Consider the following 57,671-nt stretch of genomic DNA (forward strand, 5'->3'; position numbering starts at 1 on the left):
CCATCCGGTGCGCGGCGGCCAGCGCGACGAGGGCGGGGTCGACCGGCTTGACCCAGCGCGGGTCGACCACGGTGGCGGTGATCCCGTCGGCGGCCAGCAGCGCGGCGGCGTCCAGGCAGGCGGCGGCCATCGGGCCGACGGCGACCAGCAGCACGTCGGGGCTGGGCCCGGTGCGGGCCAGCACGTCGACGCCGCCGATCCGCTCGACCGCCGGGATCGCGGGCCCGAGGTCGCCCTTGGGGAAGCGCACCACGGTGGGGGCGTCCTCGACGGCGACGGCCTCGCGGAGCTGTTCGCGCAGCCGGTCGGCGTCGCGCGGGGCGGCCAGCCGCAGCCCGGGGACGACCTGGAGGACCGACATGTCCCACATGCCGTTGTGCGAGGCCCCGTCGTTGCCGGTGACCCCGGCCCGGTCGAGCACGAAGGTGACGCCCAGCCGGTGCAGCGCGACGTCCATCAGCACCTGGTCGAAGGCCCGGTTCAGGAAGGTCGCATAGACCGCGACGACCGGGTGCAGCCCGCCGGTGGCCAGGCCCGCGGCGGAGGCCACCGCGTGCTGCTCGGCGATCCCGACGTCGTAGGTGCGCCCGGGGTGGGCCGCGGCGAACGGGCCGAGCCCGACCGGGTGCAGCATCGCGGCGGTGATCGCCACGATGTCGGGCCGCTCGGCGCCGAGCGCGAGCATCTCCTGCCCGAACACGGACGTCCAGGAGGCGCCGGCGGACGGGGAGACCGGCAGGCAGGTGTACGGGTCGATCGGGCCCACCGCGTGGAAGCGGTCGGCCTCGTCCTGCTCGGCGGGCCGGTAGCCGCGGCCCTTGACGGTCAGGCAGTGCACGATGACGGGCCCGCCGAAGTGCCGGGCCTGGCGCAGCGCCTGCTCGACGGCGGCGATGTCGTGGCCGTCGATCGGGCCGAGGTACTTGAGGCCGAGGTCCTCGAACATGCCCTGCGGGGCGAAGGCGTCCTTGAAGCCCTTCTTGGCGCCGTGCAGCGCGTCGAACAGCGGCGGTCCGACCACCGGGGTGCGCTGGAGGGCGTCCTTGCCCCAGGCGAGGAAGCGCTCGTAGCCGCGGGTGGTGCGCAGGGTGGCGAGGTGGTGGGCCAGGCCGCCGATGGTCGGCGCGTAGGAGCGCTCGTTGTCGTTGACGACGATGACCAGCGGGCGGTCCTCGGCCTCGGCGATGTTGTTGAGCGCCTCCCAGGCCATGCCGCCGGTGAGCGCGCCGTCGCCGATCACCGCGACGGTGCAGCGGTCGACGCCGAGCAGCTGGTTGGCCTTGGCGATGCCGTCGGCGTAGCCGAGCGCGGTGGAGGCGTGCGAGTTCTCGATCAGGTCGTGCTCGGACTCGGCCCGCGAGGGGTAGCCGGACAGGCCGTCCTTGGCGCGCAGCCGGCCGAAGTCCTGCCGGCCGGTGAGCAGCTTGTGGACGTACGCCTGGTGGCCGGTGTCCCACAGCACGCGGTCGTGCGGGGAGTCGAAGACCCGGTGCAGGGCGATGCTGAGCTCGACCACGCCGAGGTTGGGGCCGAGGTGGCCGCCGGTGCGGGTGACGGCGTCGATCAGGAAGTCGCGGATCTCGTCGGCGAGCAGCGGCAGCTGCTCGGGGTGCAGGCTTCGGAGGTCGGCGGGCCCGGTGATCCGGCTCAGCAGTGGCATGGCGTACCCCTCACGGCTGGTTCGGTGTGCGTGGACTGTCGGTGTCCAGCCTGCGGCCCGGCGGTCGCGGTCGCCTGTCGGCGTGGGCCGCCCGCGCGGGCGCGGGCGGCCGGCTGACGGCCGGTCAGACCGCCTTGGGCGAGGCGAGCGTCTCGCGGGCGGCGCGGATCGACTCCTTGAGCGAGCCCATGGTGGCGAGCACCGCGGTCGGCTCGTAGCCGCAGTGGGCCATGCAGTTGTCGCAGCGCGGGTCGCGGCCGCGGCCGTACTTGTCCCAGTCGGTCTTCTCGATCAGTTCGCGGTAGGTGGGGACGTAGCCGTCCGACATCAGGTAGCAGGGGCGCTGCCAGCCGAACAGCGAGTAGTTGGGGATGCCCCAGGCGGTGCACTCGAAGTCGACCTTGCCCTCCAGGAAGTCCAGGAAGAGCGGGCTGTGGTTGAGCCGCCAGCGCCGCCGGTTGCCGCCGGCGAACGCCGTGCGGAACAGCTCGCGGGTCTGCTCGACGCCGAGGAAGTGCTCCTGGTCGGGGGCCTTCTCGTAGGCGTAGGCCGGGGAGATCATCATCTCGTCGACCTTGAGGTCGTCGTTGAGGAAGTCCAGCACCTCGACCACGGTCTGCGCGGTGTCGGTGTTGAAGAAGGTCGAGTTGGTGGTGACCCGGAAGCCCCGCCGCTTGGCCTCCTTGATCGCCTCGACCGCCTCCGCGAACGTCCCCTCCTTGGCCACCGAGGCGTCGTGCCGCTCCTCCAGGCCGTCGATGTGGACGGCGAAGGTGAAGTACGGCGAAGGGGTGAACTTCTCCAGCTTCTTGCGCAGCAGCAGGGCGTTGGTGCACAGGAAGACGTACTTGCGGCGGGCCACCAGCTGGCGGACGATCTCGTCGATCTGGGGGTGCATCAGCGGCTCGCCGCCGGCGATGGAGACCATCGGGGCCCCGCACTCCAGGACCGCGCCGACCGCCTGGGCGACCGGCATCCGCTGCTTGAGGACGCCCGCCGGGTGCTGGATCTTCCCGCAGCCCTCGCACTTGAGGTTGCAGGCGAACAGCGGCTCCAGCTCGACGATGAGCGGGAACTTCTTCCGGCCCCTGATCTTCTGCTGCATGAGGTAGGTGGACACGCGGACGGTCTGGCGCAGCGGCATGGCCATGGCTTAGCTCGCCTCCTGGGGGAGCGTCGAGGGCTGTGGGTTCGTCGGCTGGGCGGGCGCGGCAACGGCCTGCCGGTGCCACGCGGTGAGGGCGGGGACGGCGGCGCGCAGGGTCCGCCAGGCCTGCACCCCGGCGGGCAGGGTGCCGGGGCGGATCAGTTCCCGCTCGGGGGTGTCGACCACCACCCGCAGCACGGCCGCGGGCAGGTCGGGGGCGTGCGCGGCCCGGGCGGCCAGCACGGCGGCGGCCTCCATGTCGACGGCGAGCGCGCCCTCGCGGTGCAGCCGGGCCCGTTCGGCGCCGCGCACCACGTGGTCGGCGGTGCGGTGGGTGCCGAGGTGGACCCGCAGGCCGGCCTCCTCCAGGGCGGTGGCCAGCGCGGGTGCGGAGGCCAGCGGGTGGTCGCCGCCCTCGGCGTCGGTGACCCGGTCGGCGACGATCACCTCGCCGGGGCGCACCCCGGGCCCGAGCGCGGCGCCGAACCCGGCGACCAGCAGCGCGCCGTAGCCGCCGGCGTCGAGCAGGGCGGCGGCCTGCCGCCCGGCGGCCCGGCGGCCCATGCCGGTGCGGGTCAGCACCGGGGGCCGCCGACCGCGCCGGACCAGTCACCGCCGCGCAGCGCCCAGGCTTCGGGCCCGAGCGCGCACAGCACCAGCAGCGGGGCGCTCACGCGTCCGCCCCGGTCTCGTGGGGCGGGCGCTCCGCGCCCGCGGTCCCTTCGATGATGGGCTCACTCCGTTCGCTCATCGTTCACCCGCTCGGCCGAGCGGGGCGTCGTGCACGTAGCGGCCGAGCGCGGTGACCGGGAAGACCAGCCGGTACAGGTGGTAGTTGATGGAGAAGTCCCAGGGGAAGCCGGTGCCGGTGAACTGTGGTTCGTCCCACGTCCCGTCGCCGCGCTGGGTGGCGGTGAGCCAGGCGACGCCGCGGGCGACCGGCTCGGAGTCGCGCTCGCCGGCCGCGAGCAGCGCCATCAGCGCCCAGGCGGTCTGCGAGGCGGTGGACTCGCCGCGGCCGGCCCAGGTGGCCGGGTCCTCGTAGGAGCGCATGTCCTCGCCCCAGCCGCCGTCCGGGTTCTGCCGGTCGGTCAGCCAGGCGACGGCGCGCCGGACGGCGGGGTGGCCGGGGGCGATCCCGGCGGCGATCAGCGCGGGCACCACCGAGCCGGTGCCGTAGATGTAGTTGGTGCCCCAGCGGCCGAACCAGGAGCCGTCCGCCTCCTGGTGGCGCAGCAGCCAGGCGACGCCGCGCCGGGTGCGCGGGTCCCGGGCGCGGCCGGTCTCGGCGAGCATCTCCACCACGTGCGCGGTGACGTCCGCCGAGGGCGGGTCGATGACCTCGCCGAAGTCGCAGAACGGGAGCTTGTTGGGGAGCTTGCTGGTGTTGTCGGCGTCGAAGGCCCCCCAGGCGCCGTCCTTGGACTGCATGCCGAGGTTCCAGCGGACGGCCCGCTCGACGGCGCCGTCCAGCCGGGCGGCGTCGGGGTGGTCGATCCGGCGCAGCGCGAGGACCACCTCGGCGGTGTCGTCCACGTCCGGGTAGGTGTCGTTCTCGAACTCGAAGGCCCAGCCGCCGGGGGCCAGCCGGGGGCGCTTGACGGCCCAGTCGCCGCGGGTGGTGATCTCCTCGTCGAGCATCCAGCCGCCGGCCCGGACCAGCGCGGGGTGGTCGCCGGGCAGTCCGGCGTCGCGCAGCGCGATGGCGGCCAGGCAGGTGTCCCAGACCGGGGACTGGCAGGCCTCCAGCCAGCGCTTGCCGTCCTCGGTGTGGACGGTGAAGGAGTCGAAGGCGGCGAGTCCGGCCTTCATCACCGGGTGGTCGAGCCGGTAGCCGAGCAGCCGCAGGGCGATCAGCGAGTAGACGGCGGGCGGCTGGATGCCGCCCCAGCAGCCGTCGGCCTCCTGCCGCTCGATGATCCAGCCGGCGGCCTGCCGCAGCGCCAGGCGGCGCACCGGCTTGATGGCGTGCCGGTGGTAGCGGTGCATCAGCTGGTCGAGCCGCTGGAACAGGCCGTCCCAGGTGTGTGGAGGGGCCAGCGGGCGCTCGGGGTACGGGTTCGCCGGGTCGGTGTGCAGCTCGGTGAGGCCGAACGGGGCGGGGCGGACCGGGCGGTGCGCGGAGACCACGGTGAGCGGGACGATGGTCTGCCGGGCCCACTGGCCGAAGGAGTAGATGTTCAGCGGTGCCCAGCTGGGCAGGAACAGCACCTCGGGCGGCAGCTCGGGGAGCTTCTCCCAGGGCCACCAGCCGAACAGGGCGAGCCAGATCCGGGTGAACACCCGGCTGGCGGCGATGCCGCCGCGCTCGCGGACGAAGGCGGCGGCGGCCCGCATGTGCGGGGCGTCCGGCGCGTCCCCGGCGAGCCGGAGGGCGACGTACGCCTCGACGGTGGTGGAGAGTTCGGGCGGGCCGCCGTGGAAGGTGGCCCAGGTGCCGTCCTCCCGCTGGCGGGAACGGACCCAGGCCGCGGTGGCCCGGGTCTGCTCCTCGGTGCGGATGCCCAGGAACTCCCTGAGCAGCAGGTCTTCGGCGTCCATGGTGACGTTGGTCTCCAGGTCGCCCTTCCACCAGCCGTCGGCGTGCTGGAGTGACAGCAGGTGTGCGGTGGCACGGCTGAGCGCCGCCGCGGGTGAGGAATCGTCAGATCGTGTTAAGGCAACTGAGGTTTGGGGTCCGAGCCTTCCACCCGCGGTTGCTGTCACTCTTACGTCACCTCTCTCTGACCACCACGAATTCGGCGAGTGCGACGAAGTGCTCGCGCACCTCGTCGGCCATGGGCACCTCGCCGAGGGCGGCGAGGGCGGTGTCGTACTGGCGGCGGGCCTCTTCCTGCGTCCAGGCCCGGCCGCCGGCCTGCTCGATCAGCGCGGCGCGGGCGGCGAGCACCTGCTCGCTCTCCTCGCCGCGGCCGGTCGGGTCGGCCAGCTGTGCGGCCAGCTCGCGGGAGGCGGCGCCCCCCTCGGCCAGCGCGGCGCACACCGGCAGCGACTTCTTGCGCGACCGGAGGTCGCTCCAGTGCGGCTTGCCGGTCACTTCGGTGGCGCCCCAGATGCCCAGCAGGTCGTCCACCGCCTGGAACGCCAGGCCCAGGTGGTAGCCGTACCGCTGGAGCGCGCCGGAGACCCGGTCGTCGGCCCCGGCCAGCACGGCGCCGATCGCGGCCGAGGCCGCCAGCAGGGCGCCGGTCTTGCCGCCCTCCATGGCCAGGCACTCCTCGACCGTCACGACGTCGCGCTGTTCGAACGAGACGTCCAGCGCCTGGCCGTCGATCAGCCCCCGGGTGGCGGTGGTGATCAGCCGGACCGCGCGGGCGGCGTCGGCCGGGTCGGCCCCGCCGGTCACCGCGGCGTCCAGCAGGACCTCGGTGCCGAGGGTGGCGAGCGCGTCGCCGACCAGCACGGCCTGGGCCGGGCCGAACACCGTCCAGGCGGTGGCCCGGTGCCTGCGTGTCTCGTCACCGTCCATCAGATCATCATGGAGCAGCGAGAAATTGTGCACCAGCTCCACCGACACGCCGCCCGGTACGCCCACCCGCGCGTCGGCGCCCACCGCCTCGGCCGACAGCAGGGCCAGCGCCGGGCGCACGGCCTTGCCGCCGTCGCCCGCGGCCGGCCGGCCGTCCCGGTCGATCCAGCCGAAGTGGTAGGCGGCGACGGTGTCCATCGGTGCCGCCAAACGGGCGATGGCCGCGCGCATCGGCGGCGTGCAGAGCGTGCGTCCGCGCGCCAGCAGGTCCAGGACGGTCGGGGTGTCCTCGACCGTCGAGCCGGTGCGTGCCTCCACGTGCGTTCCCTCTCGGTGCGTCCGCCCGGCCGCGGCGGGCGGCCGTCCGGTTGTGGTGTCGGTGGTCGGGGAGTGGGGGCTCGGCGTCATCGGGGCCACCGCCCGTCCCCCCGGTCGACCGGGAGCCGGCCGTGGCCGGACAGGGCGGCGTCGGCGGCGGCGTGGCCGCTGCGCACCGCGCCCTCCATGGTGGCCGGCCAGCCGGTGGCCGTCCACGACCCGGCGAGCAGGATGCCGGGCAGGTCGGTGCGCGCGCCGGGGCGCAGCCGGGCGGTGCCGGGCGCCGGGTCGAAGGTGGCGGTGCGCTCCCGGGTGACGAAGAAGTCCAGCACCCCGGCGCCGCGGGCCGCGGGCAGCAGCCGCTCCAGCTCCGGCAGGTAGCGGGCGCGCAGCTCGGCGACCGGCAGGTCGATCTCGTCCTCGGCGGCGGACTGCGAGAGCGCCAGGTACTGGGCGCCGGGGACGGCCAGGCCGGAGTGCCGGGTGCGGTCGAAGACGAACTGCACCGGGGAGCCGAGCGCCGCGAAGAACGGGCGGCGGATCAGCGGCCGGTCGTAGACCACGTGCACGTTGAGGATCGGGGCGGTGCCGAAGTCGGCCAGCCGCCGCTGGTCGGGGATCGCGCCGGGCGGCAGCAGGGCGGCCGCGGTGTCCTGGGCGCCGGCCAGCACCACGGTGTCGGCGGTGAGCAGTTCGCCGCCCTCCAGCCGGACGGCGTGCGGTTCGGCGGCCTTCAGCTCGGCGGCCCGGGTGCGCAGCAGCACCCGGACGCCGGCCCGCTCCAGCTCGGCCAGCGCCCGGTCGTGGTGGATCTCGCCGAGCGGGACGGCGGCGGTGCCGATGTCGGCGGCGCCGGGGTCGGAGAGCAGGCCGGTCTTGAACACCATCGCGGCCAGCGCCATCGAGGTGCGGTCGGCGGTGGCGTTCAGGGTGGCCACGCCGACCAGGTCCCAGACGGCGGCCACGGTGGCCGGGGTCTGGCCGTGCCGGCGCAGCCAGTCGCCGAAGGAGACGTCGTCCAGCGCCGGGTCGGCGAGGTCGAGCCGCTGCAGGGCGAGCGCGCCGCGCACCACCCGCAGCCGGTCGGCCGGGCCCAGGTGGCGGTAGGTGGCCAGGCTGCCGGCCAGGTGCAGCGGGACGGGCAGGTCGGCGCGGCGCAGCCGGCCCAGGGTGCGGGTGCCGTCGGGGGCGAGGGCGAGCACCGGGACGTCCAGCCGGGGCTGGATCTCGACCAGCCGGTCGGCGCCGAGCCGGTCGACCAGGCCGCGGTAGGCGGTGCAGCAGCGCAGGTAGACGTGCTGGCCGTTGTCCACGGTCAGTTCGCCGCGCTTGAAGGAGAAGGCCAGGCCGCCGAGCCGGGGCCGGGCCTCCAGCAGGGTGGTGCGCACGCCCGCGTCGGCCAGGCGGAGGGCGGCGGTGATCCCGGCCAGGCCGCCGCCGACGACCACGGCGGTGCGCTCGCGCGGCGCTGTCGGCGTGCTCATCGGCCCTCCCGGACGGCAGTGGACGGTGGGCACAACAACGTGCGCATGCCTCGTGATTCCCTGTTGACACAGCGTGACAGAACTGGCGCGAGAATCAAGAACGCCCTCCGGCGAGCCCGGACAGTGCCACGTACGCCTTCTCCCAGCCGGGCAGCGAGACCCGACCGCGGAGCACCGAGTGTGGGTCGGCGGCGATCCGGCCGAGCAGGCGGTGGTAGATGCCGGCCATCGCGGCGGTGGCGGCGCGGCTGCGGCGGTCGAGCATCGGCAGCAGCCGCAGGCCCTCCTCGAAGGCGCGCTGGGCGCGTTCGGCCTCGAAGGCGACCAGGCCGGCGAAGTCGGCGTCGGCCGGGAGGGCGGCCGGGGCGAAGCCCGCCCGGCAGCCGAACCGGTCCAGGTCCTCGGTGGGCAGGTAGGTGCGGCCGTTCAGGGCGTCCTCGCGCAGGTCGCGCAGGATGTTGGTGAGCTGCAGGGCCAGGCCCAGGGTGTCGGCGTACTCGGCGCCGCGCTCCCACTCGTCGCAGCCGTAGACGCCCAGCGAGAGCCGGCCGATCGAGCCGGCCACGCAGCGGCAGTAGACCTTGAGCTCGTCGTAGGTGCGGTACTCGACGCCCTTGAGGTCCATCTCGACGCCGTCGATCAGCTCGTCGAAGCCGTCGAGCGGGATCGGGAAGCGGCGGGCCGCGTCGGCCAGCGCGACCTTGATCGGGTCGGTGTCCTCCTCGGCGACGGCGCCCGCCCGGACCTCGTCCAGCAGGGCGCGGGTGCGGGCCAGTGCCTCGGCCTTCTGCCCGTCGGGCAGTTCGCCGTCGCCGATGTCGTCGACCCGGCGGGCCAGCGCGTACAGCGCCGACATCGCCAGCCGCTTGGCCTCGGGCAGCAGCCGGATGCCGTAGCTGAAGTTGCGGGCCTGTAGGGCGGTGACCGCCTCGCAGTACCGGTACGCCGCCATGACCGGCGCGGACGCCAGTGGTGATGCCCCCACGCGGGCGCTCACCTTCCCTTCACGAAGAGTGCCGCCGCCCGGCCGGCCAGGCGGCGCTTGTCGGGCTTCGCCCGGTGCGCGAGCACGTCGAACCCGACCGCCTCGACGGCGTCCAGGGCCGCGTACCCGCCGGCGGTGAATCCCGCCAGCAGCAGTCGGAGCCTCCCGTGAACCGTACCCACCAGGGGCGCGCCGCGGTCGAGCAGGGTCCGGGCCCGGCTCGCCTCCCAGGCGACCAGCTGGCGCACGCCGCGGGAGGCGGTGTCGGCGGCGAGGTCGCGCTCGGTGACGCCGAAGGCCGCCAGGTCCTCCAGCGGGAGGTAGATCCGGCCGCGGTCGAGGTCCTCGGCGACGTCCTGGAGGTGCTCGACGATCTGCAGCGCGGTGCAGATCGCGTCGGACAGCTCGATCCGCTCCGGGGTGGCCCGGCCGGCCAGCGCCAGCACCAGGCGGCCGACCGGGTCGGCGGAGAGCGTGCAGTAGTGGCGCAGGTCCGCGTAGCCGGGGTAGCGGGTGGTGGTCTGGTCCACCCGGTTGGCCTCGATCAGCCGGCGGAACGGCTCGGGGGTGACGGCGTGCCGCTCGATCAGCGGGACCAGCCGGCGCATCAGCGGGTGCCGGGGCTCGGCCGGGTCGGTGCCCAGGACGGTGCCGTGCGGGGACCGGTCGCCGCCGAGGGCGGTGGCGAAGGCGCGGTCGAGGTCGCGCTCCAGGCCGTCGAGCAGGGCGAGCCGGAAGCCCTCGTCCGCGGGCGCGCCCGGCACGTCCAGCAGCCGGGCGACGGCGGCCGGGTCGGCGAGGTCGCCGTCCCCCGCGTCGTCGACCAGGCGGGCGAAGCCGTAGACCGCCATCAGGTCGCCGCGCCAGGCGGCGGGCAGGAAGCCGGGGGCGACCGGGAAGTTCTCCAGGTCGGCCTTGTCCAGCGTCACCGCCATTGTCTGGTTATCTGACTTAGTTGAATCCGACACTGCCGTCACTCCCCCGTTCTACACCGGGCCGCACCGCCACCGCGCCACGGACACGCTTCCGCCACCGCGCCTTCACCCGCCGCACGGCGCAGGGCCGGTGCCCGGGGAGCCGCTCCCCGCGCACCGGCCCTGCGCCGTGCGGTCCGCCCCCGCTCAGGGGCGCTCGCCCTTCTCGTAGCGGCGGACCACCTCGTCGGTGTGCCCGTCCATGATCAGCTCGCCGTGCTCGATCCAGATTGTGCGCTCGCAGACCTCGCGGATCGCGTTGTTGTCGTGGCTGACCAGGAAGACCGTGCCGGCCTCCTTGCGCAGCTCGTTGATCCGGGCCTTGGAGCGCTGCTGGAAGCCCTGGTCACCGGTGGCGAGCGCCTCGTCGATCAGCAGCACGTCGTGGGTCTTCGCCGCCGCGATGGAGAACCGCAGGCGGGCGCCCATGCCGGAGGAGTAGGTGCGCATCGGCAGCGAGATGAAGTCGCCCTTCTCGTTGATGCCCGAGAAGTCGACGATGTTCTGGTAGCGCTTGCGCACCTGGGCCGGGGACATGCCCATCGCCAGGCAGCCCAGCACCACGTTGCGCTCGCCGGTCAGCTCGTTCATCAGCGCCGCGTTGACGCCCAGCAGTGAGGGCTGGCCGTTGGTGTAGATGCCGCCCCGCTCGGTCGGCAGCAGGCCGGCGATGGCCGCCAGCATGGTCGACTTGCCGGAGCCGTTGGAGCCGATCAGGCCGATCGCCTCGCCCCTGTAGGCGGTGAAGCTGATGCCCCGCACGGCGTGCACCTCGCGGACGCCGGAGGCGCGCTTGCGGGTGAGGATGCGGCTCAGCGCCGAGGTGGCGCTGCCCTTGCCGGAGCCCGCGCCGTGCACCCGGTAGACGATGTGCACGTCGTCGACGACCACGGTGGGCTGGCGCGTCATGTCGGCGTCCTGGACGTAGGTCTTGGTCAGGTCGGTGTCAGCCACGGCCGTACTCCTCCTCGGCCTTCCAGAAGAAGACGAATCCGATGACGAACAGCCCGACGCCCCAGGCGATGCCGTACGTCCACTGGTGCGGGGGCAGGGACTGGTGCACCGGCTGGTGCGGGTTGTAGATGACGGGGGCGAAGGCGTGCCGGAGCAGGTTCATGTAGACCGACGCCGGGTTGACGTCGCAGAGCACCTGGATCACGCGCGGCCAGGAGCTGACCCGGTCCTGGATGCTGAACATCACGCCGGACAGGAACATCCACGCCCGCATCACGAACGGGATGAGCTGGGAGATGTCACTGGTCTTGGCGCCGATCCGGGCGAAGACCAGCGAGACGCCGGTGTTGAACAGCGTCTGCAGGAGCAGTGCCGGGATGATCAGCAGCCAGGTCGGGCCCGGGGTGATGCCGGCCGCCAGCACCGTCACCACCAGCACCACCATCGAGATCAGCAGCTGCTGCAGCTGGATCACGGTGAAGGCGATCGGCAGGCTGGCGCGCGGGAAGTGCAGCGCCCGGATCAGGCCGAGGTTGTCGGAGATCGCCCGGGTGCCGGACTGCACCGCGTTCTGGGTGAACTGGAAGATGAAGACGCCGATGCACAGCCAGGCGATGTAGGTGCCGTCCGGGAAGCCTTCCTTGCTCCGCAGGATGACGCCGAAGACCAGGTAGAACACGCCGCAGTTGAGCAGCGGGGTCACCACCTGCCAGAGCTGGCCGAGCTTGGCGTCGGTGTACTGGGCCACCAGGCGGGCGGTGGCGAAGGCCCAGATGAAGTGGCGTCGCGCCCAGAGCTGCTTGGTGTACGCGAACAGACCAGGCCGGGCACCGCTCACCGACAGGCCGTACCTGTCCGCGAGCTGCTTGGGGGTCAGGCCCGCGTCCGCACCCCTGGGGGCCGAGGGGCTGACGGGTTCACTCACTGTCGACACATTCGTCCTTCACGCGGGATCGGTCGGGGCGGCCGGTCGACGGGGGTCCGCCGGCCTGCGCCGAGGGGGATCCACTGGATCACGGGGGTCCGGCCGGTGTTGCTCACCGACCGGGCGATCAAGCACTGATCCAATCAGATGATCGGAGGTCGGCCTAGTCTGGTCAGACGCCAGACCGTACGCCATCGCATGGGCCGCCGCGGACCGCAGGGCTCGCGGAAGCCCGCCCGGAAACCGCCCAGCCAGGCCCTCAGCCCCTCGGCGGAGGGACGGCGGGCCACCGTGAGCAGGAACCAGGTTCCCAAGTAGAGAGGCACCAGCGGGGCCGGAAGGTTCCGCCGGGCCAGCCAGACCCGGTTGCGGGCCACGTTGTGGAAGTACGCGGCGTGCCGGGCCGGGGAGGTCGCCGGGTGGTGCAGGACGACGTCCGGGCGGTAGTCGATCGACCAGCCGGCGTCCAGCGCCCGCCAGGCCAGGTCGGTCTCCTCGTGGGCGTAGAAGAACTCCGCGGGCAGCTGGCCGGCCTGCGGGAAGACCGCGCTGCGCACCGCGCTGGCGCCGCCCAGGAAGGTGGTCACCCGGGAGCCGTGCATCGGGTCGCTGGCCCGCAGCCGGGGCACGTGGCGGCGCTGGGTGGTGCCGGTCTCCGGGTCGGCGATCCGGAACGAGACGATGCCCAGCGCCGGGTCGGCGGTGAACGCCTCGCGCAGCAGCTTCGCCGAGTCGGTGTTCGGCAGCAGGCCGTCGTCGTCCAGGAAGAGCACCGCGTCGACGTCCCGGCCGTCCGGGCCGAACAGCTCGATGCCGACGTTGCGGCCGCCCGGGATGCCGAGGTTCTCGGGCAGCTCGACGCTGCGCACGCCCTCGGGCAGGACCGGCAGCGGGGCGCCGTTGCCGACCACCGCGAGCTCCACCGGCGGGCCCTGCTGGGCGCGCACCGACTCGATCAGGGCGTTCAGCTCGGCGGGCCGGTTGCCCATCGTGATGATGACCGCGCCGAGGCGGAAGTCGTCGCTCACCGCAGCCTGCTGGAGAGCACGATGGACAGCAGGTGCAGGACGGTCTGGAGCACCGCGATGGCGGCCAGCACCACGACGGCGAGCCGGGTGAAGAACAGGTCGCCGCGGACCGCGTCGGCGATGCCGGCGGCCAGGATGAACAGCGACGCCTCGACCGCGCCGACCAGGCGGTGGAACTTGAGCAGCGAGGCGGCCCGGCGGGCCTTGGCGACCGCGGTCGAGCGCGGCACCGAGGCGCTGTCCTCGACGGCGGTCAGGCCGGAGCGGGCCCGGGCCACGTCCACCAGGTCGGTCTCGGACTTGATCAGGATCGCGCCGAGCGCGGCCAGCGTGCCCAGGAAGGCCCACTGCCAGGCGGCGTGCGCGCCCTCGCGGTGGAACAGGTCGGCGGCCCGCAGGCCCAGGCCGGTGAGCAGCGCGGCCTCGGACATGTAGTGGCCGACCCGGTCCAGGTAGACGCCGGTCAGCGAGGTCTGCCGGCGCCAGCGGGCCACCTCGCCGTCCACGCAGTCCAGCAGCAGGTAGACCTGGATCAGCAGGGCGCCGAGGATCGCGCCGGCCAGGCCCGGGACCAGCAGGGCGACGCCGGCCAGGATGCCGGTGAGCATCATCAGGTAGGTCAGGCCGTTGGGCGTGATCACCGTGAAGGTCGACAGGACCCGGGTGATCCGCAGCGAGATCCGCCGCATGTAGAGGCGGCCCGCCCAGTGCTCCGCGCTACGGCGCTGCAGCATGCCCTCGGGGTGGATCACCGCCCGCAGTTCCTCGATCGACGGGCGCCGGGTGAGGTCGACCGGCGGGCGTTCAGCTGTTGACGGCTTGGACATAGTCGGCGTACGCGTCCCTGATGTCTGTGACGGAGAGGTCGAGGTGTTCGAGGATGGTGAAGCGCCCCGGTCTGGTGTTCGGAGCGTAGTGCACCGCTTCGGTGAACTCCGCCTCGGTGAAGCCGAGCTGATCGGCGGTCACCGGCAGGCCGTGGAAGCGCAGGCGCTCCACGATCAGTCCGGACAGGTCCCGCTCGCCCCGCAGGTGGCAGGCGAAGGCCGCGCCGAGGCCGACCTGTTCGCCGTGCTGGCCGGGTCGCTTGGGGTGCAGCTCGACCAGGGCGTGCGAGATCTCGTGGCAGGCGCCCGAGCTGGGCCGGGTGCTGCCCGCGATGTTCATCGCGATGCCGGACAGTACCAGGGCTTCCGCCAGCGTCGTCAGCAGGTCCGGGTCCTCCAGGGTGCCCGGGTGCCGGAGCAGGTTCTCGCCGGCCGAGCGGGCCATCGCCACGGCCAGTCCGTCGACCGGTTCGCCGGTGACCGCGTGCGAGAGCTCCCAGTCCGCGCAGGCGGAGATGTTGGAGACCGCGTCGCCGATCCCGCCCGCCACGAACCGCTTCGGGGCCTTGGCGATCACGTCCAGGTCGACGATGATGCCGATCGGGCTGGGCACCCCGTAGGAGCCGCGCCCGGCGTCGTTGTCCAGGGTGGAGACCGGGGAGCACAGGCCGTCGTGGGCCAGGTTGGTGGCGACCGCGACCACCGGCAGGCCGACCCGGGCCGCGGCGTACTTCGCCACGTCGATGATCTTGCCGCCGCCGAGGCCGACCAGCGCGTCGTAGTGGCCGCGGCGGATCTCGTCGGTCAGCCGCACCGCGCTGTCCAGGGTGCCGTCGGCGACCCGGTACCAGTCGGCGCCGGGCAGCGCCGGCTCCAGGCGCTCGCGCAGCAGCTCGCCGGAGCCGCCGCTGATCGCCACCGCGATCCGGCCGCCGGCCGACAGCCGCTGGTCGGCGAGGATGCCGCCGAGCGAGTCCAGGGCGCCCGCGCGGATCTCCACGAAGACCGGCGAGGGCACCAGGCGGGTCAGTACCGGCACGCGATCTCCCGGGCCTTGGCCAGGTCCTCGTGGTTGTCGACCTCGACCCAGGAGACCTCGCCGATCGGCTGCACGTCGACGGTCAGGCCGCGGTCGACCATCTCCTGGTAGCCGTCCTCGTAGTACAGCTGCGGGTCGCGCTCGTAGACCGCCTTCAGCGCGTCGGCCAGGGCGTCGGCGGCGGACGGGTTGATCACGGTGACGCCGATGTACTCGCCGGTGGCGTCCAGCGGGTCCATCAGCTTGGTGATCCGGCGCACCCCCAGCTCGGGGTCGACGACGACCTTCATCTCCTCGTCGGCGAGCTTCTTCACGGTGTCCAGCGCGAGCAGGATGCCGGGGGCCCGGCCCTCCTTGGTCCGGCGGTCGTTGCCGTCCAGCATGGTGCGCTGCACCGAGGCCGGGTGCACGGTGTCGCCGTTGGCCAGCAGCAGGCCCTCGGCGAACAGCTCGCGGGCGCACCAGAGCGAGTAGGCGTTGTTCCACTCCTCGGCCTTGTCGTTCTCGACCAGGGTGAGCTTGACGCCGTACTTGCGCTCCAGCGCCTCCCGGCGCTCGCGGACCGCCTCCTGGCGGTAGCCCACCACGATCGCCGCCTCGCGCAGGCCGACCTCGGCGAAGTTCCCCAGGGTCAGGTCGAGCACCGTCCGCTCCCCGTCCACCGGCACCAGCGCCTTGGGCAGGGTGTCGGTGTAGGGGCGGAGCCGGCGGCCGGCGCCGGCGGCCAGGACGAGGCCGATCATGCGGGACTCCACGTTCTCTCGGGTGCCGCGGGCGCCGATCCGGACCGGTCGTTCCGGATCGGTCGGTGCCGTGCGGGCCTGGTGCGGCCGCGGCTGCGGCGCGCCGAGCGGGCGGCCGCTGCGGGCCGCCCGGTGTCACTGATGGTAGGCGACCTCGGCGACCTGCCAGAACGCGGGCCCGCACGGCGCCGGTGATCGTTCGGGGGAAGTCGGTGAACGTCCGGTGACCGGGGTGGACCGCCGGTCGAACACTTCTGCCGGTGGTCCCGTCCTCCCGCCCCGGGGTGTGCGTCGCGGCCCCGCGACGGGTGGGGCATGCGGCAGACTTGGGCCCCGACGCCGTCGCCCGGACCGGCCGGTCCGGGCCGACGCGCGTGCAGCCGACCCCAAGGACCGGGGCGGGCAGCCGCGGACCGCACGGCCCGGGCGGCGGCCCCGGTCCACGTGCCGAAAGGGGCATTGTGCCCATGAGCCCTGCCGTCAGCCCGACCGAGCCCCTCTCGCCGGAACTGGCTCCCCCGCCCTCGGCCGCGCCCGGCGAGATCCTGCTGGAACTGGTCGACGACGACGGCGCGACCATCGGGACCGGCGAGAAGCTCTGGGCGCACCAGCAGCCGGGCCGGCTGCACCGGGCGTTCTCGGTCTTCCTCTTCGACCGCCAGGGCCGGCTGCTGCTCCAGCGCCGGGCCCTCGGCAAGTACCACTCCCCCGGCGTCTGGTCGAACACCTGCTGCGGCCACCCCTACCCGGGCGAGCAGCCCTTCACCGCCGCCGCCCGCCGCACCGCGGAGGAGCTGGGCGCCGCGCCGGCCCTGCTCTGCGAGGCGGGCACCGTCCGCTACGACCTGCCCGACGAGGCGTCCGGGCTGATCGAGCGGGAGTGGAACCACCTGTTCGTCGGGCTGGTCACCGCCGAGCTGGAGCCGGACCCGGAGGAGATCGAGGACACCCGGTTCGTGACCGCGGCGGAGCTGCGCGAGCTGCGGGCCGGGAAGCCGTTCTCGGTGTGGTTCGAGACGGTCTTCGAGGCCGCGCTGCCGGGCATCCGGGAGATCGCCGGGCACGACTGGTAGGAGCGGCCCCGGCCCGTCCGGTCGGGTGGCCGTCTCAGTTGTCGTCGTCGGGGTCGGCCTCCGGGCCCGCCCCGGCGGCGGGCAGCGGCAGGCTGGCCCAGATCACCTTGCCGCCGTCCTCGGTGCGCTCCACGTCGCACTCGCCGCCCGCCTGCAGGGTGATGCTCTTGACCAGCAGCAGCCCGCGCCCGCCCGGCCGGGCCGGGTCGTTCTCCTGCGCCTTGGGGCGGTACGGGTGGCCGTCCACCACCGAGATCCGCACCCGGTCCGCGCCGATGGCCAGCTCGCACACCACCTCGGGCGAGAGCACCGCCGCGTGCGTGACGGCGTTGGAGACCAGCTCGGAGACGATCAGCAGCAGGTCGTCCACCAGCTCCTGGTAGCGCTCCCCCGCCATCCCCTGGGCCAGCAGCCGGTCGCGCACCGCGTGCCGGGTGCGCGGCACCGACGCCTCGTGGGAGAGCGCCGAGAAGCGCCACACCCCGGTCTCCGGGGCCGGCGCGGGCCGGGGACCGGGCGCGCGGCCCGGCCACCAGCTCGCGGCGTCGGGGACCGCCTTGTCCGTCTGTTCCACTGCATGCCGCCCTTCACGCGGTGACGGGAGGCTCCCGCGCCGGGATCCGACCGGCGGCGGCTGTCGGGAATCGGGCGTTCCGCTCAAGGCTCCCTGGTGCACAGAGGCTAGGAGAGCACTCCCCGGCGACCCGCACCGGGACTGGAACTACGCGTGTCGTGAAGGTTCCCGACCGATTCGGTACGCGTTCTGCGCCGTCCTGGCCGGTACCGTCCCGCCGCGGGCCCACTGTTGCCGCCAGAACGCCCGTCCGAAATCGCCCGCGCCCCCGCCCACCAGCGCAATCACCCGCCGGGCCACCGCCTCGCCGCCCGGCTTGTCCGGTTCCGTCCCGTTCGCCGCGCGGCGGCCGTCCCGGCCCCCTAAAACGCAGGTGAGAAGCACTCCCCGGGCCTGGTAGTGTTCTCTCTGTCGCCAGGGGGCAGCCGCGAGGAAGCCCTGAGGTGAACACCCGGTCCGGGTGGCGGAATGGCAGACGCGCTAGCTTGAGGTGCTAGTGCCCTTTATCGGGCGTGGGGGTTCAAGTCCCCCCTCGGACACCAGCACAGACCCCTGTTGATCAGGGGTTTTTTGCTTTTCCGGGCAGTGGCGTGACCAACCACGTGACCAACGGCCCAGGAAGTCCCCTGGTCAGACCAGGGATGTGAGGCCAATTCGGCCGGCGCTTGATGCCGCCAGCTTCTTCGCTCCCTCGGCACGACGGCGGCCGTAGCGAGCCATCGTGTAGCCCGGCGAGTGGTGCCGGGCGTTGGCGGAGACCTCTACCGGATTCTCGTGGTTGTCGAGGTCGTTTGTGATCTTCGATGCCCGCAAGTCGTGCAACCGGAAGTCTTCCGGCAGGCGCATGCGGTTGCGGGCCGTCCGCCATCGGGCCGACACCTTCTCCGGGTCCTGGGGCCCTCCGGCCTCCTTGCCCTTGTGGAGTTTGAACCCGTCCCGGGCGAAGACCAGGCCGTGGTCCACCCAGGCCGCCCCGAGAAGAGCCCTCTCCTGCCGCTGGCGCTCCCGCTGCCACTTGAGGACGTTCATCAGGGCCTGGTCCACGTAGATGACGGCGTTGTCGTCGCCGTCCTTGGTGAGCTTCCGGAGCCGGTAGGTGTTGCCCTCCTCGACCACCACCCAGGCCAGTTCGATGGAGCCCTCATCCCAGTTGATGAGGTCCCACATCCAGCCCAGGACTTCGCTGCGGCGGCACGAGGTGGCCGCGTAGGCGGTCCACAGCGGGGCGTCCCGCAGGCAGTGATGAGTCAGCCCGTCGTCACAGGCCCGGTTCCCGCACGGCTTCCATATCTCGGCGAGGAACTGCGCCGTCTCCTGGTCGTTGAGGGTCGGGAAGTCCGGCTCTGCCGCCTTGATCTGACGCTCTGTCGGAGGGTTGGCGGTGTGCGCCGGGTTGACCTTCAGCAGCCGCCTCGGACCGGTGATGGTCTCGAAGGCCGCAGAGATGGCGTTGTGGATGTGGCGGACCGACTTCGGCCCAAGCGGCTTGCCCTTGTTGGTCGGGCACGGCTGGGTCTCCAGCATCCGGTAGAAGTCGTCCAGCCTCTCGTCCGTCACCTCCACCACCTTCTCCTCTCCTATGTGGGGCTTGATGTGCAGCCTCACCTTCGGCTCGTAGCCCTTGGTAGTCGTCTTCTCTCCCCGGTGCTTGGACAGCCACCGGTCCATGAGCTGAGCCACGGTCATGTCCGAACGCGGGGTGAGGTCGCCTTCCTCGTGCTCGGTGTGCCACTTGCGAAGAGCCCTCTCCGCCTCGGTCTTGGTGCCGTACTCGCGGCCTATCCAGTGCCTCTCCTTCTTTCCGGTCGCCGGGTTGAGGTGTAGCGGGGTGCGCACTCCCCAGGTGTTGGGCCTCCCCTTGCGCGGGATCTCCACCGGAGTCCCCCGAGCCCGTTTCCGCGCTTCGCCACTTCTGCTACTGCTCCTCTTGTTCGTTCTGCCATTCGGCGAGCAACGTGCTTGCCTTGGCGGTGAGTTGTTTGCCGTCCCACAGGCCCAGTTCCCGGGCGCGCCTGACGCGCTCGGACATGGTGGCCTTGCCGATGCCCAGGCGGGCCGCCAACTCGCCCTGGGGGGCGGTGGTGCCGGTTGCCCTCATACGGACCAGTTCGGCCACCAGCAGTGCGTAGTCCTGGTCGGTGCGACAGCGCTCCGGGACCGGCCAGGGTCGAGCAGTGTCATGCTCGGCCGCACGGGCCATCTCGGCACGGGCCTGGGCCTTGATCTCCGCGAAGGGGATCTGCCGCAGCAGGCTCGCCGGAATGCCGTCCGTTTCCAGCGCCTGGGCCATGGCCTGATCGATCTCCTCGTCACTGCCGCCGACGGCCAGCCGGATGGTCAGCTCAGACGGGCCGGTGAACGGGGCTCCCGAGGGGCATCGGGCCGCCACCCGCCAGGGCCCGTAGAAGCCGAGCCACACCAGGTCATCGCCCTGTCGCTGCCACTCGGGCTGTGGGTCAGGTTCGTTTGTTCGTGAAGTCATGGCACGACCATAGATCATCCCGAACATCCTGCGCCAGGTTCGGACAAGTGACACGCATCACCGATAATGAACTTGCTGCCACATGTTCGGAAGTGGTGTGGTGAGGACAGGCCGGAGAACGGCCACAGAAGACGCCCACCATCGGGACACAGCGAGGAGCGCACTTGGGCAACAGCCTCATGACCGTGGACGAGGTAGCCAACTACCTCAACCGCCCCAAGAGTTGGGTCTACGCCAACTGGCGGGAGGCGGGCATCCCGTTCCGCAGGGTCGGGCAGGCACTCCGGTGCCGGCCGAAGGACCTCGAAGCCTGGGTGGACCGGCAGGCCGCGTAGCGGCAACCCAGCCTGGGCCACTCCCTCTTCCATGAACTCTGAAGCCGCCCCTTTGAAGGGCGGACACAGAACCACTACCTGAACATGTCTCGGCCGCTCTCGGGGGCGGCCAGAACAGTAGTCATGTGGGGGGTATATAGAACCCCCACATAAAAGATGTATGTGTCAATCCACGGGCAGATGGATGCCTTCGCCGAAAGAGTGGGACACCTCACATCTAGCTGAACTGGTGTCCATTCGGAGCCCTCCTGACACATACATCCTAAGTGAGAGTTAGTTAGCCCCAATCAGCCCCGGCCCACCATCCCCCGGGGCCCGTCCACTTCTACTGGAGGTTCACCCTGACCGAGAACCAGACCGAAACCGCGGAGCAGGCACCCGCCGAGGCACCGCAGGCCCCCGACTCTTCCCAGGCCATCTGGGAGGAGGTTCACCGCGAGTTCGCCGTTCGGCTGGCCCAGGCCGAGATCAAGCTCCAGGCGGCCCAGGAGGGCGTGAAAATTCCTGATGGCCTGATGGATCTCATTGACCCGTCAAAGCTCCTCGGAGAGGGCGGCCAGCCCCTTCAGGAGGCCATTGACGTTCTCCTGTCCGCAGCTCGCGCCAACAGCGAACCGGAGTTCGCCCAACTCGCGGGTGCCGGTTACCACCGGGGCGGAGCCCCGTCCTTCCCTTCCGTTTCACTCGACGCCCGCAAGCGCTGAAAGGAATTTCTGACATGACCGATACCACGAACAGCACCGAGGCGATGCGCGCAGAAGCTTCCCGCGCGTATGCAATCAGGCTGGCCATCATTGAGATCCGGACTGCGGCCAAGCTGCTCGGTGCTCACGTTCCGGACAGCTACCTCCAGTACCTCGATTATTCGAAGATTTGCAACGCCGACGGAACGGTCCGAGCCGATGCGGTGGCCGAGATCATTGAGCCTTTCGCCCCGCCCAAGGAGCCGGTATTCGCCCAGGATCTCGGCCTGGGCCGCCAAGGCGGATTCACCCACTACCAGATGAAGCCCTATGACGTTCGCAACCGATAACCAGAAAGAGGCCATATGACCTACACGTACCAGAGCCCCGGCACTACAACCTTCATTCCCGAAATCTGGGATGCCGCACTTATCGAACAGTTCGACCCTCTGCTCGTATGGGCATCGGATATCGTCGCTAACCGGAAGTATGAAGGGGCCATCAAGAAGCAGGGTGACACTGTCCACATCAACAGCCTTTCGACTCCGACCGTGGGTGACTACAAGCTGCCGGATGGCATGACGGCCCAGCGGCCGGAGACGGTCGAGCAGAAGCTCGAAATCACCGAGGCAAAGTATCTACAGCTGCTGGTGGAAGACATTGAGCGCATCCAGGTAGCTGGGGCCATGGACACCCCGATCAACCGGCAGATGGTGCGCGCCCTGGCCCGGGAGGCCGATGCTTTCATGGGCCGCGTCATCGCCTCCACAGCCACCCCCATGCCCAACGTTAAGGCCACCACCGGAAGCGCCCCTCAGGCGCTCTACAGCGCCGTCCTGGACATGATGCTGGCCTTGGACGACCACGACATCCCTGACGGCCGCTACGTGGTCGTCTCGCCCCGCGTGAAGCGATTCCTGGTCGAGCATCCGGCGATTGCGAACGCCGGGGCCTACGGTGAGGCCGGGGTGACCGCGAACGGCGTCGTGGCGCGCCTGGCGGGATTCACGGTCCTGTCCACCACGGCCATGCCCCAGGGCGCTGATATTGTGGCCGGACACTCCGAATTTGCCACGTTCGCTTCCCAGTTCAATGGCTTCCGGCAGGGCCTCAGCGAGAAGTACCGGGCGAATTTCATTGACACACTTCATTTGTTCGGTGGCCGCATCGTTCGGTATCCCGGCCTGGACACCCCGAAGCCTGACCGCACATACGATGAACTTCTTCCGACTAAGGGAATCGTCAAGGCCGCCGTCGAGTGGCCTGCCTGACAGTAGGAATTGATAAGGGCCCCGCCATCCGGCGGGGCCCTTATCTTTATTTGCGGCCCGGCAACTTGGCTCGGGCAACTCCAGATCGGCCGGCCAGCAGGAACAGGCATGCCCGCGGGCGCTATGTATGTGTCAGATCCTCAACTATCGGCCGCCAGAGAGTGAAACTGAGACCGACACCACACATTTGATGGAAAGTTCGATGACTCTCAGCCTTAAATCTGCCCCACATTTTCATTGAATTCGACTCTGGTGCACCCCATTGCCACGAGTGGCATCCCCGAAGAACTCAAGGACGGGGGCGCTTGTGAACTTGTGAAAATTTGAAACCCGTACACGGTGCGAGGAAGGCACCCCCGGTGGGTCCACATTCCTTCCAATCAAGCATTACCCCCATATGCTTTATCATGTAGTTATCTAGAAGAAATGCAGTCGTGATGGCAATCTGAGGTCTGCGTGGCGTTTCGGGTGGGATGATCGAGTTGTTCGCCGGTCGGGCCGGTGGGCGCGAATCGCAGCCGTAAGTGCAAGGCTCCGGCTGAATCACTGGAACTCTCTCCACAAAGGAATGAAGAAACCCCATGCGCACGACTGTCCTGGTACCTGTTGAGCGTGTCTTCTGCGATGCCCACATAGCTCGGGACGGCAGCGAAGTAGCAGCAGTGGAGTCCCTGACTCTCGCCGGTCACGCATGGGACCTGTGCCCGGAACACTGCGCTGTCTTCAGCCGCTACCTGCTGGATGCGCTGGGCGTACCGGCCGAGCCCGGCACCGTTGCCGTGGAGCCGGAGGCCGCTGACACCGTCGTAGTGCAGGACGACCAGGACGACACCGAAGAGGACATGACCGAGGCTGAGCCGGAGGTTCGTCCAACCGTGCTGGTGTCCGGGGAGATCCCGGGGTACGAGTGGGACGACGCCAGGGAAGCAGTCCGCAACCTGGGCTATGAGGTGGTGGGGCGTGCCGACTCCAGCACCGTACTGATCATCTGCGGTGAGGGCGCGGAGCGGGCAACCAAGAAGCTGCAAGACGCAGTTGAGTTCGGCATCCCGTGCTTCGACGCGACCCGTCCAGGTGCGTTCCGTGACGCTGTGTGCGCTGGAGAGTTCAAGGGCGGTGACCCGCTCCCCCAGCCGGTTCGCAAGGACGCTCAGGCCGTGATGAGCGACCGTGAGCGCAACCGCATGATCCGCGCCTGGGCGCACGCCAACGGGTACAACCTGCCCGCCAAGGGGCGCATCCCGATCAACATCACCCAGGCATGGCGGGCGGCCAACACCACGCGGAGCACGTCCACCGCCCCGGAATCCCTCTCAGCAGCCTGACCCTGTTCTGACCGTACGTCACCCACGGCGGCCGGAAGGGCTCCGGCCGCCCCTTGCAAGCAACCAACTGGAGAGAGCGGCATGAGCACCATCACCCTGTACGGCCCCATCGGACGGGCCGTCGAGAAGGTTAGCCCGTACGTGGAGTGCGATCCGATCGGTATCTACGTGGCGGCGCTCAGCATGTGGTCCGCCGCCATCGGGCAGCGGGTCAAGGTATCCAGCCGGAGCAACTCCCGTCCCGCGCTGGTGTGGTCGGCCTTGGTGGGCGGTACCGGCAAGGGCAAGGGCACCGCGCTGCGGGCCGCTCAGCACATCGTGCGCCCGGCCATCGGCCGGTTCCTCGAAGTGAACACCACCTCCGGCATCACCTCCGGCGCTTCCCTGGTCAACTACCTGGCTGAGCAGGCAGAGGCCACGGAGGAGACGGAGGCCGGACGGGACGTGCGGGCCCTGGTCGTCGAAGAGGAGTGGTCCGAGGTGCTGCGCCGGGTGAGGCGTGACCCGTCATTCACGGCCAAGCTGCGGAGTGCCTGGGACGGTGCGGCGATAAGGAACACCACGAAAGAAGGTGCTCAGGCCGTGGAGGACCCGGCCGTGGTGCTGCACACCCACATCACCCCTTCCGACTGGACCAAGTACGTCGGTGACACCGAGGCGGCCGGAGGGTCCTACAACCGCATCATGCCCTTCACCCTGCGCTCGGTCCCGATGCTGGACGACGAGTCGTCCACTCTGCCGGAGGTGAACGGCTGGGACCTTGCCGACGCCTACGCCTGGGCCGCCGCCCGCAACCGCGTGATCAGCCTCGGAGAGGACGCCCGACAGCTCTGGAAGACCATCCGCCGCTACGCCCGCATCATCTCCGAGACCTTGCCCGAGAGCCAGGCCGTCTACGTCGAGCGCACCGCCGAACAAACCATCCGGGTGGCGGCCTGCCTCGCCGCTTCCGAGCAGTCCGAGACCATCACCCACGCCCGACTGTCCGCCGCGTTCTCCCTCGTGCGCCACAGCGTCCGCTGCGCGGTCGGCATCACCGGCGGCGCTGAGGCCACCAAGCCCACCCGCCGGATACCTACCCTGGCGGAGAAGGTCCGGGCCCGCATCGAGATGCACGGCGGCCGGGCACGGTCCTCCGAACTGCTGCCGTTCGTCGGTGCCACCGCCGAAGAGGTCAAGGCACTGCCCGGGGTGAAGGTCACCCTTGACCGCTCCGGCCTGGGCCGCCCGGCCACCGTCTACACCCTCTCCGACGACCAGCCCGGTCACGCTCCGCTCGGCCGGCCGCGAACCCAGCGTGACGAACCCGCGGCCACGGTCGTCCGTATCGACACCTACCGCCCGGCCACACCTGCCAACCCGACGCCCGCCCACGCGCCCTCACTCCGCCCACAACCGACCACGGCGGTAAACCCGTTCCTGTCCCTGCTCTAACGCTCGAAGCAAAGAAGCCCCGGCCAACAAGGCCGGGGCTTCTTTCATTTGGTGCTGCTTCAGACCTCGCCGAACTCGCCAGCGGTAGCGGCAGTGACGAAGGCCGCCCAGGCTGCGGCCGGGAACACCAGAACCGGCCCCTGCGGGTCCTTGGAGTCCCGGACATGGCCCGGGTGAAGGTCGTCCACCTCGACGCAACCCCCCTGACCATTCGAGTATGACGATTTGCGCCAGGCAGTAGCAGTGTCAGGGAGGTCATGCTGCGGCATCGCGTTCCGTTTCCTTCCGTACATCACGGATCAAGGCCAGGGTTTCCTGTTGCCCAAGGGCGTTGACCTGGAGTCGATCGTATCGGCTGAGCCATGTAGACACGGTGTCGGCATCCTGCTCCAAGTATCCACGCTGCAACGTCTCCGTGTATCCGACCATCGCCCGGTTCGGAAGAGTCAGGATCGTCACCGGGTGGGACAGAGGTCGGTCTTCTGCGAGGTGTCGAGGCGCGATTTGGAGGACCACGTTCGGCCGGGCACTCAGCGCTTCGAGGTGGCGGAGCTGTTGAACCATGACTGCCGTCCCGCCGATCGGACGTCGCAGGGCCGCTTCGTCCAGCACCACGTGTATGGGCGTGCCAGCGTCCAACTTGAGCTGACGCCGAGCCAGTAGGGCAAGTCGCTCATCAGCCTGTGCGCGTGTTGACTCGCCCCGCCGAACTGCGGCGTCCTCGTACGCGGCGCTGTACCCCGGTTCTTGCAACATGCCAGGCACAAGATCACTTTCGAAGATCCGCATGCCAATCGCGCGCTGCTCAAGCGGCAGGTACTCCGGGAAGCCGGGCAACAGCGAGCCCCTGCGCCAGCTCCAGTAGAGGAGCAGGAGCGTGCCGTCAGTTTCAAGGGCGGCATCGACCAGCTCTACGAATTTTAAACTCGGGGACTGTTTGGCTCCTTCCACATTCGAGATGTAGACGTTGCTGTACTGGATCGCTCGGGCAAGCTCTACTTGGGTCAAGCCCCGCACCTCCCTTGACCTGGTGAGTTGCACGGCTAGGGCATGCAGCGGAGATAACGTTGGATCAACTGTTCGGCGCACCAAGAGTGTTCTCCTTTTAAAGTCCAGACAACTAGAGACTTCAAAAGCTACCGGCTCTGCGGCGGAACGTCGATGCTTGAGGCACAGAGAGCGACGAAGCGGAGCATCAGCGAGCGAGACGGGTACGCCACCATGACCATGACCAACTCCCTGCTTGACCAGTTGGACCATCAGAGACGGGCCCTTGCTCAGAGGGCGTACGAGGGCGTGCAGGAGGCCCTTCGCTCGGCCGGCATCCGGCTTCCGTCGCTGGCGGTGGAGAAGACGGTCACCGGTGAGTACCTGGTGCAGCTCGGCGGCGTCGTTCCGGACGTGGCCGGCAGACTCGCATCGGTCGCCTGGACCGGGGCCCCGTACCTGCGGGCCGCGGAGGGCGAGGAGTTCGCCGAGCCGGTCATGCAGTTCTGGACCCCCGAACAGGGCGAGCTGCTGGTGGAGGTGGGAACGGAGCGCCTGGGCGAGTTCTCCCGAATGAATGAATCGGGGGAACTGGTACTCATCCCGGCCGACGGGGGCGAGCCGTGGAGCGTCGGGCGAACCTCGGTGCGTCACCCCCGAGTCGATGACCTGGTGCGGGCGGGGTTCATCCGGCCCAGGGCCAGCAGACTGACGGGGTGATCGCCCGTGGCAATCGATCTGGCTTCGGTGCTGGCGGTCGGCCGACCGCCAGTGGTGCCGAAGTGCCTGAGGTGGTCAGCGGGCTGGTGCTGGCGGTGTCGACTGGTACGGGACGTAGCGCCCGCCGGAGCGGTCACCACGGAGTCCGGCGGTGAGCTGGCGCTGTTCCTCTGCCGCTGGCACTGGGCCGAGATGGAACAGGATATGACGGCTGTAGTTGAGCACCATCGCCATGAGAGGCGCATCGAGACGTCTCGACTCGCCGATTGGTCAGCTTCTGCGGCGCGTGCGCGCTCCACTCAATCCTCCGAAGCCGATTTCTTGACCACCTGAGTTTCCGCGAGGAGCAACATCGATGGGCAGGCCCCCATTTCCCGAGCCCTCAAACAAAGAGCGCGAGCAGTGGATTAAGCGCTACCAATCCGGGGAATCGATGAATTCCATATCCATATCCACTGGCCGCTCTTACAGGTGGATTCGAATGTGGTTCAAGACATGGGGCGTCCCCTTGCGAGGAAAGGCAGAGGCGAACTCCTTGAGGTGGAAGCGGCAGCACAACCGCACCTCATGATCTGATTCCATTGGATAAAACTCATCGAGGAACCATGGCTTTGGCAACCGCAGAAACCAAGACTCGCGTCCCCCAGCCTCGTCGGCCCGATCCCACGCCCGAGCAGCGCGCGGAGTGGACTGAGCGCTACAACGGCGGGGAGACGATGCAGAGCGTGGCGAGTTCGATCGGCTGCTCGGAGAACTGGCTGAAAGCCTGGTTCAGGCGTTGGGGCGTTCACGTCCGGGGCCGGGAGGAAGCGCAGCGGCTGAGCTGGTCCCAGCGACACCCGGAAGCTTCTTCTCTCTGATTCGACTTCCGCCAGTCCCACCTGGCGGAGGGGTGCGCATGCGGATGCGTACCCGGCCGTCCTGGTGCCTTCCCCTTGGCAGACCAGGACGGCCGCCATTACTCCCGTTCCGGCCCCGTGTGCAACGCGCCTTCGCGCGGTTCGTCCTGGCTGGACCGGTAACAAGCTCCGCCCATCATCCTTGTGTGGGCGGGGGGTCGAACCTCTGAGGTCGCATGGGGATGAGGAACAGGGTTCGACACCACGTCCGCCCCGGAGCTGCTGGAACCTCCGGGGCGGACACCAAATCTCCCGTCCCGGCTGCTGATCTGCCAAGACCCGGCCGGGACGGGGCACCATCGCACCACTCCGCCAACAGAAAGGATGGATCATGGCAGTTGCTGCGTTGGACGCGCCCGCGAACACCAGCTCCGCACGTACGCTGGACAAGAACCACCGCCGAGCCACTGCGGACGGCACCACCCCGTGTAGCCCGTGCGGCGGGACCGGGTGGACCACCGACAGCGACGGCATGCGCTGGCAGTGCACGTCATGCGGCGGGCAAGGGCGCATCGAGCACAACTAGGGGCAAGAAAGGATCAGTAATGTACTGCGGGAAATGCAAGGGATTTGGCTATATCGAGGAAGTTCTCGACAACCCCCTCAGCCCCGAAGAACAGCGATTGCAGCCCAAAAGGGAGCAGCCTCAGGTTCTCCAGTGGGTCTGTGAAGACTGTGACGCAACCGGGCAGGCACCCGCACGACGTAGCTGATCCTTGCCGTCCCGGGCCCCGTCCGCACGAGCAGTAGCGGGCGGGGCTCTGTCGTGCGTCGGGTCACGTGACCAACCCATGACCAACAGCGGTCCGAAGCACTCGGAAACGCCCAGGTCGGGCCAGGAAGCCAAGTGGTCGGGTAGGCGGGTCCTTAGAGGCGTTTTCGCAGGTCAGAACTAACAAAGGCTGGTGCCCGAGGCGAGAGTTCAAGTCCCCCCTCGGACACCAGCGAAGACCCCTGTCGATCAGGGGTCTTCTTGCTTTTCCGGGTGGTGACGGCGGGGCCGGCCACTTACCGACCGGTGGCCGGCCCCGCCGTCACCAGTCGTCGTCCCTGGTGGGTACGCCGCCCACTTCGAGCCAGAGGTACTCCCGGCCCTGGGTCCTGCGGTGGCCGAAGCGGTCGCCCTTGGCGAGGACGCCGAGGACGGCCGTGGTCGACTCGCGGTCGTCGGTTCCGCGGACGCGGACGGCCACGCGGACCGCGCCGCCCCCGGTCCAGGTCACCGAGGGGCGTTCACCCAGCAACGTGCTTAATTCCGCGGCGAGTTCACCGGCCTTCGCCCGTGCCGCCCGCAACTCCTCGTCAGCCACAGACGTGCATCGTAGGGGTTCGGGAGGGGCGGCAGCACCTGTCGGGCGGACGGTGGTGGACCGCCGGGGCCGGTGTCCGGGACGGGGGTCGGAGCCGCCGCTCCGGACACCGGGGGGGTGGCTGTTCACCAGGGGATGGGGCCGCCCTCGGTGAGGAAGGAGCGGTCGGGGAGTTCGTCGGCCGGGGTGGTGGCGAGGCGCAGGACGGCGGCGGCGCCCTCCTCGGCGGTCCTGGTGCCGGTGTGGTTGTTCATGTCGGTGGCGACGAAGCCCGGGGAGACCGCGTGGACGGTGACGCCGCTGTCGCGGAGGGCGGCCGCGTAGAGCACGGTGGCCATGTTCAGGCCGGCCTTGGAGACGTTGTAGGGGAGCAGGTCGGGGCGGCCGGGCGGGGTGCCGGGGCCGGTGCGGGCGAAGGTGGCGAGCGAGCTGGTCAGGTTGACCACCCGGCCGGACGCCTTGCGCAGCAGCGGGAGCAGGGCCTGGGTGACCGCGAACGGGCCGACCAGGTTGGTCTCCAGGACGGCGCGCAGGTCGTCGACGGTCAGGTCCTCGACCGGGCGCAGGGTGCCGCGCGGGATGCCGGTGATGCCGGCGTTGTTGACCAGCAGGTCGAGCCGGTCGGACTCGGCGGCGACCGCCTCGGCGGCGGCCCGGACCGAGTCGTGGTCGGTGACGTCGAGCCGCAGCGGGCGGACGTCGCCGGCGGCGGCCAGTTCGGCGGCCGTCCGCCGGCCGCGCTCCTCGTCGCGGGCGGCGGCGAACACGGTGTAGCCGCGTTCGGCCAGCTGCCGGGCGATCTCCCGGCCCAGGCCGCGGGTCGCGCCGGTGACCAGGGCCACCGGCGCGACCGCGCCGCTCGGACCGCCGGGGGCGGTCGTCACCGGGCGCCCTCCTTGGCCTTGTCGCCGGCGGGCGCGGCCGGGGCGGCGGGGGCCGGGGCGGCCGGCGGGGTCAGTTTCAGCCAGATGAAGCTGACCACCAGGGCCAGGGCGACCACCACGGTGCAGAAGATGTAGACGTTGCGGTAGGAGTCCAGGGTGTGGCCGCCGTCCGCGGTGGCGCTGTTCTGCATGATGACGGCGAGGGCGGCGATGCCGAGGGCGCCGCCGAACTGCCGGGAGGTGGTGTTGACGCCGCTGCCGACCGCGAACTTGGTCGGCGGGGCGGAGAACGCGGCGGCGCTGGAGGTGCCCATGGTGGTGGCGCCCATGCCGATGCCGACGATGAAGCCGGCCGGCAGCCAGAGCGCGAGGAAGGCCGCGTGGCTGGTGAGGCCGAAGATCATCAGGAAGCCGCAGGCCAGGATCGCCACCAGGCCGAGCAGGGTGACGCCGCGCGGGCCGCCGATCTTCGGGGCGATCTTGCCCATGTTGAGGGCCGCGACGGAGGCGAAGATGGCGCCGGGGGTCATCGCCAGGCCGGCCTGCATCTCGGAGTACCGCCACAGGTCGGTGATGTAGAGCACGCCGACCAGCAGCCACGGGTACTGGGCCATGCCGTAGAGCAGCGAGACCACGTTGGTGGCGGCGAAGCCCCCGTTGCGGAACAGCGACATCTCGACGGCGGGCACCGGGTGGCTGGTGGAGCGCAGCAGCGCCAGGGCGAGGGCGGCCAGGCCGGCCACCAGCACCACGACGGTCTTGACGGACAGCCAGCCCCAGGTCACGCCCTCGGTGACGCCGAGGGTGAGCAGGCCGACGCCGACCGCCATCAGCACGGTGCCCAGCGGGTCGGGCAGCCGGGAGCCCTCCGGGCGGGGGGCCGGGGCGAGCAGGCGCAGCGCCGAGACGGTGAGCAGGACGCCGAAGGGCAGGTTGATGTAGAACACCGAGCGCCAGCCGAGCTGGTCGACCAGGATGCCGCCGACGGTCGGGCCGACGGCGGCGGCCAGCGCGGAGGCCGCGCTCCACAGGCCGATCGACTTGACCCGGCCGTCGGCCGGGCCGTCGAGCAGCAGGATGGCGAGCGAGGCGGGGATCATCGCCGCCGCGCCGATGCCCTGGAGCATCCGCATGCCGATCAGCACCGGGATGTTCGGGGCGAGGGCGCAGAGCAGCGAGGCGACGGTGAAGGCGCCGATGCCGAAGACGAACAGGCGCCGTCGGCCGAGCACGTCGGCGAGCCGGCCCGCGGGGGCCAGCAGCGCGGCGAACATGACCGCGTACCCGGTGATGACCCAGGAGAGCTGTGTCAGCGACGCGGCCGGGAAGTCGTGGTGGAGCTTGGGAACGGCCAGGTTGGTGACGGTCGAGTCGAGCATCGCGAGGAAGGTTCCTCCCGACGCCGTCAGGGTCACCAGCCGGTACTCCCGCGCGGTGCGGGTGGGTGCGGGCGTCGTCACTGCTTGGTACTCCTGTGTCGTGGACGCGGGCGGGGCGGTCGGCCCCCCGGAGGTGGCGCGCGGTCAGTCCTCTTCGCGCGCACCGAGCTTGATGGCCTGTTCGACCTGGAGGATGCGGGCCCGGTCGAGGTCGCCGGCGATCTTCTCGTCCTGTTCCATCAGCGACTCGATGTCGTGGTTCTCGTAGCCGATGATGCCGATGTCGGCGAAGGTCGCCCGCATCTTGTCGCCGAACAGGCCGATGTCCTTGAGGGTCGGCACTATGCGGGAGAACAGGTGGCTCTGGAAGGTCTTGAAGTGCACCGAGTTCTTCATGAACTCCATGCACTCGTCGGCGTCGACGTCGAGGTTGCGCCAGACCTCCTCGCCGATGAACCGCTGCCGCATCAGGTGGCAGGCCTCGGTGCAGAACTCCTCGCGCTCGGCCCGCTCGGCGGAGGTGAGGTGCGGGTAGTAGTCGCGCAGCGCGAGCCGGCCGAAGGCGACGTGGCGGGCCTCGTCCTGCATGACGTAGGTGTTGAGGGCCTGGGCGAGCGGCTCGGTGGCGGTGTCGCGGATCAGGCCGAAGGCCGCCAGCGCGAGGCCCTCGATCAGCACCTGCATGCCGAGGTAGGTCATGTCCCAGCGGGAGTCGGAGATGACGTCGTTCAGCAGGGCCTTGAGGCCGGGGTTGATCGGGTAGGCGAGCTGGAGCTTCTCGCGCAGGTAGCGGGAGTAGACCTCGACGTGCCGGGCCTCGTCCATCACCTGGGTCGCCGCGTAGAACTTGGAGTCCAGGTCGGGCACGGTGTGGACGATCTTCGAGGAGCAGATCAGCGCGCCCTGCTCGCCGTGCAGGAACTGGGAGAACTGCCAGGCCGTCAAGTGGTGGCGCACGGTGCCGCGTTCGGCCTGGCTGAGCTTGTCCCAGACCCGGGAGCCGTAGATCGCGATGGTCTGCTCAGGGACGCCCATCGGGTCGTTGACGTCGACCTCGATGGACCAGTCGAGGCGGTCGGCGGCGTCCCACTGCTTCTGCTTGCCCTTCTCGTACAGGTTGAGCAGGCGGTCACGGCCTTCGTCGTACTCCCAGTCGAAGACCGTGGTGGCGCCACCGGGGACCTCCCACCTCGTCTGTTCGACCGGGAGTGCGTACATGCGAGTGCTCACGAGTTCCCCTCCAGGGAAAGGCTGGCCGGGCGGTCACGGCCGCGCTGCCGAGGGCAGCCCGAGTACGCGTCAAGTCTGGATCAACCCTGTGCGGCGGGGCAGTGGGGATTACCCTGGGGTACGGAGTTCCCGGGTCCGGCGAACCCCGGGGTTCCCTCCCGTACCGGAGGTGCGGGCCGCCGGAACGGACCGGGAGGCGCTCGATCGACGTGGCCGAAACGACCTACGGGGAGAGTCGTATGAGCAGCACAGGGAACGATCACCGGCGCCGACGAACCGGCGTCGGCCGGACGGTGGCCGGGGCGGAGCCGGCACAGACCCGGAACGGCGCTCCCCTGGTGGGGCGCGGCCGGGTGCTGGAGGCGCTGGGCGGGGCGTTGGACCGGCTGGTGGCCCGGGGGGGCACGGCCCTGGTCAAGGTGACCGGCGACGCCGGCGTGGGCCGGAGCACGGTGCTGGGCGAGTTCTCCCGGATCGCCCGCGCCGCGGAGGCCGTGGTGCTCAGTTTCCGTACCGCGGAGGAGCGTTCGGAGATCCCGCTGGGCACCTTCGCGGAGGGCATGACCGGGCTGGAGGAGCTGCCCGGGCTCTCCGGGGTGTCGGGCGGCCAGGTGGTGCGCAGGTCGCTGGACGCCTACCCGCCGGGCCCGCTGGTCCTGGTGATGGACGACCTGCACATGGCCGATCCGCAGTCCGTCGAGACCCTGGCCGACCTGTTACGGCACCCGCCCCGGCCGTCGACGCTGTTCGTCCTCGGGTACCGCGACCGGCAGAACACCGGCGCGCTGCTGCGGGCCCTGGGCGGCCGGGCCAAGGAGATGCCGGTCGAGCACCTCCACCTGGAACCGCTGCTGGAGCAGGACTACGACGAACTGCTGGCCGGGGTGGCCACCTCGGTCACCCGCCGCCGGCTGCACCGGGAGAGCGGCGGCAACCCCGAGTACCTGAAGGTGCTGCTGGCCGAGCAGGCGGTCTCGACCGCCCCGCTGGACGGCGGCCTGACCCCGCAGCCGTCCCGCTCGGACTGCTACGTGGCCTTCGACAAGGAGATCGCCCCGCTGGCCCCGGAGACCCGGGGCGTGGCGGAGACCGCGGCGGTGCTGGGCGACGAGTTCGAGGTGGGCCTGGTCGCCGAGCTGCTCGGCCTGTCGTCGGCGACGGTGCTGATGGCGATCGGCGAGCTGATCCGGCGCGACCTGATCCGGCCGGTCGTCCCCGGCCAGTACTTCGCCTTCCGGCACCCGGTGGTGCGCCGCTCGGTCTACCACAACAGCGAACTGAGCTGGCGGGTCGGCATGCACGGCCGGGCCGACGCGGCGCTGTGCGCCCGCGGGGCGTCCGCGATGGAGCGGGCCCCGCACGTCGAGCAGTGCACCGCCTACGGCGACCAGGAGGCGATCGGCCTGCTGGAGAGCGCCGCCCGGGCCGTCTCGCTGGACGACCCGGACGCCACCTGCGCCTGGCTCACCACCGCGCTGCACGCGCTGCCGCAGGGGCCCGGGCACGACCCGCAGCGGGGCCGGCTGATGCTGCAACTGGCCGAGGCGCAGGCGCTGTCCGGGCGGCTGCTGGACTCCCGCCACCTGATGCACCAGGCCCTGGAGATGCTCCCCACCGGGGACCTGGCCGAGCACGCCGTCGCGGTCGCCTCGGTCGCCAAGGTGCAGCGGCTGCTGGGCCGCCCGGAGGAGACCGCCGCGCTGCTGCACCGCGAGCTGGAGGCGCTCGGCGAGGAGGTCACCCCGGCCTGCGCGATGCTCAAGTTCGAGGTGTCCACCGGGCTGCTGCACCGCGGCGACCCGGACGGCGCCTACCGGGCCGCCGAGGAGGTGCTGGCCATCGCCGCCCAGCTCCGGCACCGGCCGTTGCAGGCCTCCGCGCTGGGCGTGATGGCGATGGCCGCCAGCGCGGTCGGCCGGCCGGCGCCCGCGCTGGACCACCACGCGAGCGCCACCGCGACGCTGGACAGCATGCTGGACAGCGAGTTGGCGCAGAGCCTGGACGCCACCGTGTGGATCGGCTGGAGCGGCGTGCTGCTGGAGCGCTGGAACGACGCGCTGCGGCACTTCCACAAGGGCGCCGAGTTCGCCACCCGGTCCGGTTCGCGGCTGTTCCTGCCGCACCTGCTGGCCGGGCAGGCGTACGTGCTGTGCGAGCGGGCCCGGCTGGCCGAGGCGCGTTCCACCGCGGAGCACGCGGTGTACCTGGCCGAGCTGTCCGGCAGCCCGGAGGCGCTGGTCAACTCGTACGCGATCCTGGCGTACGTGGACATCGCGCAGGGCCGCCGGGTGGAGGCGCTGACCAGTGCCGGCAAGGCCACCGTGCAGCCGCCCCGGTCGGCGGGCGGGTGGAAGGAGATGATGGCGCTGCGGGCGCTGTCCGAGGCGAAGCTGCTGAACGGGGACGCCGAGAGCTGCCTGGCACTGATCGCGAAGGCCGGCGGGCCCGACCTGCCGCAGGCCGACGCGGGCAGCCGGGTCTCCTGGTACGAGCTGCTGACCCGGGCGGAGCTGGCCCTGGGGCAGCCCGAGGCGGCCCGGGTCTGGGCCGACCGGGCCTGGGCGGCGGCGGCCCGGCTGGACAAGCCCGGCCGCTACGCACTGGCCGAACTCGCCCGCGCGCACGTGCTGTTGGCCCGCCAGCGGGAGGACGCGGTGCCGACCGCGCAGCAGGCCGTGCAGGGCCTGGAGCTGGCCGGCCGGTCGCTGGACGCGCTGCGGGCCCGGGTGGTGCTGGGGGCGGCGCTGTGGCAGCAGGGCCGGCACGAGGAGGCCGGGCGGGAGCTGAAGTCCGCCGAGTCGGCGCTGAACCAGCTGGGCGCCCCGGTGCTGGCCCGGGCCGCCCGTTCGGAGCGCCGCCGGCTGGCGGCCGGGGCGCCCCGGACCAGGCCGGGCGACTCAGAGCGGACGGTCACCGCGCTGACCGGCCGGGAGCGCCAGATCGCCGGGCTGCTCGGCGACGGCCTGACCAACCGTCAGATCGCCAAGTGCCTGCACATCTCCGAGAAGACCGTGGAGATGCACCTGTCCAACGTCTTCGCGAAGCTGGGCGTGGCCAACCGGGCGGCGGTCTCGGCGATCATCACTCGCGAACGGCTGGAGGGGGAACCGGTGCCCGTGGACCGGCCGCGGGTCGGGACCTCCTCCGGGGACCGGGCCTAGCGCGCCGGGCGGCAGGCCGGCGATCTGCTGGATGAAGGTCTCCAGTCTGGCGTTCAGGGCCTGTTCGGCACGGCGCCGTGCCGAACAGGCCCGCTGCTTCCTCCGCGGCTCGCCCACAACTCCCCCCTCAGAGCGGAATGTTGCTGTGCTTCTTGTACGGCGGCGCCATTCGCTTGGTGCGCAGTGCGCGCAGGGCCTTGACGACCGAGACCCTGGTCTCGGACGGGGTGATCACGTCGTCGATGCAGCCGTGCTCGGCGGCCACGTACGGGCTGATGACGGTCCGTTCGTACTCCTCGGTGAGTTCGCGGCGGGCGGCCTCCGGGTCGGCGGCGGCGGCGATCCGCTGGTGGAACAGCACGTCGACACCGCCGCGGGCGCCCATCACGCCGATCTCGGCGGTGGGCCAGGCCAGGCACAGGTCGGCGCCGAGCTCCTTGGAGCCCATCACCGCGTAGCCGCCGCCGTAGGCCCGGCGGACGATCACGGTGACCTTCGGGACGGTCGACTCGATGTAGGCGAAGCCCAGTTTGGCGCCGCGCCGGATGATGCCGGCGTACTCCTGCACGGTGCCGGGCAGGAAGCCGGGCACGTCGACCAGGGTGAGGATCGGCAGGTTGAAGGCGTCGCAGAAGCGGACGAAGCGGGCCGCCTTCTCGGCCGCGTCGATGTCCAGCGAACCGGCCAGGAACTTCGGCTGGTTGGCGACCACGCCGATGCTGCGGCCCTCGATCCGGGCGAAGCCGCACAGGATGTTCGGGGCGAACTCCGGGTGCACCTCCAGCAGTTCGCCGTCGTCGAGAATCCGGTCGAGGACCTCGGCCATGTCGTACGCCTGCTCCACCGCGTCCGGTATCACGGCGTCCAGCTCCAGGTCGGCGGCGGTCACCTCCAACGCCTCGGGGGCCGGGAAGACCGGCGGGTCCACGCAGTTGTTGCTCGGCAGGAAGGAGAGCAGCTCCTTGACGTAGAGGAGGGCGTCCTCCTCGTCGGTGGCCATGTAGTGCGCGTTGCCGGTGCGGCGGGCGTGCACGGCGGCGCCGCCGAGCTCCTCCAGGCCGACGCTCTCGCCGGTCACCGAGCGGATCACGTCCGGGCCGGTGACGAACATGTGCGAGGTCCGCTCGACCATCACCACGAAGTCGGTGGCGGCCGGGGTGTAGACCGCGCCGCCCGCGCAGACGCCCATGATCACCGAGATCTGCGGGATCACCCCGGAGGCGGTCACCACCCGGCGGGCCACCTGGCCGTAGGCGGCCAGCGCGAGCACCCCCTCCTGGAGCCGGGCGCCGCTGGAGTCGTTGATGCCGACCACCGGGCAGCCGGTCTGCATGGCCAGGTCGAGCAGCTTGCCGACCTTGACGCCGAACATCTCGCCGACGCTGCCGTTGTGCGAGGTGACGTCCTGGGCGTAGACGCAGATCGGGCGGCCGTCGACGGTGCCCGTCCCGGTGACCACGCCGTCGCCCGCCGGGCGGTTGGCCTCCAGGCCGAAGTTGGTGGAGCGGTGGCGCACCAGCGGGTCGGTCTCCAGGAAGGAGCCGGGGTCGAGCAGCAGCTCGATCCGCTCCCGGGCGGTGAACTTGCCCAGCGCCCGGCGGCGGCGGGCGGCCCGCGGCGAGCCGGGGCGGCGGGCCTCCTCGCGGCGGGCCAGGTGCTCGGCGATCCGCTGCGCGGTGGTCGGCCGCCCGGCGGGGGCGGGGGCCTCCGCGGTGGCCGGGGAAGCGGGCGCGGCGGCGGCCGGGGTCGCGGTCGCCGCCGGGGTCGCGGTCTCGGTGCTCATCGGGCGGCTCCCGCCGCGGCCCGGGGGGCGAAGGAGCGGCCGAGCGCGAACTCGGCGACCTGGCGGCCGACCAGGGCGAGCTGTTCGAGGCAGCGCCGGTCGGCCTCGGTGCCGTCGTCGCGCAGCTTCTGCTCGGCCGAGTTGACGGTGATGCCGAGCGGGGTGGGCCAGCCGCGCAGGGCGTGCACGGTGGCCCGCAGCGAGGCCAGGGTGCCGCCGCCGGTCTGCCAGCCGGCCGCGGTGACCACGCAGCCGACCGCCCGGCCGTCCAGGTAGGGGCGCGGGTCGTGGCGCAGTTCCTCCAGGTGGTCGAGGGCGTTCTTGACCAGGGCGGCGACCCCGCCGTGGTAGCTCGGGCTGGCCAGCACGAAGCCGTCGGCCCGGGCCACCTGGTCGAGGAACTCCCGGGTGGCGGCGGTGGGTTCGCCGCGGCCGGGGACGAACACCGGCAGTCGGCCGAGGTCCTCGCCGCCGAACGTCCGCACCTCGGCGCCGGCCCGGGCGGCGCCGTCCAGCGCGAGGCGCAGCGCGCGCTCGGTCGTCGAGTCCGGTCTGCCGGTGCCTCCGATGCCGATCACCAGCGGTGGCCGGGTCGCGGCCGTCCAGTCAACCATCTGCTCGTCTCCTCCCCCGTCCCCCGGACGGGACGGTGTTCAGGCGTGGGTGCGCGGGCGGCGCGGGCGCAGGTCGGTCCACACCTCCTCGATGCGGGCCAGGCAGTCCTCCTTGGGGCCGGTGAAGCCTTCGGGGGTCCAGCCGGCGGGGACCGGCAGGGCGGCCTCCCAGATGGAGTGCTGGTTCTCGTGGTTGACCACGACCAGGTACTCGGGCGTGCTGTCGGACACGGTGGGCTGCCTCTCTCGTCGCGGCTGCGGCGGCGGGTGCCGCCGCCGGTGCGGTTCCTGTCGCGGGTGCGGGTGCGGGTGCGGGCACCGGCGCGGTTGCTATCGCGGGTGCGGGCACCGGCGCGGCCGGGCGGCGCGGGGCCGCCCGGCGGTCGGGTGCTACTTGCGGGTGTCCTTGACGATCCGGCCGCCCTTGACCACCAGGACCACCCGGCTGGGGTCGTCGAAGAGCTCGGGCTCGGCCAGCGGGTCGAAGTCGACGGCGATCAGGTCGGCCAGCTTGCCGGTCTCGATCGAGCCGATCCGGTCGTCGACCCGCATGATCTTGGCGTTGACCGAGGTGGCCGAGCGGATCGCCTCGGCGGCGCCGAGGACCTTGGCCTTGAGGGCGATCTCCAGGCCGCGGCGGTCCTGCTTGGGGCCGATCAGGTCGGAGCCGGAGCCGATCAGCACGCCGGCCTCGCGGGCGGCGAGCAGGCCGTCGATCATGCCCTGCATGGTGTCGCCGACCCGTTCGCGGATCTGCGGCGGCAGGCCGTGCTGGTCGAAGTTCTCCTCGAGCACCTTGGCGATGGCCAGGGTCGGGACCAGGTTGACCCGGCCGGCCGCCATCATCGCGGCGGTCTCCTCGTCGATGCCGGTGCCGTGCTCGACGCACTCCACGCCGGCCTTGACCGCGTTGTGGATGCCGTGCACGTTGTGGGCGTGCACGGTCACGTAGGTGTGCCGGGCCTTGGCCTCGGTGACGGCGGTGGCGATCTCCTCGACGGTGAACTGGGTGTCGTCGAGGGAGTCGGCGATGGAGACCACGCCGCCGGTGACGGCCATCTTGAGGAAGGTGGCGCCCTGCCGGAAGCACTCGCGGGCGGCCTTGCGGACCTCGTCGCAGCCGTCCGAGATCCGGCCGACGGCGGTCAGGCCGCGGACCCGGAAGTGGAAGCTGTCGTCCGGCGGGGCGAACGGCGAGCCCAGGTGCCCGTGGCCGCCGCACTGGACCAGCGGCGAGGCGGAGGCCCAGATCCGCGGGCCGGGCACCAGGCCGCGGCCGACGGTGCGCAGCACGCCGTGGTCGATGCCGCCGCAGTCGCGGACGGCGGTGAAGCCGGCGTCGATGGTCTCGCGCAGGGTGCGGAAGATGTCGGCGGCGCGCTCGGCGACCGAGACCTCCAGGTTGAGCACGGCGCGCATCTCGCTGGAGTGGCCGATGTGCACGTGGGCGTCGATCAGGCCGGGCAGCAGGGTGAGGCCGCTGAGGTCGACCAGGTCGGCGTCCCCGGCCGGGCCGTCGACGCCGATCCCGGCGATCTTGTCGTCCTCCACCAGGACCGAGGCGCGCGCGACGGGGTCGCCGCCGAGTCCGTCGATCATGGTGGCGCCGGTCAGGAGCAGGGCCATGTCAGTTCTCCGTGGTGGTGGGTTGCGGGTCCCGGTCGGCGTCGGCGTCGGCGGGCGCGGGCAGCAGGCGCCGGCGGACGAAGAAGCCGAGCATCCGGGCGAAGTAGTCGGCGTCCAGGGGCGGGGCGGCGCAGGTGCGCGGGTCGGTGAGGGCCAGCGTGTTGGCGCTGTCCATGACCGGCATCGCCCGGTCGGGGGTCTCGCCGATCATCGCCATCAGCGGGGCGAGCGCGCTGTCCTCGCCGTCCCGGTCGACCTGGTCGATCAGCGCGTCGCGCCACTCGTGGAACGGGACGCTGCGGACCGGGAAGCCGAACTCCCGCATCCGGTCGAAGATCTCGTTCCACTCCAGGGTGTCGGGGCTGATGGTGTGGAAGGTGCGGCCCGGCGACTTGGGGTCGGCCAGCAGCTGGACGACCTGCCGGGCGGTGTGGTCGACGGTGCCGACCGCCAGCGGGTAGCGGCGCAGCGGGGCCAGGCCGAGCTGGACGCAGCCCTGGATCACCTTGGTGACGTAGTCCTCGCTGTTGGCGGCGCCGTTGCGGCTGTCGGGCAGCACCGCGCCGGCCCGGTGCACGGCGACCGGGACGCCGCGTTCGCGGGCCAGCGCGATCAGGCCCTCGGCGACCCACTTGCTCTGGCTGTACGCGGTGTCGTGGCCGACCGGCGGCGGCAGCGGGTCGTCCTCGCGGATCAGGGTGGCGCCGCCGACCACCGCGCCGGCCAGCACGGCGAGGGTGGAGACGTAGTGGACGGGCTTGAGCCGGGCGGTGGTGGCCAGCCGCAGCACCTCCTGGGTGCCGAGCACGTTGGACGCCTTCAGCGCCCGGTAGGGGCGGACGAAGTTGACCCAGGCGCCGCAGTGCAGGACGGTGTCGACCTGCTCGGCGAGGGCGGCGAAGCGCTCCGCGCCGAGGCCGAGCAGCGGCTGGGCGAGGTCGCCGGTGACCACCCGCAGCCGGCGGGCGGCGGGCTGCGGCAGGCCGTAGGAGTCCAGCACGGCGCGCAGCCGCTCCTCGCCCTCGGCCTCGGTGGCGGCCCGGACCAGGCAGAGCACGGTGGCGTCGGTGCTCGCCAGCAGTTCGGCGCAGAGGAACGCGCCGACGAAGCCGGTGGCGCCGGTGAGCAGCACGGTGCGCGGCGGGCCGTCCTGGAGCGGCGGCAGTCCCTCGGCGGTGATCGCCGGGTCGAGCCGCACCTCGTCCTCCAGCACCGGGCCGGCCGGCGGGGCCGCGGCGGCGCCGTCGGCGAGGCGGTCGACCAGGGCGGCGAGCGCGGCGACCGAGGAGGCCCGCAGCACGTCCCGGGCGGAGAGCGTGGAGATGCCGGAGCGGCGCAGCTGGCGGGTGGCCTGGGTGACCATCAGGGAGTGCGCGCCGAGGTCGAAGAAGTCCTCGTCGACGCCGATCCGTTCGAGGCCGAGCAGGTCGCACCAGATCCGGGCGACCTGGAGCTCGCGCGGGGTGCGGGGCGCGTCGTCGGGCTGCGCCGGGGCGGTGGCGGCGGTGTCCGGGTCGGTGTCCCGGGCGGCGGTGTCCGGTTCGGCGGCGGCGGGTTCGGCCAGGGCGCTGCGGCCGGGTTCGACCCAGTGCCGGGCGCGCTCGAACGGGTAGCCGGGCAGCGGGACGCGGCGCGGGTCGGCGGGGCCGTGGAAGGCGGGCCAGTCGACCTCGACGCCCTGCTGCCAGAGCCGGCCGACGGCGGTGACCAGGTGCGCCAGGTCGGGCACCGGGTCGCGCGGCAGGCCCATGGTGGGGATCGCCACCGGGGCGGGGGCCAGCCGCTGGGCGGCGGCGAGCGCGGTGAGCGCCCGGCCCGGGCCGACCTCCAGCAGGACCCGGCCGGGCCGGTCCAGGGCGGTGCGCAGGCCGTCGGCGTACCGGACGGGTTGGCGCAGGTGGCGGGCCCAGTAGCCGGGGTCGGTGGCCTCGGCGGCGGTCAGCGGGCGGCCGGTGACGCTGGAGACGACCGGCAGCCGCGGGGCGGACAGGGTCAGGGCGGAGACCCGGCGGGTGAACTCGGGCAGGTGCGGCTCGACCATCCAGGAGTGGCTGGCGACCGGGACGCTGACCTTGCGGCAGTCGACGCCCTCGGCGCGCAGTTCGGTGAGCAGCGCGGCGATGTCCGCGTCCGGCCCGGCGACCACGGTCAGGTCGGGGGCGTTGACGGCGGAGACCGAGATCCGCGCGCCGAGCCGGGGGGCGAGCAGCGCCTCGGGCTGCTGGACCACCAGCATCCGGCCGGGCTCCATGGCGGCGAACAGCTCGCCGCGGGCCAGCGTGATCTCCAGCGCGTCCTCCAGCGAGAACACCCCGGCCAGGCAGGCCGCGACGTACTCGCCGAGGCTGTGGCCGAGCAGGGCGGCGGGCCGCACGCCCCAGGCCGTCAGCTGCCGGGCCAGCGCGTACTCGACGGTGAACAGCGAGGAGATCACCCCGGCGCCCTGGTCGCGGCCCATGGTGGCGGCGCCGCCGCGCAGTTCGCGGCCCTCCAGCGGGGTGAAGGCGGACGGGAAGAGCAGCCGGCGCAGGTCGTAGCCGAGCCGGGGTTCGAGGAGCGCGGCGCAGCGGTCGACCTCCGCGCGGAACACCTCCTCGGAGCGGTAGACGTCCAGCCCCATGTCGGGGTGCTGCATGCCGCCGCCGGGGAAGGTGAACACCGCCTCCTGGCGGCCGCCGCGGACGGTGCGGGTGGTGAGCCGCTCGGGTTCGGCGCCGCGCAGCACGGCGACCGCGTCGGCGGGGTCGGTGCAGACCGCGAAGCGGCGCACCGGGAAGGCCCGGCGGCCGTCCTGGAGGGTGAAGGCGGTGTCGGCGAGCGGGGCGGCGGCGCCGGGGCCGGCCAGGTGGTCGGCGAGCCGTTCGGCGGCCCGGTCGGCGGCCTCCTTGGTGTGCGCGGACAGCGGCAGCAGCTGCCAGGCCCGGGCCCGCCCGGGGCGCTCGGCGGGGGCGGGGGCCTGTTCGACGACGACGTGGGCGTTGGTGCCGCCGACGCCGAAGGAGCTGACGCCGGCCCGGCGCGGGGTGCCGTCGGTGTGCCAGTCGGCGGCCTCGGCCGGGACGTGGAACGGGGTGCGCTCCAGGGCCAGGTCGGGGTTGGGGGTGGTGAAGTTGGCGGTCGGCGGGATCACCGCGTGGTGCACGGCCAGGGCGGCGCGCATCAGTCCGGCGACGCCGGCCGCGGCGTCCAGGTGGCCGATGTTGGCCTTGACCGAGCCGAGCGCGCACTGGCCGGGCCGGGTGCCGGGCGAGTCGAACGCCTGGGTGAGGGCGGTGACCTCGATCGGGTCGCCGACCCGGGTGGCGGTGCCGTGCGTCTCGACGTAGCCGACGGTGGCGGGGTCGACGCCGGCCACCGCGAGGGCGGCGGCGACCGCCCGGGACTGGCCGTCGACGCTGGGGGCCGCGTAACCGGCCTTCAGCGAGCCGTCGTTGTTGATCGCGGAGCCGCGGATCACCGCGTAGACGTGGTCGCGGTCGGCGAGCGCCTCGCTGAGCCGGCGCAGCACCAGCACCACGGCGCCGTTGCCGGGCACGGTGCCGCCGCTGTCGGCGTCGAACGGGCGGCAGTGGCCGTCGGCGCTGAACAGGCCGCTGTCGGCGGCGGGGTAGCCGCTCTTCAGCGGCAGGTTGATCGCCACGCCGCCGACCAGCGCGGTGTCGCACTCGTAGTTGAGCAGCGACTGGCAGGCCAGGTGGGTGGCGACCAGCGAGGTGGAGCAGGCGGTCTGCACGGTCAGCGCGGGCCCGGTGAGGTCCATGGTGTGGGCGACCCGGGTGGCCAGGAAGTCCTTGTCGTTGAACATCCGGGCGACGGGGGCCATCGGGGAGCGCTGGAAGCGGGCGTTGGTGGAGAGGTTGGCCATCAGGTACTTGTTCATGAAGGTGCCGGCGAACACGCCGACCTCCCCGGTGAACCGGGCCGGGTCGTGGCCGCTGTCCTCGACGGCCTGCCAGGCGGTCTCGCAGAACACCCGGTGCTGCGGGTCCATGGTCTCCGCCTCGCGGGCGTTGAACCCGAAGAAGGCGGCGTCGAAGGCGTCGGCCTCCGGGAGGTACCCGGCGGCGGGGACGTAGTCCGGGTCGTCGGCGGTGGCCGGGTCGACGCCGGCGGCGAGCAGTTCCTCCCGGGTGAAGCGGGTGATCGACTCGACGCCGTCGCGCATGTTGCGCCAGAACCCGTCGACGGTGTCGGCCCCGGGCACCCGGCAGGCCATGCCGACCACGGCGACCGGCTCGACCTCGTACTCCTCGGGGGCCTGCGGTTGCTGCGGACTGGTCATCGCGCGTCCTTCCGATCACGGCGCAGCCGGGCCTGGCGGGCGAGGGCGGCGGCGCGCCGGCCGGCCGCCTCGCGGACCTGCTCGATGTCCTGCTCCCGTTCGGCGCGCCGCCGGTCGGCGCCCTCGTGGGCGGCGACCAGGGTGCGGACGGTCGGGTAGCGGAACAGGTCGACCAGGGAGAGCGTGTCGCCGAGGACCGGCTGGAGCCGGCTCCTGGCCTGGACGGCGAGCAGCGAGTTGCCGCCGGACTCGAAGAAGTTGTCCTCGACGCCGATCCGTTCGGCGCGCAGGACGGCCGCGAACACCTCGGCGACCTGCCGCTCCAGGTCGCTGCCGGGGGCCTGGTAGGCGGTGGCGGGGCGGGCCTGCGGGTCGGGCAGCCGGTGGCGGTCCACCTTGCCGTTGGGGGTGCGGGGCAGGGCGTCGAGCAGCACCAGGTCGGCGGGGACCATGTAGTCGGGCAGGGTGAGCGCGGCGTGCGCCTTGAGCGCGGCGGCGGTCGGCGGTTCGGCGTCCTCGCCGCGGGCGGCGGGCACGCAGTAGGCGACCAGCCGGCCGTGGTCCCCGCTGCCGCGGACGGTGGCGACCGCCTCGGTGACCTCGGGGTGGGCGGCCAGCACGGCCTCGATCTCGCCGAGCTCGATCCGGTGGCCGAGCACCTTGACCTGGTGGTCGAGCCGGCCGAGGAACTCCAGTTCGCCGTCGGGGCGGCGGCGGACCAGGTCGCCGGTGCGGTAGAGCCGGGCGCCGGGCTCGCCGGAGAACGGGTCCGGGACGAAGCGCTCGGCGGTGAGCGCGGCCCGGCCGAGGTAGCCGCGGGCGATGCCGGGGCCGCCGAGCAGCAGTTCGCCGGGCACCCGGTCCGGGACCGGCCGCAGGTGCGGGTCCACCACGTAGGCGCGGACGTTGGCCAGCGGGCGGCCGATGGCGACCGGCCCGTCGGCGCCGACCCGCGCGGTGGTGGCCCAGACGGTGGCCTCGGTGGGCCCGTACATGTTGTGCACCCGGCCGGGCAGCAGGGCGGCGAGTTCGGCGGCCAGCGCGGGCGGCAGCGCCTCGCCGCCGACCAGCAGCCGGTCCAGGCCGGCCAGCGCGGCGCGGGAGTCCGGTTCGCGCTGGAGCACGCCGGCCACCGACGGGGTGCACTGGAGGGCGGCCACCCGGTGGCGGGTCAGCTGGGCGGCGATCGGCTCGTCGGCCAGGGCGGTGCGGCGGCGCTGCTCGCTGAGTTCGCGGGCCTCGGCGAGCAGCGGCAGCGAGTCGAGCACCTCGTGGTGCGGGACGCCGAAGTCGATCAGGCAGGCGACCTCGTCGACGCCGACGGCCTTCATCCGGTCGACCTGGTCGGCGCAGTCGGCGGGGGTGCCGAGCAGCGCGGAGGTCTCGAAGAACCGCTCGAAGGCGCGCTCGACCAGCTGGTCGAGTTCCGCCTCGGGCAGCGCGCGCAGGTCGAGGTCGCTGCCGAGCGCCTGGCTGAGGCCGGAGAGCAGGTCCAGCGAGGACTTGATGTACGCGCACAGCGGGGCCCGGACGGTCTCCCGGACGGCGTCCCGGTCGGTGCCGACGAAGGTGTGCAGCATCAGGGTGACGTGCCCGTCGCCGGGGTGGCCGGCGGCCCGCCAGGACTCCCGGTACAGCTCGATCTTGCGGGCGAGCTGTTCGGCGCTGTGGCCGAGCAGGTGGGTGAGCAGGCCCGCGCCGGCCTCGCCGGCCAGCTGGAAGGTCTCCGGGCTGCGGGCGCTGGTGACCCAGACCGGCAGTTCGGCCTGGACCGGGGAGGGGAAGATCCGCACCTCGGTCTCGGCACCGACGCCGTTGGTGCGGACGGTGCGCTCGCCGCGCCACAGCCGCCGCACCTCCTCCAGCGCGGTCATCATGACCTTCTTGCGGTCGGCGTACTTCTCCGGGGCGAGCACGAAGTCGTCGGGCTGCCAGCCGGAGGCGATGGACATCCCGACCCGGCCGCCGGAGAGGTTGTCCACCACGGACCACTCCTCGGCGACCCGCAGCGGGTCGTGCAGCGGCAGCACCACGCTGCCGGCCCGCACCGCGACGTTCTCGGTGATCGCGGCGACGGCGGCGGCGGTCACCGCCGGGTTGGGGTAGAGGCCGCCGAACTCGTGGAAGTGCCGCTCGGGCGTCCACACCGCGCTGAACCCGTTGCGGTCGGCGAACCGGGCGCCCTCGGTGAGCAGCCGGTAGGCGTCCTCCGGGTCGCCGCCCTGGTCGCCGCCGAAGTAGAACACGCTGAACTCGATCGGGCGGGTCTGCACCGCGGCGGTGACCGCGGCGCCGCCGCGGGCCTCGGCCGGGGTCGGCTCGTCGCCGCGGAGCACCACCCGGTAGCCGCGGGCCAGCGTCCAGAGCAGTTCGAGCACCGAGATGTCGAAGGAGACGCTGGTGACGGCCAGCCAGCCGGCCGGCGGGTCGCCGTCGAGCATCCGGTCGATGCCGCTGAAGAAGGTCCGCACGTTGCGGTGGGTGAGCATCACGCCCTTGGGGCGGCCGGTCGAGCCGGAGGTGTAGATGACGTAGGCGAGCTGGTCGGGGCTCTCCTCGGCCGGGGCCTCCAGGGGGCCGGAGCGGCCGGAGCGGCCCGGTCGTGCTGGTCGTGCTGGTCGTCCTGGTCGTCCTGGTCGATCCGCAGCAGTGCGGCGGGGCCGTCCGCGAGGCGGCGGGCGAGCGGGCCGCTGGTGACGATCACCGGGGTGCCGGAGTCCTCGACCATGAACGCCAGCCGGTCGGCCGGGTAGGCCGGGTCCAGCGGCAGGTAGGCGCCGCCGGCCTTGAGCACCGCGAGCAGCGCGACCACCAGCTCGGGCGAGCGCTCCAGGTGGATGCCGACCACCACGTCCCGGCCCACGCCGCGGGCCCGCAGCCGGGCCGCCAGGCGCTCGGCGCGCTCGTCCAACTCCCGGTAGCTGATGGCCTGTTCGGGGTCATCGGCGGCGGCGACCAGGGCGGGTGCGTCGGGGGTGCGGGCGGCCTGCTCGGCGATCAGCCGGTGGATCGGGGCCGTCGGGGCGGCGGACGGGGCCGGGTTCCACTCGTGCAGGATCCGGCGGGTCTCCTCGGCGGAGAGCACCGGCAGCCGGCCGATCGGCAGGTCCGGGTCGGCGGTGGCCGCGCCCAGCACGGTGCGGAACTGGGCGGTCAGGGCCTGCGCGGTCGCCTCGTCGAACAGGTCGGTGGCGTACTCCAGCCGTCCGGTGAGCCGCTCGCCGGAGCGGGTCAGGCTGAGCGTCAGGTCGAACTTGGCGCTCGCGGTGTCGCCGGGCACCATCCGGACCGTGCAGCCGGGCAGGTCGAGGCCGTCGGAGCCGCCCTCGTGGTAGCTGACCATCAGCTGGAACAGCGGGTTGTAGGCCGGGTCGCGGACCGGGTTGAGCTCCTCGATCAGCTTCTCGAACGGCAGGTCCTGGTGGGCCACCGCGGCCCGGCTCTCGTCCCGGGCGCGCAGCACCAGGTCGCGGAAGGCCGGGTTGCCGGAGACGTCGATCCGCTGGACCACGGTGTTGGCGAAGAAGCCGATCAGCGGGTGCAGTTCGGCCCGGGCGCGGCCGGCCACCGGCGAGCCGACGATCACCTCCTCGCCGCCGGTGTGGGCGTGCGCCAGGGCGGCGAACGCGGCCAGCAGCACGGCGAACGGGGTGGCGCCGCAGGCCCGGGCCAGCGCGTCCACCCGGTCGGCGGTGGCCGGGTCGACCGGGAAGTCGAGGTGCGCGCCGGCGTAGCTCTGCTGCGGCGGCCGGGGCCGGTCGGCGGGCAGGGTGGCCAGCGCGGGCGCGCCGTCCAGGCGGCGGCGCCAGTGGTCGAGCGCCTCGGCCAGCGGCTCGCCGCCGAGCCGGGCCAGCTGCTGCTCGGCGAAGGCCGCGTACTGGGTCTCCAGGGCGGGCAGCGCCGCCTCGGTTCCCTCGGTGAACTCCCGGTACAGCGCCGAGAGTTCACCGGAGAGCAGGCCCAGCGACCAGCCGTCGCAGGCGATGTGGTGCAGGCTCAGGCAGAACCAGTGCTCCTCGGCGTCCAGCCGCAGCAGCAGCGGGCGGACCATCAGGTCCTGCTCCAGGTCGAACGGGCGGCGGGCCTCCTCCTCGGCCAGCCGCTCGGCCTCGGCCAGCGGGTCGGGCAGACCGCGCAGGTCGACCAGCGGGACGGGCACCGGCTCGGCCGGGCGGACGAACTGGCGCGGGGCGCCGTCGACCGGGCGGAACACGGTGCGCAGCACCTGGTGGCGGCGGACCACGGCGGTCAGCGCGCGCTCCAGCGCCGCGGCGTCCAGCGGGCCGGTGATCCGGTGGACCATCGGCACCACGTACACCGGGTTGTCCGGGTCGAGCTGGTCGAGGAACCACAGGCGCTGCTGCGGGAAGGACAGCGGGTGGTGCTGTTCGGCGAGGCGCTGCCGGAGCCGTTCGGCGAGCAGCGCCCGGCGGGCGTCCGGGGAGTCGGGGGTGGTGGCCGTCATCGCTCTACCTCGTTCTCGGCCAGGTCGCGCAGCAGCGCCTCGACCTCGTCGTCGGACAGTTCGTGGAGCCGGTCGAGCAGGTCCTCGCCGTAGCCGGCGGCCGGGGCCTGCACGCCGTCGCCGTCGGTGTCGGCGGCCGGGGTGTCGGCGGCGGCCCGGGCGGCGTCCACCTCGGCGGCCAGCCGGGCGACCGTGGGCAGTTGCAGGAAGCGGCGCAGCGGGACCTCGGTGCGGTGCAGCTCGTTGACCCGGGCGACGGTGCGCATGGCGAGCAGCGAGTTGCCGCCGAGGGCGAAGAAGTCGTCGGTGGCGCCGATCGCGGCGACCCCGAGCAGTTCGGCGACCAGCCCGGCCAGTTCCCGCTCGGTGGCGGTGCGGGGCTCGACCCGGTCGTCCGCGGCGAGGTCCTGGTCGCCGACCGGCGGCAGCGCGGCGCGGTCGATCTTGCCGCTGGCGGTCAGCGGCATCGCGGGCAGCTGCACGTACGCGGCGGGCAGCAGGTAGGGCGGCAGCGCGGCGGCCAGGAAGTCGCGCAGCTCGGCGACCGGGAGCGGGGCGTCGGCCGGGACCAGGTAGGCGACCAGGCGGCGTCCGGAGGGGGCGTCGTCGACCAGGACGGCGGTCTGCCGGACGGCGGGGTGCGCGGCGAGGGCCGCCTCGACCTCGCCGGGTTCGATCCGGAAGCCGCGGATCTTGACCTGGTGGTCGGCCCGGCCGAGGAAGTCCAGGCTGCCGTCGGGGCGGGTGCGGACCATGTCGCCGGTGCGGTACATCCGGGAGCCGTCGGCGGCGAACGGGTCGGGCAGGAAGCGCTCGGCGGTGAGCCCGGGCCGGCCGGCGTAGCCGCGGGCGACGCCGGGGCCGCCGACGTACAGCTCGCCGGGGACGCCGGTCGGGACGGGGCGCAGGTGCCGGTCGAGCACGTAGCCGGTGGTGTTGGCGATCGGGCGGCCGATCGGCACCGAGGTGGCGTCGGCGGGCAGGTCGCGGATCGGGTGGCAGACCGCGAAGGTGGTGGTCTCGGTCGGCCCGTAGCCGTTCAGCAGGTGCGCGGGGCGGCCGTCGGCCGGGCGCTCCAGCAGCTGGCGGATTCGGGCGAGGTTGAGCACGTCGCCGCCGACCAGCAGGTGGCGCAGGCCCGCGAAGGTGTCGGGGTGGGTGCCCATCACCTCGGTGAACAGCGCGGAGGTGATGAACATGCTGGTCGCGCCGTGCCGGCGCAGGGCCCGGCCCAGCCCGCCGGGGGTGAGCACCTCCTCGGTGTCGATCACCGCGAGGGTGCCGCCGTGCAGCAGCGCGCCCCACACCTCGAAGGTCAGCGCGTCGAAGGAGGCGTCGGCGATCTGCGGGAAGCACTCGTCCGGCCCGAACGCCACGTAGTCCGTCGCGCTGACCAGCCGCAGCACCGAGCGGTGCTCGACCATCACGCCCTTGGGGCGGCCGGTGGAGCCGGAGGTGAACAGGATGTAGGCGAGGCCGTCGGGGGTGGCGTCCGTCTCGGGGGCGGTGGCGGGGGCGGCGGCCAGTTCCTCGGCCAGGGCGTCCAGGGCGAGCGGCTCGGCGGTGCCCGCCGGGACCAGGCCGGTCAGGTCGGCGCGGGTGAGCACCACGGGGGCCTCGGTGTCGGCGAGCATCGCGGCGATCCGCTCGCGCGGGTAGCCGGGGTCGAGCGGCACGTAGCCGCCGCCGGCCTTGAGGACGGCGAGCAGGGCGGTGACCATCCGGTCGCCGCGCTCCAGCAGGACGCCCACCGGGGTGTCCCGGCCGACGCCGCGCCGGCGCAGCAGGTGGGCGATCCGGTTGGACTCCTCGTCCAGCTCCCGGTAGGTGGCGGAGCGCTCGCCGTACACCAGCGCGACCTTGTCCGGGTGGCGGGCGGCCTGTTCGGCGAACAGGCCGCCGATGGTGCGGTCGGCGCCGTAGGCGGTGGCGGGCCCGGCGGCGGCGTCGAGCACCCGGCGGCGCTCGGCCTCCGGGAGCAGGTCGAGCCGGTCGTAGGGCAGTTCGGGGTCGTCGAGGGCGGCGGCCAGCAGGGTGAAGTAGTGGCCGACCATCCGGCGGACGGTCTCCGGCTCGAACAGGTCGGTGGCGTACTCCCAGATCAGGGTGATCGGGGCGTCGTCGTCGGCCACGCCGTGGCCGGCCCGCTGCTCGGCGCGGGGCAGCACGACCACGTTCAGGTCGGTCTTGGCGGAGCCGTTGTGCCGCTCCAGGACGCTGCCGCTCAGGCCGGCGAACTCCAGGTCGGGCAGCTGCGAGTCGTGGAAGCTGAACATGACCTGGAACAGCGGGTTGCGGGACGGGTCGCGGGGCAGGTCGAGCGCCTCGACCAGCCGGTCCAGCGGGGTGTCCTGCCACTGGTGGGCGCGGCCGGCGGTGGCGTGCACCCGCTGGGCGAGCAGGTCGAAGCCGGGGGCGCCGGAGAGGTCGACGCGCAGCGGCACGGTGTTCACGACCATGCCCATCATCTGCTCGATCTCGGCGAGCCGGCGGTTGGCCATGCCGGTGCCGACCACCAGGTCGTGCTGGCCGCTGTAGCGGGACATCAGGGCGGCGAAGCCGGTGAGCATCGCGGTGTACAGGGTGACGCCGCGGGAGCGGGCGTGGCTGCGCAGCGCGCGGGCCAGGCCGGACGGCAGGTCGATCCGGACGGCGGCCCCGGCGAAGGACTGGTCGGCGGGCCGCGGGTGGTCGGTGGCGAGCTCCAACGCGGCCGGGACGCCCGCGAGTTCGCGGGTCCAGTGGTCGAGGTAGCCGTCCAGCACCGCGCCCTGCAGCCACGCGCGCTGCCAGCGGGAGAAGTCGGTGTAGCCGATCGGCGGCTCGGGCAGCGGGGAGGGGCGGCCCGCGGCGAGCGCCGGGTAGATGTCCTGGAGCTCGTGCAGGAACAGCGCGTACGACCAGCCGTCGTGCACCAGGTGGTGCTCGACGTGCACCAGGGTGTGGTCCTCGGCGGTGTGCCGGATCAGCACCCAGCGGGCCAGCGGCGGCGCGGCCAGGTCGAAGGGGGCGTCGACGGTGCGCCGGACGATCTCCTCGGCGCGCTTCTCGCGGGCGGCCTCGTCGGGCTCGTCGCTGAGGTCGTGCAGCGGCAGGTCGACGTCCATCGGGGCGAGCGGGATCTGCCGGGGCTGTCCGTCGACGGCGCGGAAGGCGGTGCGGAACACGTCGTGCCGGCGGACGATCTCGGTGAGTGTGGCGTTCAGCGCGGCGGGGTCGAGCGGGCCGCGCAGCCGGATGGTGGCCTGGGCGTTGTAGGCGAGGTTGCCGGGGGCCAGCTCCTCCAGGTACCAGATCCGCTCCTGCGGGAAGGAGAGCGGCACCGGCACGCCCAGCGCCCGGTCGGCGGCGGCGGTGATCCGCGGGACGGCGGGCGCGGCGTCCGGGGAGTCGAGGTGGGCGGCCATCGCGGCGACGGTGCGGGCCTCGTGGATCTGCCGCAGCGGCAGTTCGCGGTGCAGTTCGGAGCGGACGCGGGAGGCCAGCCGGCCGGCCAGCAGGGAGTGGCCGCCGAGCGCGAAGAAGTCGTCGTCGCGGGCGACCCGGTCGACCGCCAGCAGGTCGGCGAGGATCGCGGCCAGCGCCCGTTCGGTGGGCGTGGCGGGCTCCTGCCCGGCGTCGAGGGGCTCGGCGCGCCCCGGCAGCGGCAGCGCCTCGCGGTCGATCTTGCCGCTGGGGGTGAGCGGCATCCGCTCCAGCACCAGCACGGTGTCGGGCACCATGTGCGCGGGCAGCAGCGCGGCGAGGTGGGCGCGCAGCCGCGCGGGGTCGAGGACGGCGCCCGGGGCCGGGGCGGCGTAGCCGACCAGCCGGGGTCCGGCGCCCAGGTCGGGGGCGGTGACCACGCTGTCGGCGACGTCGGGGTGCTCGGCGAGCCGGCGGGCGATCTCGTCGGGTTCGATCCGGAAGCCGCGGATCTTCACCTGGTGGTCGATCCGGCCGAGGAACTCCAGGTCGCCGTCCGGGCGGCGGACCACCAGGTCGCCGGTGCGGTAGCGCAGCGCGTCGGGCCGCCCGCCGTCCGGGTCGGGGACGAAGCGCTCGGCGGTCAGGTCGGGGCGGTGCAGGTAGCCGCGGGCGACGCCGAGGCCGCCGACCAGCAGTTCGCCGGGGGTGCCGTCGGGCACCGGGCGCAGCTCCGCGTCGACGACGGCGGTGTGCGCGCCGGCGATGGCGCGGCCGATCGACGGCTTGCCGCCGCCGGGGGCGAGTTCGGCGACGGTGGCCCAGACGGTGGTCTCGGTGGGGCCGTAGGCGTTGAACATCCGGCGGCCGGGCAGCCAGCGTTCGGCGAGCGGCTCGGGGAGCGCCTCGCCGGCGCAGACCAGCACCTCCAGGTCGGGCAGGTCGGTGTCGGGCAGGGTGGCGAGCACGGACGGCGGCACGGTGAGGTGGCTGATCCGCCGCTCGCGCAGGAAGTCGCCGAGCCCGGGGCCGGGGGCGATGTCCTCGCGCGGGGCGAGCACCAGGGTGGCGCCGGTGGCCAGCGCCATCACCGTCTCGAACACCGAGGCGTCGAAGCTGGTGGGGGCGAACTGCAGGACGCGGTGGCCGGGGCCGGCGCCGAACGCCTCGGCCTGGGCGGCGATCAGGTTGGCCAGGCCGCGCTGGAGCAGGGCCACGCCCTTGGGGCGGCCGGTGGAGCCGGAGGTGTAGATGACGTACGCCAGTTGCCCGTCCTCGACGGCCGCCCGGGGGCCGGCCGGGTCGGAGCCCTGCGCCGGGTCGATCGTCCGGACGTCCGGGACGGGCGCCGGGCCGGGCAGCCCGGCGTCGCCGACGACCAGCTCCAGGCGGGCGTCGGCGGCCATGTGGGCGAGCCGGTCGGCCGGGTAGGCGGGGTCGAGCGGCAGCCAGGCGGCGCCGGTGCGCAGCACGGCGAGGACGGCCACCGGGAGGTCGAGCGAGGGCCTGGTGGCGATGCCGACCACGGCGCCCCGCTCCACCCCCTGCCGGGCCAGTTCGGCGGCCAGCGCCCCGGCCCGGTCGGCCAGTTCGCGGTAGGTCAGCCGGGTGCCGCGGAACTCGACCGCCACGGCGTCGGGCATTCTCGCGGCCAGGCCGTCGAAGACGTCGAGGAAAAACGGATTCCGTGCTTCCATCTGTGCGCGTTCCCCCTGGTGTCGGGACTTCACCGCAGCGCGGCGAAGGGAAGGCGGAGCATCGTTTGCCGGGCCGCCGCCGGGATATTCAGGACGCCGGGTCGAAAATCCACCGGGCGGTGCCCCCCGGTTCGAACAGGATTCGGGACGTGCCGTCGAAGTCGACGGATTCCGGGAGTTCGCCGGGGGCGGTTTCGGCCACGGACAACCGGATTTCCGCAATCCGGTCGGTGGTGCCCTCGCCGGCATTCAGGACCAGCTCGAAGTCCTCGCCGGAGAGCCGGATCGCGCCGTCCGCGGCGGCGGTCCGTTCGAAGCCCAGCGCGCCCAGCACCGCGGCCAGCCGCTCGGCCCGCTCGGGGCCGGTCTCCAGGGTCACGCCGGTCAGGTCGCGCAGCAGCCGGCCGTCCTCGGCGGTGCCGAGCGAGGCGTCCAGGTAGTCGGCGCGGCGCATGGCGCCGTCGGGCCGGGGCACCGCCCCGAGGCTCTCGAAGTACTCGGGGTGACCTCGTTGAGGAACAGCAGAATCCGGCTGCCCTCGCCCAGGTCGGCGTTGATCAGGTGGTACCAGGGCTGCTGCTCGCCGCTGCCGGGGTCGGCCCGGGTGACCAGTTGGTGCTGGTGGCGCAGGCCGGCCTCGTCCAGCAGCCGGTGCGCGACCGGCGAGGAGCCGGGCTCCTCGAAGGAGAAGACCAGACCGCCGGTGAGCGGCGAGGCGCTGGGCATCGGGCTGCCGAAGAGCTCGACCAGGGTGGCGCGGCCGGCCACGCCGAGGGTGGAGTAGGAGCCGGCGACCGAGCTGTCGGCCACCTTGCGCTTGACCCGGCCGAACCGGCCCTCGACGAAGCTGTTCGAATCGACGGCCGTCAGCACGTCCTCGCCGACCAGGACCATCACGTGGTCGATGCGCGGCACCGGGCGCTCGGCGCCGGAGGCGAATCCGCCTGTCATCGGTCTCCCCGATCTCGTTCCCGCCCTCGGCTTCCGTGTCCGGTCACCCACGGGCGGACCAGGCCATCTGGCCGCTCGAGTCTTGCATCGGGCTCCGTTCGAACACACCGGGGGAAAACCCTGGGGACCCCTGGGCCGACCCTGGGTTCCACCCTGCCTCGGGAGGAACGGGCTTGACACCGCGTCGAATCCCGGGCGAGCATCCTTCCGGTCCGTTCGATTTGCGATTCGGGGGAACCGTGCAGATCAATCTCCTCGGTGCCGTGTCCGTCACCACCGGCGGCATTGACCGAACAATTCCCGCGAACCGGGTCCGCACACTCCTGGCCGTCCTGGCCCTGAATATCGGCCGGGTGGTCCCGCAGCAGGAACTGGCCGAGGAACTCTGGTCCGGCCGGCCCCCGGCCGGTGTCCCGAACGCGCTCCAGGCCGCCGCCACCCGGCTGCGCCGGGTGCTGGAGGGCCCGGCCCGCGAGCGCACCGGCGGGACGGCGCTGCGCTCCGTCCCGCACGGCTACCTGCTCGACCTGGACCGCGACTGCGTGGACGCCAACCGCTTCCTCGCGCTCACCGCGCAGGGCTCGGCGGCGCTCGCCGCGGAGCCCGGCCGGGCCCTCGGGCTGCTCCGCTCCGGCCTCCAACTGTGGCGCGGCCCAGCCCTGGTGGACGCCGGCGACGGGCTGGGCTGCCGCTCGGCCGCGACGCTCTTCGACGAGCGGCGGCTGGCCGCCCAGGAGGACCTGGCCGAGGCGCTGCTCGCGGTCGGCGACGTCCGGCAGGCGGTCGCCGAACTGCGCCGGCTGACCGCGGCCCGGCCCGCCCACGAGCGGTTCTGCGAACTGCTGATGGTGGCGCTGTACCGCTCCGGCCGGCAGAGCGAGGCACTGACCGCCTACCACCGCACCCGGCTGCGGCTGGACGAGGACTTCGGCCTGCGGCCGGGCGACGCCATGCAGCGCCGCTACGCCGAGATCCTCTCCCAGGACCCGGCGCTGCTCGGCCCGGCCGGCTTCCGCGTCCCGGTGGCCGCGGCGGGCTGACCGGCCGCCGGCGCGGGCTCCCGGACGGGCTCCACCGGCCCGACCGGCCGCACCGGCGCGATCCGCACCACCGACCCGGCCTGCTCCCCCGATCCGACCGGCCGCACCGACCCGACCTGCTCCACCGGCCACCGATGCCCGCCGGCGCCCCCGCGGCGCCCCGAACCGCCCGGTGCCGCCGCGACTTCCGCGACTTCCGCCAAAGGAGCGTACTGCCATGACCTCGAACCGTCCCCGCCCGCCCGGCGGCCCCCGGTGACCCCGGTGACCCCGGCGGCCGTGCTCTGCGGGATCGGCAGCTGCCTGCCCGCGCGCCGGGTCGGCAACGACGAGCTCGCCGGGGTGCTGGACACCTCCGACGAGTGGATCCGCTCGCGCACCGGCATCGGCGGCCGCCACTGGGCCGACCCGGACACCGCGACCTCCGACCTGGCGGTCGGCGCGGGCCGGCGGGCGCTGGCCAGCTGCGCCCCCGAGGACCGGCCGGGGGTGGACGCGGTGGTGGTCGCCACCACCACCCCGGACCGCAGCTGCCCGGCCACCGCCCCGCTGGTCGCGGCCCGGCTGGGCCTGGGCCCGGTCGCCGCGTACGACGTGGCAGCGGTCTGCACCGGCTTCGTGTACGCGCTGGCCTCGGCGAGCGGCCTGATCGCGGCGGGCATCGCCGAGCGGGTCCTGGTGATCGGCGCGGACACCTTCTCCAGCATCCTCGACCCGGCCGACCGGACCACCTCGGTGATCTTCGGCGACGGCGCGGGCGCGGTGGTGCTGCGGGCCGGCCACCCGGACGAGCCGGGTGCGCTGGGCGCGTTCGACCTGGGCAGCGACGGGGACGGGTACGACCTGATCACCGTCCGCGGCGGGGGCTCCGAGCAGCACCTGTCGGCGGCCGCCCCGGAGCCGGGGCGGGCGTACTTCACGATGGACGGCAAGGCGGTCTTCCGGCACGCGGTGGAGCGGATGTCGCGCTCCTCGCGCACCGTGCTGGACCGGGCCGGCTGGGAGCTGTCCGGCCTGGACTGGATGGTCGGCCACCAGGCCAACCGGCGCATCCTGGACCGACTCGCCGACGACCTCGGGGTGCCGCGCGAGCGCTCGGTCGGCAACATCGCCGAGGTCGGCAACACCTCGGCGGCCTCGATCCCGCTCGCCCTGGACGACGCCCGCGGCGCCGGCCTGCTCAAGCCCGGCGACCGCGTCCTGCTCACCGCCTTCGGCGGCGGCCTCACCTGGGGCTCCGCCACCCTCACCTGGCCCGGACCGGACCGCTTCGTGTCCTGACGTCCGATCAGTTCCCTTTTCCCACCCGCACGTTCCGCATCCCGCGACGACGAAGGAGCCACCATGGCCACGATGTACGACACCCTCGCCGACCTGATGGTCGACCAGTTCCAGGTGGAGCGCTCGGAGATCCGGCCCGACGTCACCTTCGAGGACCTGGAGATGGACTCGCTGTTCCTGGTCGAGCTGCTGCTGGTGGTGCAGAAGGAGGTCGGCGTGCAGATCTCCGACGACGTCGCCACCCCCCGGGACACCATCGGCCGGGCCGCCGAGGCGATCGAGGAGCAGGTCGCCGCCGCGAAGGCGTCATGACCGGCACCCCGGTCGCGGTCACCGGTCTCGGCCTGGTCACTCCGGCCGGGATCGGTGCCGCGGCGAGCTGGCAGGGCGTGCTGGCGGGGGTCTCCGCCGCCCGGCGCGACCCCGCACTGGCCGGGCTGCCCGTGGACATCTCGTGCGCTGTGCCGGGCTTCGAACCGGCCAAGCACGTGGGGCGGCGCAGCTCGCTGATGCACGACCGGTTCACCCAGCTCGCCGTCACGGCCGCCCGCGAGGCGGTCCTGGACAGCGGGCTGGACACCGGGAGCTGGGACGCCGCCCGGGTCGGCGTGGTGATCGGCTGCGGGCTCGGCGGCGTCTCCACCTGGGAGAAGCAGCACCGCCGGATGCTCGACGACGGGCCGACCACGGTCTCCGCGCTGCTGATCCCGATGCTGGTGCCGAACATGGTGGCCGGCCACCTGGCGATGGAGTTCGGCGCGACCGGCCCCAACCTGGTGACCGCGACCGCCTGCGCCTCCGGCTCGACCGCCATCGGCATCGCCATGGGCCTGCTGCGCGACGGCAGTTGCGACGTGGTGATCGCCGGCGGCAGCGAGGCCGGGATCTCCCCGCTGATCGTCACCGGCTTCGCCCAGATGGGCGCGCTGTCCCGCCGCACCGACGACCCGGCGGCCGCCTCGCGGCCGTTCAGCCAGGACCGGGACGGCTTCGTGATCGGCGAGGGCAGCGGCGTCCTGGTGCTGGAGCGGGAGGCGGACGCCCGCGCCCGCGGCGCCCGGGTCCGGGCCCGGCTGCTGGGCTTCGGCGGCTCGGCGGACGCCCACCACATGACCGCCCCCGACCCGGAGGGCGTCGGCCAGGGCCGGGCGCTGACCTCGGCGCTCGCCGACGCGGGCGCCGCGCCGGACGAGGTCGACCACGTCAACGCGCACGGCACCTCGACGC

Annotated in this window: 46 protein-coding genes and 1 tRNA gene (2 of these 47 only partly in view); 14 read left to right on the plus strand and 33 right to left on the minus strand. The window is 72.6% G+C overall.

What is annotated here, in order from left to right; genetic code table 11:
• From dxs to QMQ26_RS08240, 14 genes are all read right to left on the minus strand, one after another.
• A protein-coding gene (gene dxs / locus QMQ26_RS08175; RefSeq protein ID WP_282205243.1) for a 1-deoxy-D-xylulose-5-phosphate synthase crosses the window boundary here: on the minus strand, positions 1-1,660 show its 5' portion. The gene continues 266 nt to the left of window position 1, outside the view; the window shows 1,660 of its 1,926 coding nt (coding positions 1-1,660); it begins with the start codon at positions 1,658-1,660; its stop codon lies off the left edge, out of view.
• A gap of 124 nt (positions 1,661-1,784) precedes the next feature.
• Positions 1,785-2,810 carry an adenosyl-hopene transferase HpnH gene (hpnH, locus tag QMQ26_RS08180; protein WP_282205244.1) on the minus strand — a complete coding sequence of 342 codons (1,026 nt, stop codon included), beginning with the start codon at positions 2,808-2,810 and terminating at the stop codon, positions 1,785-1,787.
• Positions 2,811-2,813: 3 nt separating this feature from the next.
• On the minus strand, positions 2,814-3,389 hold the full coding sequence (locus QMQ26_RS08185) for a phosphorylase family protein (RefSeq protein ID WP_282205245.1): 576 nt from the start codon (positions 3,387-3,389) through the stop codon (positions 2,814-2,816).
• 165 nt (positions 3,390-3,554) lie between these two features.
• Complete coding sequence (gene shc, locus QMQ26_RS08190) at positions 3,555-5,513, minus strand: squalene--hopene cyclase (protein ID WP_282205246.1); 1,959 nt, start codon at positions 5,511-5,513, stop codon at positions 3,555-3,557.
• A 7-nt stretch (positions 5,514-5,520) separates the two neighbouring features.
• On the minus strand, positions 5,521-6,594 hold the full coding sequence (locus QMQ26_RS08195; RefSeq protein ID WP_282205247.1) for a polyprenyl synthetase family protein: 1,074 nt from the start codon (positions 6,592-6,594) through the stop codon (positions 5,521-5,523).
• A gap of 86 nt (positions 6,595-6,680) precedes the next feature.
• Positions 6,681-8,078 carry a hydroxysqualene dehydroxylase HpnE gene (gene hpnE / locus QMQ26_RS08200; protein WP_282205248.1) on the minus strand — a complete coding sequence of 466 codons (1,398 nt, stop codon included), beginning with the start codon at positions 8,076-8,078 and terminating at the stop codon, positions 6,681-6,683.
• Positions 8,079-8,172: 94 nt separating this feature from the next.
• A complete protein-coding gene (hpnD, locus tag QMQ26_RS08205) occupies positions 8,173-9,030 on the minus strand; it encodes a presqualene diphosphate synthase HpnD (RefSeq protein ID WP_282206465.1) in 858 nt (285 codons plus the stop codon).
• A 41-nt stretch (positions 9,031-9,071) separates the two neighbouring features.
• Positions 9,072-9,998, minus strand: coding sequence for a squalene synthase HpnC (gene hpnC / locus QMQ26_RS08210; RefSeq protein ID WP_282205249.1), 927 nt, complete (start codon positions 9,996-9,998; stop codon positions 9,072-9,074).
• A 186-nt stretch (positions 9,999-10,184) separates the two neighbouring features.
• On the minus strand, positions 10,185-10,946 hold the full coding sequence (locus QMQ26_RS08215; RefSeq protein ID WP_111554476.1) for an ABC transporter ATP-binding protein: 762 nt from the start codon (positions 10,944-10,946) through the stop codon (positions 10,185-10,187).
• A 37-nt stretch (positions 10,947-10,983) separates the two neighbouring features.
• Positions 10,984-11,925, minus strand: coding sequence for an ABC transporter permease (locus QMQ26_RS08220; protein ID WP_111554326.1), 942 nt, complete (start codon positions 11,923-11,925; stop codon positions 10,984-10,986).
• 134 nt (positions 11,926-12,059) lie between these two features.
• The gene (locus tag QMQ26_RS08225) at positions 12,060-12,905 is read right to left on the minus strand and encodes a glycosyltransferase family 2 protein (protein ID WP_282206466.1); all 846 of its coding nucleotides are present in this window, start codon (positions 12,903-12,905) and stop codon (positions 12,060-12,062) included.
• Positions 12,906-12,940: 35 nt separating this feature from the next.
• Positions 12,941-13,771, minus strand: coding sequence for a CDP-alcohol phosphatidyltransferase family protein (locus QMQ26_RS08230; RefSeq protein ID WP_100835527.1), 831 nt, complete (start codon positions 13,769-13,771; stop codon positions 12,941-12,943).
• Positions 13,749-14,810: an iron-containing alcohol dehydrogenase family protein gene (locus QMQ26_RS08235; RefSeq protein WP_100835528.1), complete on the minus strand. Its 1,062-nt coding sequence runs from the start codon at positions 14,808-14,810 to the stop codon at positions 13,749-13,751. Before QMQ26_RS08235 ends, QMQ26_RS08230 begins: the two co-directional genes overlap by 23 nt.
• A complete protein-coding gene (locus tag QMQ26_RS08240) occupies positions 14,798-15,553 on the minus strand; it encodes a phosphocholine cytidylyltransferase family protein (protein WP_282205250.1) in 756 nt (251 codons plus the stop codon). The genes QMQ26_RS08235 and QMQ26_RS08240 overlap by 13 nt, the downstream gene beginning before the upstream one ends.
• A 467-nt stretch (positions 15,554-16,020) precedes the next feature.
• On the opposite strand from QMQ26_RS08240, the gene idi reads away from it, so the two are divergent.
• On the plus strand, positions 16,021-16,626 hold the full coding sequence (gene idi, locus QMQ26_RS08245; RefSeq protein WP_233533623.1) for an isopentenyl-diphosphate Delta-isomerase: 606 nt from the start codon (positions 16,021-16,023) through the stop codon (positions 16,624-16,626).
• Positions 16,627-16,660: 34 nt separating this feature from the next.
• On the opposite strand, the gene QMQ26_RS08250 is transcribed toward idi, so the two are convergent.
• On the minus strand, positions 16,661-17,200 hold the full coding sequence (locus QMQ26_RS08250) for an ATP-binding protein (protein ID WP_282205251.1): 540 nt from the start codon (positions 17,198-17,200) through the stop codon (positions 16,661-16,663).
• Between the two features lie 454 nt (positions 17,201-17,654).
• Here QMQ26_RS08250 and QMQ26_RS08255 point away from each other — a divergent pair.
• A tRNA-Leu gene (locus QMQ26_RS08255) sits at positions 17,655-17,742 on the plus strand.
• A gap of 88 nt (positions 17,743-17,830) precedes the next feature.
• Here the strand turns inward: QMQ26_RS08255 and QMQ26_RS08260 are convergent.
• Both QMQ26_RS08260 and QMQ26_RS08265 read right to left on the minus strand, forming a co-directional pair.
• Positions 17,831-19,075, minus strand: a complete 1,245-nt coding sequence (locus QMQ26_RS08260) for a tyrosine-type recombinase/integrase (protein WP_282205252.1) — start codon at positions 19,073-19,075, stop codon at positions 17,831-17,833.
• Positions 19,076-19,115: 40 nt separating this feature from the next.
• Positions 19,116-19,709 (minus strand): hypothetical protein, encoded by a 594-nt coding sequence (locus tag QMQ26_RS08265; protein ID WP_282205253.1) that lies wholly within the window; start codon positions 19,707-19,709, stop codon positions 19,116-19,118.
• A 137-nt stretch (positions 19,710-19,846) separates the two neighbouring features.
• Between QMQ26_RS08265 and QMQ26_RS08270 the strand changes: the two genes are divergently transcribed.
• From QMQ26_RS08270 to QMQ26_RS08290, 5 genes are all read left to right on the plus strand, one after another.
• Positions 19,847-20,017 carry a helix-turn-helix domain-containing protein gene (locus QMQ26_RS08270; protein ID WP_282205254.1) on the plus strand — a complete coding sequence of 57 codons (171 nt, stop codon included), beginning with the start codon at positions 19,847-19,849 and terminating at the stop codon, positions 20,015-20,017.
• Between the two features lie 718 nt (positions 20,018-20,735).
• Entirely contained in the window at positions 20,736-21,050 is a 315-nt protein-coding gene (locus QMQ26_RS08275; RefSeq protein ID WP_282205255.1) for a hypothetical protein, read from the plus strand.
• A 15-nt stretch (positions 21,051-21,065) separates the two neighbouring features.
• Entirely contained in the window at positions 21,066-21,971 is a 906-nt protein-coding gene (locus tag QMQ26_RS08280; RefSeq protein ID WP_282205256.1) for a phage major capsid protein, read from the plus strand.
• A 581-nt stretch (positions 21,972-22,552) separates the two neighbouring features.
• Positions 22,553-23,296 carry an Lsr2 family DNA-binding protein gene (locus QMQ26_RS08285; protein ID WP_282205257.1) on the plus strand — a complete coding sequence of 248 codons (744 nt, stop codon included), beginning with the start codon at positions 22,553-22,555 and terminating at the stop codon, positions 23,294-23,296.
• Between the two features lie 81 nt (positions 23,297-23,377).
• Positions 23,378-24,730, plus strand: coding sequence for a DUF3987 domain-containing protein (locus tag QMQ26_RS08290; RefSeq protein WP_282205258.1), 1,353 nt, complete (start codon positions 23,378-23,380; stop codon positions 24,728-24,730).
• A gap of 59 nt (positions 24,731-24,789) precedes the next feature.
• Here the strand turns inward: QMQ26_RS08290 and QMQ26_RS08295 are convergent, their stop codons facing one another.
• Both QMQ26_RS08295 and QMQ26_RS08300 read right to left on the minus strand, forming a co-directional pair.
• Positions 24,790-25,023, minus strand: coding sequence for a DUF397 domain-containing protein (locus QMQ26_RS08295; protein WP_404814159.1), 234 nt, complete (start codon positions 25,021-25,023; stop codon positions 24,790-24,792).
• Positions 24,986-25,738: a helix-turn-helix domain-containing protein gene (locus QMQ26_RS08300; protein ID WP_404814095.1), complete on the minus strand. Its 753-nt coding sequence runs from the start codon at positions 25,736-25,738 to the stop codon at positions 24,986-24,988. The genes QMQ26_RS08295 and QMQ26_RS08300 overlap by 38 nt, the downstream gene beginning before the upstream one ends.
• Positions 25,739-25,957: 219 nt before the next feature.
• On the opposite strand from QMQ26_RS08300, the gene QMQ26_RS08305 reads away from it, so the two are divergent.
• Together QMQ26_RS08305 and QMQ26_RS38210 are read left to right on the plus strand one after the other, a co-directional pair.
• Positions 25,958-26,437 (plus strand): hypothetical protein, encoded by a 480-nt coding sequence (locus QMQ26_RS08305; RefSeq protein ID WP_282205261.1) that lies wholly within the window; start codon positions 25,958-25,960, stop codon positions 26,435-26,437.
• Positions 26,438-26,870: 433 nt separating this feature from the next.
• A complete protein-coding gene (locus tag QMQ26_RS38210; RefSeq protein ID WP_404814160.1) occupies positions 26,871-27,008 on the plus strand; it encodes a hypothetical protein in 138 nt (45 codons plus the stop codon).
• 1,362 nt (positions 27,009-28,370) lie between these two features.
• Here QMQ26_RS38210 and QMQ26_RS08310 read toward each other — a convergent pair.
• The 4 genes from QMQ26_RS08310 to QMQ26_RS08325 all read right to left on the minus strand — a co-directional run bounded on the left by QMQ26_RS08310 (position 28,371) and on the right by QMQ26_RS08325 (position 32,139).
• Positions 28,371-28,646: a hypothetical protein gene (locus QMQ26_RS08310; protein ID WP_100835531.1), complete on the minus strand. Its 276-nt coding sequence runs from the start codon at positions 28,644-28,646 to the stop codon at positions 28,371-28,373.
• A 125-nt stretch (positions 28,647-28,771) separates the two neighbouring features.
• On the minus strand, positions 28,772-29,530 hold the full coding sequence (locus QMQ26_RS08315; RefSeq protein WP_100835532.1) for an SDR family NAD(P)-dependent oxidoreductase: 759 nt from the start codon (positions 29,528-29,530) through the stop codon (positions 28,772-28,774).
• A complete protein-coding gene (locus QMQ26_RS08320; protein WP_199846946.1) occupies positions 29,527-30,990 on the minus strand; it encodes a DHA2 family efflux MFS transporter permease subunit in 1,464 nt (487 codons plus the stop codon). Before QMQ26_RS08320 ends, QMQ26_RS08315 begins: the two co-directional genes overlap by 4 nt.
• A gap of 63 nt (positions 30,991-31,053) precedes the next feature.
• Positions 31,054-32,139, minus strand: a complete 1,086-nt coding sequence (locus QMQ26_RS08325; protein WP_282205262.1) for a ferritin-like domain-containing protein — start codon at positions 32,137-32,139, stop codon at positions 31,054-31,056.
• A gap of 239 nt (positions 32,140-32,378) precedes the next feature.
• Here QMQ26_RS08325 and QMQ26_RS08330 point away from each other — a divergent pair, with 239 nt between their 5' ends.
• Positions 32,379-35,300, plus strand: a complete 2,922-nt coding sequence (locus tag QMQ26_RS08330; RefSeq protein WP_282205263.1) for a helix-turn-helix transcriptional regulator — start codon at positions 32,379-32,381, stop codon at positions 35,298-35,300.
• Positions 35,301-35,427: 127 nt separating this feature from the next.
• On the opposite strand, the gene QMQ26_RS08335 is transcribed toward QMQ26_RS08330, so the two are convergent.
• From QMQ26_RS08335 to QMQ26_RS08380, 10 genes are all read right to left on the minus strand, one after another.
• Positions 35,428-37,083: an acyl-CoA carboxylase subunit beta gene (locus QMQ26_RS08335; protein ID WP_282205264.1), complete on the minus strand. Its 1,656-nt coding sequence runs from the start codon at positions 37,081-37,083 to the stop codon at positions 35,428-35,430.
• Positions 37,080-37,697 (minus strand): NADPH-dependent FMN reductase, encoded by a 618-nt coding sequence (locus QMQ26_RS08340; protein WP_100835536.1) that lies wholly within the window; start codon positions 37,695-37,697, stop codon positions 37,080-37,082. The genes QMQ26_RS08335 and QMQ26_RS08340 overlap by 4 nt, the downstream gene beginning before the upstream one ends.
• Positions 37,698-37,736: 39 nt before the next feature.
• Positions 37,737-37,928, minus strand: a complete 192-nt coding sequence (locus QMQ26_RS08345; RefSeq protein ID WP_100835537.1) for an MbtH family protein — start codon at positions 37,926-37,928, stop codon at positions 37,737-37,739.
• 159 nt (positions 37,929-38,087) lie between these two features.
• Entirely contained in the window at positions 38,088-39,323 is a 1,236-nt protein-coding gene (locus QMQ26_RS08350; protein ID WP_100835538.1) for a metal-dependent hydrolase family protein, read from the minus strand.
• Between the two features lies 1 nt (position 39,324).
• A complete protein-coding gene (locus QMQ26_RS08355; RefSeq protein ID WP_282205265.1) occupies positions 39,325-43,605 on the minus strand; it encodes a type I polyketide synthase in 4,281 nt (1,426 codons plus the stop codon).
• Positions 43,602-46,178, minus strand: a complete 2,577-nt coding sequence (locus QMQ26_RS08360; RefSeq protein WP_318552268.1) for a MupA/Atu3671 family FMN-dependent luciferase-like monooxygenase — start codon at positions 46,176-46,178, stop codon at positions 43,602-43,604. Before QMQ26_RS08360 ends, QMQ26_RS08355 begins: the two co-directional genes overlap by 4 nt.
• The gene (locus tag QMQ26_RS08365; protein WP_282205266.1) at positions 46,094-48,070 is read right to left on the minus strand and encodes a condensation domain-containing protein; all 1,977 of its coding nucleotides are present in this window, start codon (positions 48,068-48,070) and stop codon (positions 46,094-46,096) included. The genes QMQ26_RS08360 and QMQ26_RS08365 overlap by 85 nt, the downstream gene beginning before the upstream one ends.
• Positions 48,067-53,172, minus strand: coding sequence for a non-ribosomal peptide synthetase (locus tag QMQ26_RS08370; RefSeq protein ID WP_282205267.1), 5,106 nt, complete (start codon positions 53,170-53,172; stop codon positions 48,067-48,069). The genes QMQ26_RS08365 and QMQ26_RS08370 overlap by 4 nt, the downstream gene beginning before the upstream one ends.
• A gap of 88 nt (positions 53,173-53,260) precedes the next feature.
• Positions 53,261-53,626, minus strand: coding sequence for a hypothetical protein (locus QMQ26_RS08375; protein WP_282205268.1), 366 nt, complete (start codon positions 53,624-53,626; stop codon positions 53,261-53,263).
• The gene (locus QMQ26_RS08380; RefSeq protein ID WP_282205269.1) at positions 53,557-54,123 is read right to left on the minus strand and encodes a hypothetical protein; all 567 of its coding nucleotides are present in this window, start codon (positions 54,121-54,123) and stop codon (positions 53,557-53,559) included. The genes QMQ26_RS08375 and QMQ26_RS08380 overlap by 70 nt, the downstream gene beginning before the upstream one ends.
• Before the next feature lie 263 nt (positions 54,124-54,386).
• Between QMQ26_RS08380 and QMQ26_RS08385 the strand changes: the two genes are divergently transcribed.
• The 4 genes from QMQ26_RS08385 to QMQ26_RS08400 form a co-directional block, all read left to right on the plus strand.
• Positions 54,387-55,163, plus strand: coding sequence for an AfsR/SARP family transcriptional regulator (locus QMQ26_RS08385; protein ID WP_282205270.1), 777 nt, complete (start codon positions 54,387-54,389; stop codon positions 55,161-55,163).
• A 264-nt stretch (positions 55,164-55,427) separates the two neighbouring features.
• Entirely contained in the window at positions 55,428-56,444 is a 1,017-nt protein-coding gene (locus QMQ26_RS08390) for a beta-ketoacyl-ACP synthase III (RefSeq protein ID WP_282205271.1), read from the plus strand.
• Positions 56,445-56,507: 63 nt separating this feature from the next.
• Positions 56,508-56,756 (plus strand): acyl carrier protein, encoded by a 249-nt coding sequence (locus QMQ26_RS08395; protein WP_100835545.1) that lies wholly within the window; start codon positions 56,508-56,510, stop codon positions 56,754-56,756.
• Positions 56,753-57,671: the 5' portion of a beta-ketoacyl-[acyl-carrier-protein] synthase family protein gene (locus QMQ26_RS08400; protein WP_100835546.1), read on the plus strand. 305 nt of this gene lie beyond the right edge of the window; only the first 919 of its 1,224 coding nucleotides appear in the window; the start codon lies at positions 56,753-56,755; the stop codon falls past the right edge of the window. Before QMQ26_RS08395 ends, QMQ26_RS08400 begins: the two co-directional genes overlap by 4 nt.

It is taken from the genome of Kitasatospora fiedleri (assembly GCF_948472415.1).
Lineage (GTDB): Bacteria > Actinomycetota > Actinomycetes > Streptomycetales > Streptomycetaceae > Kitasatospora > Kitasatospora fiedleri.

Excerpts from the sequence above, each read along its gene's own strand:
- hpnH (WP_282205244.1), bottom strand. The coding sequence starts at position 2,810 with ATGGCCATGCCGCTGCGCCAGACCGTCCGCGTGTCCACCTACCTCATG.
- hpnE (WP_282205248.1), bottom strand. The coding sequence starts at position 8,078 with ATGAGCACGCCGACAGCGCCGCGCGAGCGCACCGCCGTGGTCGTCGGC.
- hpnD (WP_282206465.1), bottom strand. The coding sequence starts at position 9,030 with ATGGCGGCGTACCGGTACTGCGAGGCGGTCACCGCCCTACAGGCCCGC.
- hpnC (WP_282205249.1), bottom strand. The coding sequence starts at position 9,998 with ATGGCGGTGACGCTGGACAAGGCCGACCTGGAGAACTTCCCGGTCGCC.
- QMQ26_RS08215 (WP_111554476.1), bottom strand. The coding sequence starts at position 10,946 with ATGACGCGCCAGCCCACCGTGGTCGTCGACGACGTGCACATCGTCTAC.
- QMQ26_RS08225 (WP_282206466.1), bottom strand. The coding sequence starts at position 12,905 with ATGGGCAACCGGCCCGCCGAGCTGAACGCCCTGATCGAGTCGGTGCGC.
- QMQ26_RS08230 (WP_100835527.1), bottom strand. The coding sequence starts at position 13,771 with ATGTCCAAGCCGTCAACAGCTGAACGCCCGCCGGTCGACCTCACCCGG.
- QMQ26_RS08240 (WP_282205250.1), bottom strand. The coding sequence starts at position 15,553 with ATGATCGGCCTCGTCCTGGCCGCCGGCGCCGGCCGCCGGCTCCGCCCC.
- idi (WP_233533623.1), top strand. The coding sequence starts at position 16,021 with ATGAGCCCTGCCGTCAGCCCGACCGAGCCCCTCTCGCCGGAACTGGCT.
- QMQ26_RS08265 (WP_282205253.1), bottom strand. The coding sequence starts at position 19,709 with ATGTTCGGGATGATCTATGGTCGTGCCATGACTTCACGAACAAACGAA.
- QMQ26_RS08275 (WP_282205255.1), top strand. The coding sequence starts at position 20,736 with ATGACCGATACCACGAACAGCACCGAGGCGATGCGCGCAGAAGCTTCC.
- QMQ26_RS08280 (WP_282205256.1), top strand. The coding sequence starts at position 21,066 with ATGACCTACACGTACCAGAGCCCCGGCACTACAACCTTCATTCCCGAA.
- QMQ26_RS08285 (WP_282205257.1), top strand. The coding sequence starts at position 22,553 with ATGCGCACGACTGTCCTGGTACCTGTTGAGCGTGTCTTCTGCGATGCC.
- QMQ26_RS08290 (WP_282205258.1), top strand. The coding sequence starts at position 23,378 with ATGAGCACCATCACCCTGTACGGCCCCATCGGACGGGCCGTCGAGAAG.
- QMQ26_RS08295 (WP_404814159.1), bottom strand. The coding sequence starts at position 25,023 with ATGTACGGAAGGAAACGGAACGCGATGCCGCAGCATGACCTCCCTGAC.
- QMQ26_RS08305 (WP_282205261.1), top strand. The coding sequence starts at position 25,958 with ATGACCAACTCCCTGCTTGACCAGTTGGACCATCAGAGACGGGCCCTT.
- QMQ26_RS38210 (WP_404814160.1), top strand. The coding sequence starts at position 26,871 with ATGAATTCCATATCCATATCCACTGGCCGCTCTTACAGGTGGATTCGA.
- QMQ26_RS08330 (WP_282205263.1), top strand. The coding sequence starts at position 32,379 with ATGAGCAGCACAGGGAACGATCACCGGCGCCGACGAACCGGCGTCGGC.
- QMQ26_RS08335 (WP_282205264.1), bottom strand. The coding sequence starts at position 37,083 with ATGAGCACCGAGACCGCGACCCCGGCGGCGACCGCGACCCCGGCCGCC.
- QMQ26_RS08340 (WP_100835536.1), bottom strand. The coding sequence starts at position 37,697 with ATGGTTGACTGGACGGCCGCGACCCGGCCACCGCTGGTGATCGGCATC.
- QMQ26_RS08350 (WP_100835538.1), bottom strand. The coding sequence starts at position 39,323 with ATGGCCCTGCTCCTGACCGGCGCCACCATGATCGACGGACTCGGCGGC.
- QMQ26_RS08355 (WP_282205265.1), bottom strand. The coding sequence starts at position 43,605 with ATGACCAGTCCGCAGCAACCGCAGGCCCCCGAGGAGTACGAGGTCGAG.
- QMQ26_RS08365 (WP_282205266.1), bottom strand. The coding sequence starts at position 48,070 with ATGACGGCCACCACCCCCGACTCCCCGGACGCCCGCCGGGCGCTGCTC.
- QMQ26_RS08370 (WP_282205267.1), bottom strand. The coding sequence starts at position 53,172 with ATGGAAGCACGGAATCCGTTTTTCCTCGACGTCTTCGACGGCCTGGCC.
- QMQ26_RS08375 (WP_282205268.1), bottom strand. The coding sequence starts at position 53,626 with ATGCGCCGCGCCGACTACCTGGACGCCTCGCTCGGCACCGCCGAGGAC.
- QMQ26_RS08380 (WP_282205269.1), bottom strand. The coding sequence starts at position 54,123 with ATGACAGGCGGATTCGCCTCCGGCGCCGAGCGCCCGGTGCCGCGCATC.
- QMQ26_RS08395 (WP_100835545.1), top strand. The coding sequence starts at position 56,508 with ATGGCCACGATGTACGACACCCTCGCCGACCTGATGGTCGACCAGTTC.